This is a genomic window from Myxococcus sp. AB056 (genome assembly GCF_006547365.1).
Classification (GTDB): Bacteria; Myxococcota; Myxococcia; order Myxococcales; family Myxococcaceae; genus Myxococcus; species Myxococcus virescens.
Window position 1 is genome coordinate 1 of sequence record NZ_VHLB01000042.1, and the last position, 56,945, is coordinate 56,945.

The following is a 56,945-nucleotide window of genomic DNA, read 5'->3' on the forward strand; positions in this document are numbered from 1 at the left end:
GAGCCGATGGTACTTCGCGGGAAACCGCGCGGGAGAGTAGGTCGCTGCCGGATTCTTTTTGAGAAACCCCCGGTGTCCCTCGTGGACACCGGGGGTTTTCCGTTTTGGGGCGCGTGGGGTTTCCGCGTGTCACCGCGGGCGCTGGGCCTGGCGTCGTGTGCGCAGCCGGCGCACGCCCCCCACCGCCAGCAGGGCCGCCATCGTGGCCAGCACCAGCAGGTGCTCGGCTCGCGCGGCCCCTTTCGCCACCGCGTCCACGCTGTGCGAGAAGGCGTACCAGGACGATGGCGCCACGCCCCCGGTGATCCTCGTGGGACTCGCCAGCGGGGCGCGCTTTGCCCTCACCGGGGGGGGGCCAGCACCCGAAACGCACTCGCCCTGAGGGCAGCGTCACCGCGTTGTAGCCAGTGTACGCGTCCACCACGAGGGCGCCCGAGGTGCCGACCAGGACTTCCTCAGGGGGAGGAAAGTCCCGAGGTAGCCCAGCTTCGTCGTCTTCACGTCCAGCACGCGCAGCGGCGTCTCGTCGGCCCACACCACGTCCGCAGACGCAATGCATTGCAAGAGGTGCTGGGAGAGAGGCAGCAGCACTGAGGCGGCTTGGTGGAAGAGGTCCGTCAGGGTGCTGCAACTCATGGGCACGCCGCTTCTCTCCACCCGCTGGGCGAGTCGGTGCAGCGGCATGGCATCCGCGCACTTCGATGTCACCACGTGCGCCAGGCAGCCGGGGCCGTACTCGCCCCGGTCCACCACCCTCGCCAGAGGCAGAGCGGTGACGACGCCCAGGCCGCACGCGCACGCCAGCACCTCCTGCACATGCACCTGATTTTCGAAGCGGGCAGGCGCATTCTCGTACACCACCGAGGTGCGGCCCTGGCCCAGTCCAGGGAGAATCTCGCCCGCGCTCCGCCTGCCGTCACCACCTCCAGCACGGACTCGGCCGCGGCGGGCTCCATCGACACCTCCACCGGCAACAGCCGCACCGGCTCGGCTCGCGTCTCCCCAGGCCGTCGCTACGGTACACCCACGACTGCAACGTGCTCAGTCGCACGCCTCTCGCTGACGCGAACTCCCGCTGCGTCTGCCCACTGGCCTCGAACGCTTCCGCGACGCGGGCCCACTCCTGCTTCTCCACCTGCTTCGACACGCCCGAAAGCGTCCGCCGCTACCGCCACCCCGGCAATCCCTCACGGCACGTCGTTGGCCGGACGGTTACGCATCCCGGGTCACCGGGCCGGAGGATAGTCGAGATGGATGAGCGGCCCTCGGCGGATACGTCTCCGCGCCGCTTCAATCGCGTGAGCCGGTGAACTCCGGCAGCAGGAACTCGTCCGCGGCGGGCGCCTTCTCGATGAGGTCCAGCTCCACGAACTGCTGGGCCAACTGCTCCCACCGCTGGCGGTTCATCGTGCCCAGTCCTCGGGCCCGCGTCTCCTCCGTCTCGATGAGCGGCTTCTGCGTCTCGGCCCCCTCTGCGAACGTCTCCGCGTCCATCGTCGTATTCAGCTTTCCCATCACCGCGTTGGTGGGCCCCGCGTTGTCCAGGTAGGTCCGCCACCCCTCGCGCACGGCCGCCACGAAGGACTTCACCCGCTCGGGCTGTTCCTCCCAGTACTGGCGCCGGGTGATGACTACGGCGAGGTACGGGTTGAAGCCCTCCTCGGCCACCAGGAACACCGTTGGCGTGGCGCCCTGCCGCTTCGCGGCGATGGGCTCGGCGGTGATGAAGCACTGCTGGGCGAAGTCCTTGTCCGCCAGGAAGCGCGCGACGCCGCCGTCGTAGGGCACCACCTTCACCTTGTCGAAGCTGTACTTCTTCTTGAGGAAGGCCACGTAGGAGAGGCCCGGCTCCAGCGCCACCGTGCCCGAGGACAGCACGTCCGCGATGTTCTTCGCCCCGCGAGAGGCGTGGGCCATGATGGCGTGCGGAGAGGTCTGGTACACCGCGAACAGCGGAATCACGTCCAGGCCTCGGGCTCGCGCGACGAGGAGCTCGTCGGCGCCGCTGATGCCGAACTCCACCTTGCCAGTGGCCACCATCTGCGGCACGGGGGCTCCGGCTCCGCCGCCGAGGATCTCCGCCTCGAGCCCATGGCGGGAGAAGGCCCCCGACTCCCGCGCCGCATAGAAGCCGCCGAATTCGGGCTCCGGCACCCAGTTGAGCGCGAGCCGCACCTTGGCCGGGGCGGCCAACTTCGGCGGGGCGGTGCTGGCTCCCGTGGCGGACTGGGAGCCCTGCTTGGGCTCCTCCTTCTGGCGCGAGCAGGCGCCCGCGGCCACAAGAAGCACTGCGCAGCCCAACAGTTTCAAGAGGCGTCCGCTCACGTCCAGCTCCTTTCCAGGCGATTCATGTTCCCTGCGCCGACGGGTGCCAGCGCCGCAGCAGCCGGGCGCCGGTGAGGCTCACCACACCGAACAACACCAGGCCCAGCCCCGAGGCCGCCAGCACCGCGGCGAACAGCAGATCCGTGCGCAGTTGACGGTACGCGGCCAGGACGAGGATTCCCAGCCCCGCGGTGCCCTCGGAGAAGCCAGCGACGAACTCGCCGACGATGGCGCCGATGACGGCCAGACCCGAGGCGATGCGCAGCCCCGTGAACAGGTGTGGCATCGCCGCGGGCAGCTCCAGCTTCCACAGCGTGGCGAGCCGCCGCGCGCCATAGAGGCGGAACATGTCCCGGAGTGAGGGCTCCACCGAGCGCAGCCCGGTGAGCGTGTTGGCGATGACCGGGAAGAGCGAGACGATGAAGGACGACACCGCGACGGCGCGGGGGCCCGGGCCGAACCACAGCACCAGCAGCGGGGCGATGGCCACGATGGGCACGGTCTGCAGGAAGAGGGTGTAGGGGTAGAGGGCGCGCTCCACCATCCGCGAGGAGGCCAGGAGGACGGCCACGAGCACCCCCAGGACCGCGCTCAACCCGAAGCCGACCAGGGCGGAGCGGCCCGTGGTGATCGCCGCGCCGAGGAGCGAGGAGGCCTCCTGAGCTCCCGCGGCTCCAATGGCCGAGGGCGGAGGCACCAGCCAGCGCGGAACCTCCAGCAGGCGCACCGTGCCTTCCCAGAGGGTCAGCAGGACGACGAGCGCCACCAGCGGAGGGACCGCCGCGCGAAGGGCTGCGCGGTTCACCAGCGCTCTCCTTGTTCCAGGGCTTCGTTGAGCAGGCGGGCCTCGCGGGCGAAGGACGCCTCGGTGCGCAGGGAAGCGCTGCGCTCACCGGGCAGCTCCAGCGTCCGGTCCAGCACCACGCGCGCGGGCCGTCGCGACAGGACCACGGCTCGCTCGGCCAGGTAGGCGGCTTCGGAGATGGAGTGGGTGACGAAGAGCACGGTCATCCCCAGCTTGCGCCACAGCGCGCGGAGTTGATCATCCAGCCGGCCGCGCGTCAGCTCGTCCAGGGCGGCGAAGGGCTCATCCAGCAGCAGCAGCCGGGGGCGGGTGACGAGCGCGCGTGCCAGGGACACGCGCATGCGCATGCCGCCGGACAGCTCCGCCGGAAAGCGGTCGGTGGCATCACCGAGCCCCACCTGCTCGAGCACGGCACGCGCGGCGGCCTGCCGCTCCGGCTTCGACACGCCGGTCAGCTCCAGCGGCAGCGCCGCGTTGTCCAGCACCGAGCGCCAGGGCAGCAGGTGCGCGTCCTGGAAGACGTAGGCGATGGGGGCGCGCTCGCCCTGGGTTCGCTCCAGCGTCGGGGTGAAGGAGATGTGCCCGGCCTCGGCGCGGTCCAGCCCGGCCACCAGCCGCAGCAGCGTGGACTTGCCGCACCCGGAGGGACCGAGCAGCGCCACGAACGAACCGGGCGCCACGTCCAGGTCCAGCCCCGACAGCACGGCGATGTTGCCTGGGAAGGTGCGGCGCAGGCCCTCGACCTTCACACGAACGCCCCCACTTCCGGAGATGGGGGCCAGGGGAGAGAGGGGATGGAGGCCAGGAGGCGCCATGGAGGGAGTGTTTAACCGTCCAGCCCTCGGGAGGCGAGCGCGGAGTCGGGAGCAATCCTCAGCGCTCAGTCCCTCGCGTGCGCGTACTCGGCCGACTTTGGCGGCCCGCTGAGTGAGGGGGCAGGCAGCCCGAATCGAGGCTACCGCCACGGAGCTCTTCCGAGCTGGGTCCTGCCTTAGGGCTCCAGGTGACGACACGACGGCGCCTTGCCTGGCCCGTGCGCTTGCGTTGGGCCCGGCCTTGACGGTCATATGCATGTCCGTGTATATGTATGTGTATGCAACTTGGCGTCTTCCAGGTTCTCGCTGACCCGACGCGCCGCCGCATCGTCGAGGCCCTTCGGTACGGAGAGCAGCAGGTCAGTGACGTCGTCGAGAAGGCCGGAATCCATCAGTCAGGTGTCTCGCGGCATCTGCGCATCCTGTCGGAATCGGGCTTCGTCTCGATGCGGCCGGATGGGCAGCGTCGCCTCTACGCCTTGAAGCCGGAGCCGTTTCAGGAACTCGATGGGTGGCTCACCGGGTACCGGCAGCTGTGGGATGCGCGACTCGATCGCTTCGGAGCCGCACTCGAGAAGAAGCAGCAGCAACAACCACAACAACAGACTCGCCGAGTCGACGAGAAGGGGCAGCGGAAATGAGCAACGAGAAGGCGAAGGTCGTCATCGAGCGCACCTACCGGGCAGGAATCGAGGACATCTGGGCGCTCTGGACCACGAAAGAGGGCTTCGAGTCGTGGTGGGGACCACAGGGCTTCCGTGCCGCGGTGCACGAACTCGATGCACGCGTAGGCGGCGCCCTTCGGTACGACATGATTGCCGACTCACCGGAGATGATTGCCGCGATGAAGCAGATGGGCCAGCCGACCTCTCACGCGACCCGTTCCCGCTTCACCGAGGTGGCGCCACATTCGCGGCTCGTCCTCACGAACGTCATCGACTTCCTCCCGGGTGTCGCTACCTACGAGAGCAAGATCGCCGTGGATTTCCTCCCGAGCGGCGATGGCGTTCGGATGGTGGTGAGGCTGGACGCGATGCACAGCGAGGAGTTCACGAAGATGCAGCAGGAAGGCTTCACGAGCCAGCTCACGAAGCTGGACTCGCGCTTCGCGTGATGGGACGGCGAGAGGTTCCGAATCGAATCCATCACGGAGCGTAGTTCCACTCGCTCGAGGGGCTCGTCGAGAGTCCTCCGCTTGCTTCAAGTCTGCTGCGCACCGGACGGGCCGTACAGACCCGTCCGGTGCACCGCTGAATCACTCTGAATAGTATCTGTCCGTGTACACGCTGAAGCCGGACTCGGTGTCGACGAAGAACGTCGCGCTGTGGTCGCTCCAGGAGTCACGCGCATAGCCGTAGGAGCAGCCGAAGAACGAGCGGCCCTCGATCAGGGTGTTCAGGTTGGCCAGACCGGCGGCCTTCACTGCCGGATCCAACGTGCCGAAGCTCGCGGCAGCGTTGACGAACGCCTCGACATGGGCGCGAACCTCGGCGGCGTCAGCATCCGTCCCGCGGTGGTCTTGCGGTTCGGACACCCGCTCCGTCCTTTCGCCGAAGCACTCCTGGATCTGGAAGTTGTAGAAAGCGCCGTTCATGTTCGCCCACCAGTCGAAGTGGCGCGCCATGAACACACCACCGTGCGGCCGCGGCAGGTTGTTCACCGCGTTGATGAGCGCCTCGAACGGACGGCTCAGCGTGGCCGCGTTGCGGAGGTTGCGGAAGCTCACGTCGGCGATGCCCGTCGTGTTTGCGATGGCGTCCGCGTTCGTGAACGGGCGCTGGTTGCGCAGGTTCAGCGCGCCGTTCCAGGCATAGGGGAGGATGTCGTGCAGCTCGGTGGAGCTGATGCTGTTGACCAGCGACACGATGGCGGCCGCGTCATCCTGCGACAGGGCCAGCCCATCCGCGATGCCGTAGCAGTCCGCGTCGATGTAGTTCTGGCTCCGGGCGCCCTGCTCGATCTGCTGCAGACGCGCCGGACCGACCAGCGCCACGGAGGAGATGTCCGCCAGGGAGGAGAACTGCGAAACCGCGCGCCGGTTGAGCAGGTTGTGGACGACGTTGCTGGGCAGATAGGCGTCCAGCGTGTTGAACGTCGCTTCATTGACGAACTGGAGAATGCCCTGGCACTCGGTGGCAACGTCCACGTCAGCCTCCGTCAGCAGCCCCTGCTGCTGCTGCTGCTCCTGGGGCTGCTGCGTGGACGTTTCGGTTTCGCTCGGACCACAGCCAACGAGCAGACCGGCGGCGAGGAAGGCAGATCCAACATAACGACGCATCGGGGGAACTCCTGCTAGGGGGGACAACGAAGTGAGACAGCTTTAATACATCAAATTCGAATGTTCTTGGCAATCCGGATTCATGTTTGTGCCGTGTCACAAATTTGTCCCCAGGACTGTGCACTCCAGGTGTGGAAGGGGCCCTCTTTCCGTCGCGATAGGGTGCCCGTCTCCCTCTGAAACGACCCTGGGCGTCACTTGCCCGATGCCGTGGTTTTTCGGCCTCCCAAGGCGTGGATGGATGATGAGGGATTGGACGGGTCGGGTGTCTGTTTTAAACGTGACACGTCGCCTTGGGCTACAGCGGATGAGTCATTGCATGCGCTGCCGAGGGCGAACGAATGGGACGGGTGCGAGGTCTGTTTTTCGTGAATAGCCTGTGGTATTCTTTCCGGCATGGGGAGCACCCGTCCGATTCGTCCTGGAGTCGCGCCTCGCCCCGCCGTGGCGCCATCGACGTCCCGCGTTCGGGATTCCGTGGCCACGCCGCCATCGGCGCCTGGGAATGCTGCTCGGCAGCCGCCGCCTTCCCGGGACCGCTTCGAGCCACCGCGTTCAGCCCCTCTGGTGAATCTCTCCGGTCAAGGTGCCGCTCCAGCCGGCGGACAGCGCCAGCGGGCCCTGGAGGTCACGCGGCAGTGTCCCCCGGGTTCGGTCGGGGCGGCCATCCGGCCCTTGCTGTCGGGGGCTGTGGGGATGCTGGGCACGGCGGGGCATGCCGCGGGGGCCTTGCCGGGCGCCGTGGTTCACGCGTTGCCCCTCGTGGGCCCCGTGCTTCAATCCTCTGGCGTGACGCGCCCGCTGACGCGATTTGGGCCTGCCGCGGAGGCCTATGCTCGCGAGTTCGGCGCAGGCCAGGTGGGGGACTTCTACGCGCAGCAGCGAGAGTTGCTCAGCCAGCCCGCGACCGAGGCCAACATCACGGAGTTCGCTCGGCGCGAGACGGAGTTCTTCCAACGCGAGCCTTCCGTCGAGGCTCGGAAATTTGGGGCCATCATGAGCGCGGAGCGCCGGGCGTCCCTCATCGGGCTCAGCGCGCGTGTGCAACGTCAGTTCCCTTGATGAGGGACTGGATCAACGCTCAGCGCGTGTTCCCCTCGGGCGTGACGTCCGGGAAACGTGGCGGCGCCCAGTCCCAGGCGACCACGGCCCATTCGTCCGTCGCGTCCCGGTAGGTGTGGATCGTCTCGAAGCCGACCCGCTCATGCGCGCGCAGGGAGCGGAGGTTCCGTACGGAAATCTCGGTGACGATGAGGTCGAACTGGTCTCGGAAGTGGTCCCGGTGCTGGTGGTAGAGCCGGTCGAACAAGCCCTGTCCCCGGTGCGCCTTGTCGATGCAGATCTGCCCCATCACGTAGAAGCGGGAGTCGCGCAGCGACTTGCTTCGGAACTCGAGCGAATCGAGGAGCGCGAACATGGGCTCCAGGACGGGGGCCAGCGCGCGGGCCTCGCGCGGCATCGTCAGGGCGTAGGCCACCAGCACTCCGTCATGGCGGGCGACAATGCTGGGCGCCATGGCGTGCATCTGCTCCAGTGCCGGCAGGTCGTGCTGAACCGTGACGAAGCCTTGTGAGCGCATCTCTTCCGCGGACAGCGCCTGCTTCAGGTTCTTCTGCTGCAGCGCCAGGATGTGCTCCAACTCGTCCCGGTTCCGCACGGCGGTGACTGTGTAGGTGGGCTTCATCGACAGCAGGATATGCCGTGGCGGTGCGCCTTGCCGAAGCGACGCGGGGTGCGGGCAGGCGGGCGACAGGGGCCGCGCTTCAGTGGCGCGTAGGACAGTGGGCGGGGCTCGACGTGGCGGGCCGCGCTGATGGGAAGGCGGGGAGATAGCAGTCTCCCTTGTAGACATAACCGTCTTCAGCACAGTCCTTGGGGTCCACCGCCAGCTTCACCCAGCATCCGCCGTGAATGAGGACGTGGACCTTTCGAGGGCACCGGCCCGACGAGTCGGGGCGCGTCTGACCTGGGAAGGGTTTCGGTGGCAGGTCCAGCGCGATAGTGGACCACGCCGATGGCGTTTGGACCGTCGCGACAGGGGCCGCGAACACACTGTCTCCGACAGCGACCGTGCCTCCGTCCGTTGTGTCGACGGACATCACAGCAGGCTCGAGCGCCACGGTGACCGACGCTCCCGCGCGAGGCCGCCAGCCGAGACTCAGTACCAGGGGGCCTCCAAGTCCGATGATGGCCACCCATGGCCACCGGGGGCGTCGGGCCCGATGGCGGACGGAACGTTCCTTCCACTGCGCCGATGCACGGGAGTGAAGGGCACCTCCCACCATGAGTGGCACATCCGACGCCGAGCCCGCCCGTGCCACCGCGGAGTCCAGAGCCTCCGCCAACTCGCGTGCGCTGCCTCGCACATGGAGGCTTGGAGCGAGCATCCGCGACACCAGCGCGCTCAACTCCGGGCAGCAGTGCCCATTCGTGTCTCGCGGCGATGGGGCCTGGGCTCGCTCGGTGTGCCAGAACCTGGACTCCGCCACGTCAGGATGCGTCGACGGCGGATACCGCCCCGTGATCATCCGGAACGCGGTGACGCCCAGGGCGAAGATGTCATCCGCCTGTCCCGGCGCATACGGAGGCGCGGAGTCACCCGCCGCGAAGCGCCATGCTTCAGGGGAACGATAGGCCGGCGTCCCTGGTGGAAATGGCGAGCTCGTCTGCGTCGCGGCACCCACGTAGTGACTGGAACCGAAGTCCATGAGGAATGCCTGCCCGTCGGCCTCGCGCACCAGCACGTTGTGCCCTTTGACGTCCCGGTGCAGCCCCCCGGCCGCGTGGGTGGCTTCGAGCGCCCGCGCCAGCCTCGCGAGCAGAGCCATCACCTGCCGCGACGTGGGACGGTGCTCGCTGGCCCAATCGTAGAGCGGCGTGCCCTCCACCCAGTCCATCGCGAGGTAGGGGTGGGGCGGTCCCTTGGCGGGTTGCCAATGCCCGCTCGCTCGCAACCGGGGAACGGCGGGGTGATGGATGCGGGACAGCAGCTCGGCCTCGCGCGCGAAGCGCTCGTCCCGGGCATGCAGGGCCAGCTTGAGGGCCACCGTGTGCGTGCCCGCGATGTGCCGGGCCCGGTAGACAGCGCCGTAGGTGCCTCGGCCTCGCAGGTCCATGAGGCGCCACGGGCCCACCCGGGTTCCGGGTGGGAGTCGGGCCGGATTCAGGAAAGGGAGCCTCATGCAGGCAGAGGCTACTTCCTGAGTAGTCAGCTTGCACCGGAATCTGTGAGGTCAAGGCGGCCCGCTGGGAAGAAGTCGAGAAGGCGCAGCGCGCGAAAAGCGACGCAACCCGTGGCCGCGGGGCGGCGGTTGCCGCGCGCCTCACTTGCCATCACCTTGACGCAATGTGCCGATGCCGGATGGAGTGTCGGCCTGGTCTCCTTCCGGGGGAGGGCGTGTCCATGGCGAGTGTGGTGCCTGCTTACGCGGAGTGGTCCAATCTGGAGCGCCGAATCCGGGCGCTCGTTCCCGAGGCGTTCGACCCGTCTGGCCGAGTGCTCAACCTCATCGCGGGGGAATGGGGGCATCCCGGAAAGGGGAAGCCCTACCTGTCCCCGGTGGACGGCACCGTCCTGGGCCGCCTGCCCATGATTGATGCGAACACCGCGCGCGTCGCCGCGAGCGCCGCCGCCGCGGAGGCACGGACCTGGGCCCATCAGGACCTTGATGCGCGCAAGGAGCGCGTCACCCAGTGCCTGTCCCTGCTGCGTGAGCAGCGCGAGCTGCTGGCCCTCATCCTGGCCTGGGAGATTGGCAAGCCGGTGCCACAGGCCCGCGTCAGCGTGGACCGCTGTATCACCGGCGTGGAGTGGTACGTCTCCCAAATCGAGCCCATGGTGGAGGGCCGCCGTCCGCTGGGGCTCATCTCCAACATCGCTTCATGGAACTACCCGCTGTCGGTGCTGGTCCACGCGGTGCTGGTCCAGGTGCTCGCGGGCAACAGCGCCATCGCCAAGACGCCCACGGATGGTGGGCTCTATTCGCTGACCCTGTGCATGGGGCTCGCGCGCCGCTGCGGGCTGCCTGTGTCGCTCATCAGTGGCTCGGGCGGACAGCTCAGCGACGCGCTGGTGCGCAATCCGGAGATTGCCTGCCTGTCCTTCGTGGGCGGCAAGGCGAACGGGCGGGACATCGCGGCCAGCCTCTATGACCGCAACAAGCGCTACATGCTGGAGATGGAAGGGGTGAATGCCTACGGCATCTGGCACTTCAGCGACTGGGACGGGCTGGCGAAGCAGCTCAAGAAGGGCTTCGAGTACGGCAAGCAGCGCTGCACCGCGTACCCGCGCTTCGTCGTGGAGCGGAGCCTGATGCCGCGCTTCCTGGAGACGTACCTGCCCGTCGTCTCCGCCCTGAAGGTGGGGCACCCGCTGCTTGCGGAGACTCCGGATGGCGAGCCACCCGCGCTCGACTTCGGTCCGCTCATCAACAGCCAGAAGGTCGAGGAGTTGCACGGCCTGATGAGCGAGGCGGAGGGCCGCGGCGCGGTGCCCCTCTTCGCCGGGAGGCTGGACTCGGAGCGCTTCCTGCCGGACCAGGACGTCTCCGCGTACCTGGCCCCGCACGCGCTGCTGCACGTGCCGCGCAACTGCAAGCTCTACCACGGCGAGCCCTTCGGCCCCGTGGACACGCTGGTCGTCGTGGACAGCGAGGAGGAGCTCATCGCGGAGATGAACGTGTCCAACGGCTCGCTGGTCGCCTCCATCGCCTGCGACGAGCCCGACACGTGCAAGCGCATCTCCACCGAGCTGCGCGCCTTCAAGGTCGGCCACAACGGGCCGCGCTCGCGCGGAGACCGGGACGAGGTCTTCGGCGGCATCGGTGGTTCGTGGAAGGGGTGCTTCGTGGGCGGCAAGTACCTGGTCCAGGCCGTCACCGAGGGCGAACCCGGCGAGCGGCTGCACGGCAACTTCCACGACTACACGCAGCTCCCCGACACGCGCTGAAGCGGGCTCATCGTCTGCCCGGGCGTCTGGCGCCGCGCACCTCGGCCGCGAACAGTTCCGCGGCGGGCGTGCGCGGCGCGCCTTTTCGCCACAGGAGCGCCGCAAGTTCGGCCCGGGGCGCGGGGGAGAGCCGCTTCACCACCAGCCCCGCGGCATCCGCGAGTTGTGGCTCCGGGAGCACCGTCACCGCGAGCCCCGCGCGCACGGTGGCCAGCACCGTGGCCACGGCGTTCGACTCCAACGCGACATGCGGCGCAATCCGGATGGCGGCGAACCAGGCATCCACGCGGGCTCGCACGCGCAAACCTCGGGAGAGCAGCGCGAAGGGCTCCTGGGCCAGGGGCTTCGCGCCCACGGTCTCCAGCTTCGCCAGGGGATGTCCCTTGGCGACCACCAGCGCCAGCTTGCTGTCGAAGACGGGCTCCGCCTCCAGGTCCGGTGAGCGCGCGGGGGCGTAGCCCAACCCCACGTCGAGACGGCCATCCGCCAGCCGCCGCTCCACGCGCCGCACCACGGCTTCCTCCGCGCTCAGCACCAAGCCCGGGTGCCTTCGCAGCACGGCGGCGAGCGCGGGCAGCACGACGCCTCGCATGCTGGGCGGGTAGCCCACGCGCAGGGCGCCGGTGGTGAGGCCTCGCAGCGCGCCCACGGCGACCCTGCCCGCGTCCACGTCCTCCAGCGCTCGCGAGGCGTAGGTGCGGAACAGCTCGCCCGCCTGCGTCAGGCGCACGCCGCTCCGGGCGCGCTCGAAGAGGGGCGCGCCGAGCTCCTCCTCGAGCTGGCGAATCTGCTGCGACAGCGTGGGCTGTGAGACGTGGACGCGCCTGGCGGCCCGCCCGAAGTGCAGGGTGTCCGCGACGGCGGAGAAGTAGCGGAGGTGGCGCAGTTCCATGGCGTCATCATAGGCATTGCCTATCGAGGCCATGGGAACAAACGAATGTACCAATCATGGCCCGCGCGTAAGTGTTCTCCCATCGCGAGGTCGTGAAGGAGGCACCCGATGAAGGCGGCAGACCTGTTCGTCAAAGCGTTGGAAGCGGAGGGCGTGCGCAGCGTCTTCGGGCTTCCGGGAGAGGAGAACCTGGATGTCATCGAGGCCATGCGGGCCGCGGGCATGCGGCTGGTGCTCACCCGTCATGAGCAGGCCGCGGGCTTCATGGCGGCCACGTATGGGCGGCTCACCGGCCGCGCGGGCGTCGTCCTGTCGACGCTGGGGCCCGGGGCGACCAACCTCGTCACGGCCGCCGCCTACGCGCAGCTCGGGGCCATGCCCATGGTGATGGTCACCGGGCAGAAGCCCATCCGGGCCGGCAAGCAGGGCCACTTCCAGATTGTCGACGTGGTGGGGATGATGCGCCCCCTGACGAAGCTGACGCGCACGCTGGTGTCGGCGGAGCATGTCCCTTCGGCCGTGCGTGAGGCGTTCCGCCGCGCCGAGGAGGAGCGCCCCGGCGCGACGCACCTGGAGCTGCCGGAGGACGTGGCCCGGGAGTCGACCGACGCCGTGCTGCTGGCGCCCAGCGCCCATCGCCGGCCCGTGGCGGATGAGGCGTCCATCGCGCTGGCCGTGGAGGCGATTGCTTCCGCTCGTCGGCCCTTGCTCATGATTGGCGCGGGCGCCAACCGCAAGCTCACGTCGGAGATGCTGCGCGTCTTCGTGGACAAGACGGGCATTCCCTTCTTCAGCACGCAGATGGGCAAGGGTGTCGTGGACGAATCGCATCCCCTATGGCTGGGCACGGCGGCGCTGTCGGAAGGGGACTTCGTCCACCGCGCCATCGAGGCCTCGGACTGCATCATCAACGTGGGCCACGACGTCATCGAGAAGCCGCCGTTCTTCATGCGCGACAGCCGCCGCACGGTGGTGCATCTCAACTTCTCTTCGGCGGCGGTGGACCCCGTGTACTTCCCGCAACTGGAGGTGACGGGCGACATCGCGAACGCGGTGTGGCGCATCGGCGAAGGGCTGGGGCCTCGCGCGCATTGGGACTTCGTGCCCTTCGAGAAGTTCCGCGCGGGACTCGAGGCGCAGCTCGCGCACGGTGGGGATGACGACCGCTTCCCCATCTACCCCGCGCGGCTCGTCGCCGAGCTGCGGCGCGCGCTGCCGGACGACGGCATCGTGTGCCTGGACAACGGCATGTACAAGCTGTGGTTCGCTCGCTACTACCGCACGCGCCGGCCCAACACGCTGCTGCTCGACAACGCGCTGGCGACGATGGGGGCAGGGCTGCCTTCGGCCATCGCGGCGAAGCTGGTGCATCCCCGCCGCAAGGTGGTGGCGGTCTGCGGAGACGGCGGGTTCATGATGAACTCGCAGGAGCTGGAGACGGCCGTTCGGCTGGGCCTGGACCTGACGGTGGTCGTCGTGCGCGACGACGGCTACGGGATGATTCGCTGGAAGCAGGGGGAGATGGGCCTGCCGGACTTCGGCATGGCACTGGGGAACCCGGACTTCGTTCGCTACGCGGAGGCGTATGGGGCCCATGGCCACCGGCCGACCAGCGCGACGGAGTTCGGCGCGACGCTGGCTCGCTGCCTGGCGTCGAGCGGCGTCCACGTCATCGACGTGCCCATCGACTACTCGGACAACGCACGGGCGCTCGGCGCGGGCGCGGAGGAACTCGCCGCGCTCTGAGGGGGACGGTGGTTCGCGAACACTGGAGGAACACCATGCTGGCTGAACGTTATCCGTACTACCTGGCCAACCGGCCCCGGCAGCCCAACGCGGAGCTCGCCGTTACCCACAAGTACTCGGGCGAGGTCGTGACGCACGTCGCGGTCGCGGACGCCGCGGCTGTCGAGGAAGCCATCGCCGCCGCCGTGCGCGCCGCCGAGCCCATGCGAAAGCTGGCGCCGTACGCGCGGCAGGCGGTGCTCGAACACTGCGTGCGCCGCTTCCGCGAACGCGCGGAGGAGCTGGCCCTGGCGCTCTGCATCGAAGCAGGCAAGCCGCTGCGCGACGCGCGGGGAGAGGTGGACCGGCTCATCGACACCTTCAAGGCCGCCGCCGAGGAGGCCGTGCGCGGCGGGGGCGAGGTGCTGAACCTGGAGGTGTCGAAGCGCGCCGCGGGCTACCGGGGCTTCACCCAGCGCGTGCCCGTGGGGCCGTGCTCGTTCATCACCCCGTTCAACTTCCCGCTCAACCTGGTGGCGCACAAGGTGGCGCCGGCCATCGCCGCGGGCTGCCCGTTCATCCTCAAGCCTTCGGACCGCACGCCGGTGAGCGCGCTCATCATGGCGGAGGTCCTGGCGGAGACGGAGCTGCCCGAGGGGGCTTTCTCCGTGCTGCCCGTGCGGCTGGAGGACATCGGGCCGCTCATCGAGGACGACCGGCTGAAGCTGCTCTCGTTCACGGGCTCGGAGAAGGTGGGCTGGGAGCTGAAGGCGCGGGCGGGCCGGAAGAAGGTGGTGCTGGAGCTGGGCGGCAATGCGGCGTGCGTGGTGGACGCGGCGCCGGGCGCGCCGCTTGATTTCATCGCGGACCGGGTGGCGCAGGGGGCCTTCTTCCAGGCGGGGCAGAGCTGTATCTCGGTGCAGCGCGTGCTGGTCCATGCGTCGCTGTACGTCGCGCTCCGGGAGAAGCTCGTCGAACGGGCGAAGGCGTTGCGGCCGGGTCATCCGTCGGACGAGGCCACGACGCTGGGGCCCATGATTGACGAGCCCGCGGCGCGGCGCCTGGAGGGCTGGATTCAGCAAGCCGTCCAGCGTGGAGCGCGGGTGCTCACGGGCGGAGGACGGCGGGGCTCGGTGCTCGAGGCCACGGTGCTGGAGGGGGTTCCAGAGGATGCATCGCTGAGCAGCGAGGAGGCCTTCGGCCCGGTCGTCCTGCTCCAGTCCTTTGTCGACTTCGACGACGCCCTGGCCCAGGTGAACCGCGGGCGCTTCGGACTCCAGGCGGGCCTCTTCACGCAGGACCTGTCGCGGGCGATGAAGGCCTGGGATGAACTGGAGGTGGGCGGAGTCGTCGTGGGCGACGTGCCGAGCTTCCGCGTCGACACCATGCCCTACGGGGGCGTGAAGGGCTCGGGCATCGGCCGCGAGGGCGTGAAGTACGCCATCGAGGACATGACGGAGCTTCGGCTGCTGGTGCTGCGTCAGGCGTGAGCGCTTGGAGACGCTCCCTTCAAAAGGGGACGAAGCAGTCGCGTGCGAAGGGGCATGCACCCACTTCAGTGAGATGAGTCGACGGGCCAAGGACCCCACGGAGACCGTGGGGCCACGGGCGCCACGTCGAGTTTCAGACTCGGTGACGACCTTACGTGCAGCCTTCTTCGGAGCGCTGCTTCGTGAAGTAGAAACCACCCACGGGGGGAACGTCTTCCCCGCGCGCGCTCAGCTTCGGGGCGTGAGCAGCAGCGCGCCCGAAGCAGGCATTGCCACCTCGAGCCGCGTCCCCGCGGCGCGGATGGGGACATCTCGTTCGCCCAGCAGGTCCTTCAGGGACGCATGCCTGGACAGGTTTGCGTAGGCCTGGGGGAGAGACAGGCGCAGCGTCCTGGCGGGCCCGAAGTTCAGCACGACGAGCACGGGCTCGCTCGCTCCGTCCTGATGGCGCAGGTAGGCCATCGCGGAGGGGTTGTCCTTCACGGGGACCGGCACCCAGGCGCCACCAGCGAGCGCGGGGTGCGTGTCCCGCAGGTCGATGAGCTTCCGGTAGTGCTCCCGCAGGCCGTGCGGGTCCTCGTCCCAGGAGAGGGGCGGCGGCTCCTGGTAGGGCTCGTACTCGGCGCCTACCTCGTCGCCCGTGTAGACAATGGGAATGCCAGGCAGGGTGAGCAGCAGCGCGGCGGCCACCCGCGTCGAGCCGGGGCCATGGCGGCCGATGAAGCGCTTCGCCGTGTCGTTGTTGTTGAGGAAGCGGGCCACGCGGTCCTCGGGCGTCTGCCCGCCCTTCAGGGCCGCGTACAGCTTCGGAGCCACCTGCTGGCGGTCCTCGAAGACGCCCTCCCAGGCCCAGTGGCCCAGCGAGGCGCTCCAGTCATACGCCGCATTGAAGCCGTTGCGCACGAAGTACGGGTCATGCGCGCTCGCCTCCGCGAGCAGGTACACGTCTGACTTCTCCTTCCGCAGCGCCGTGGACAGGTCGCACCAGAAACCAGGGCGCCGCTCCTTCACGCCCCAGGCCACGTCCACGCGGAAGCCATCCACGTCGAACTCGCGGACCCAGTACTGGAAGGCCCGGTGCACCATCGCGGTGACCTTCGGGTTGTCGTAGTTGAGGTTCGGCAGGTGCTTCCAGTCGAAGTAGTGCGTCGGCTGCCCCTGGGCGTCGCGGTCGTAGTAGCCGTAGTACGGCGACTGCTTGCCCTTCGCGAGCACGTCCCGGAAGTACGGGTGCGCGTTCGACGTGTGGTTGGGCACGAAGTCCATCATCACCTTCATGCCGCGCGCGTGCGCCTGGTCGATGAGTTCCTTGAAGTCGGCCTTCGTGCCGTAGTCGGGGCGGACGTCGAAGTAGTCGGTGACGGCGTAGCCGAAGTCCCCCGGGTCCGTCGTCGTGTTCACCGGTGACAGCCAGAGCACGTCGATGCCCAGGTCTCGCAGGTAGTCCAGCTTCGCGGTGACGGCCTTGAAGGGCTGCTCGCCGAAGAGGGGCGGGACGACGCCGTACACGACGGCGCCTCGAATCCAGTCCGGGTCCTGTACGGGGCCACAGGTTCGGGCCTCGGCACGCGCTACCGGCGGGGCGGTGTTCCGAGCGGCTTCCGCGGGCATGCCCGCGAGGGAGAGGAGGCTCAGCGAGAGCAGGGCGGCCAGGCGGCGGGGGAGGGCATTGAGCATGGGGCGTCAGGGGGGCCGGACATCGGCGTTGGGCCCGGAACGCGGCGCCGCCTCCGGATTCTTCCTTCGCGTCGACCTGTGGCGGGGGGACGGCTGCTGGCGATATGAGACACTGCGCAAGCCACCGCACCCATGGACGAGAAGCGCTACCCCATCCCGGCCGGGCTCCACCGGGTGGAGCAGGACATCCAGAAGAGCCGGTTCATCACCACGGCCGCCCATGCGCCCACCGTGGAAGAGGCGAAGGCCTTCATCGCCCGCGTCCGCGAGGAGTTCGCCGACGCCACCCACAACTGCTGGGCCTTCGTTGTCGGGCCTCCGGGCTCCACCGCCCAGGTGGGCATGAGCGACGACGGCGAGCCCCATGGGACGGCCGGCCGGCCCATGCTCACCGCCCTGCTCCACGGGGGCGTGGGCGACGTGGCCATGGTCGTCACCCGGTACTTCGGTGGGACGCTGCTCGGGAAGGGCGGGCTGGTGCGCGCCTATACCGCTGGCGTCCAGCAGGCGCTCGAAAGCCTCCCCACCACGGAGCGTGTGCGCAAGACGCGACTGGCCGTCGAGGTGGAGTACACCCATGTCGATGGGCTGCGCCGCCTGCTGCCGTCCTACGAGGTGCAGGTGCTGGCGGAGGAGTATTCGGCCACCGTGGGGTACCGGCTGGAGCTGCCCGTCACCCAGGTGGAGGCCCTGCGGACCGCGTTGAACGACCTGACATTGGGACAGGTGCTCGTCGAGCCGCTCGATTCGGACGATTGACCCTGGGCCACGGAGGGGAGAGCCTGCGGCCCGATGAGCGCTGGACCCGACCTCTTCTCCGCCTCTGTCGACGTGAATCGCTTCGCGCCCCTGGCGGAGCGGATGCGGCCTCGCACGCCTGACGAGTTCATCGGCCAGTCCCACCTGCTGGGCCCGGGCCGTCCGCTGCGCCAGCTCATCGAGCGCAAGGCCATCGTGTCCTCCCTCTTCTGGGGGCCTCCGGGGGTGGGCAAGACGACGCTCGCGCGGATGATGGCCACCGGTGTGGACGCGGAGTTCGTCATCCTCTCCGCCGTGTCGGACGGCATCCCCCGCATCCGCGAGGTGGTGGCCGAGGCCGAGCGCCTGCGCAACCAGTACAGCCGCCGCACCGTCCTCTTCGTCGACGAAATCCACCGCTGGGCGAAGAACGTGCAGGAGCAGGCGCTGCCCCACGTGGAGAGCGGCCTCTTCGTCCTCCTGGGCGCCACCACGGAGAACGTCAGCTTCGAGGTCCGCCCCGCGCTCGTCAGCCGGTGCCGCGTGTTCCAGCTCAAGGAACTCACCGTCGCGGACATCCAGTCGGCGCTGACGCGGGCGCTCGGTGACTCGAAGCGGGGCTTGGGCGCGCGCAATCTGACGGTGGGGGAGGAGGCGCTGACGCTGCTGGCGAAGGGCGGCGTGGGCGATGTGCGCAAGGCGCTGGGCGCGCTGGAGCTGGCGGCCAGCCTCACCGCGGACGGCGCGGAGATTACGCCCGAGACGGCGCGCGAGGCGGTGGGCACCAGCCTGTCCCGGCACGACAAGGACGGCGACCAGCACTACGACTTGCTGAGCGCGCTGCAGAAGTCGTGCAGGGGCTCCAACGTCCAGGGCGCCGTCTTCTGGGCGGCGAAGCTGCTCCAGACGGGCGACGTGGCGTCACTGTGGCGACGGCTCAAGGTGATTGCCGTGGAGGACGTGGGCATGGCGATGCCGGAGGCCATCAGCATCGTGCGTGACTGCGAGGAGGCCTTCCACGCCATGGGCATGCCGGAGGGGCGCATCTGTGTGGCGCACGCCGTCGTCCTGCTGGCGACGGCGAAGAAGAGCAACCGTGCCTATGCGGCGCTGGACGCGGCGATGGCGGCGCTCCAGGAGCATCCCAACGCGGAGCCTCCGCTTCACATCCGCAACGCGCCCACCGAGCTGATGAAGGAGCTGGGGCACGGCAAGGGCTACCAGACGCCCTGGAACTTCAAGGACCACTACGTGCCCGGGCAGACGTACCTGCCCGCCCCGCTGGAGCGTTCCGTCTTCTACCGCCCGAGCAAGGAAGGCTACGAGGCGGAGATTCATGAGCGCATGAGCCACTGGTGGCGCGAGGACAAGGCGTCCCGAGGCGAGTAGGGCAGGCAGCCCCCGCGGGCCGGATTCTGCCGTCCGGTGCGCAATGCTCCTGTGCAGCAGTGCCGGTTGTTCATCCAGAGACGCCCTCCCAACTTGTTGCTCAATGAGCACACGGCGGTTCGCCGTCTCAGAGGGGGAATCATGATGAACACTCGCAGGTCCACGTTGACGCAAGGTGTGTTGTCCGCGGCGGTCGCGGTCCTCGCTGTCCCGGTCGCCAGGGCGGCAATGCCCCCCGCGCCTCCGACTGACTGCTCGGTGGCGGGCGGCTACACACAACGCAACCTCGTGGGCAATAGTCCGGCGCTTGGCGCCGAGCATGTCGATTCGCACCTCGTCAACGCCTGGGGGCTGGCCTTCAACCCGATGGGCATCGCGTGGGTGGCGAACGAGGGCACGGGCACCTCAACGCTGTATGACGGCAACGGGGTTCAGCAGCCCCTCATCGTGAGCATCCCCGCGCCGCCAGGAGAGACCGAGTCGGCAGAGCCCACCGGCGTGGTGTTCAATGGCTCGGAATCATTCGTCGTGACAGGGACAGGTGTCTCGGGGCCCGCTCGCTTCATCTTCGCGACGGAGGAGGGCGTCCTGGCCGCCTGGGCACCCGCGGTGGACGAGGCCTCGGCCAAGATCGTGGCGGACAACTCCGCGATGGGCTCTGTGTACAAGGGTCTGGCGATGGCCGGCACCGGAGCTGACGCGCGGCTGTACGCGGCGGACTTCCGGAACAATCGAATCGACGTCTTCAACTCCAGCTTCACGCCCATGCCAATGCCGGGCGCCTTCGCGGACCCGTCTCTGCCCGCCGGGTACGCGCCCTTCAACATCCAGGACATCGAGGGCACCCTCTATGTCTCGTATGCGCAGCAGGACGAGGAGCGTTCGGATGATGTCCCCGGCGCAGGCGCGGGCTACATCAACGCCTTCGACATGAACGGGCAGTTGCTGCGGCGGTTCGCTTCTCAGGGCGCGCTCAATGCGCCGTGGGGAATGGCCCTGGCGCCGGCGGGCTTCGGGCAGTTCAGCAACCACCTGCTGGTGGGCAACTTCGGGGATGGCGCCATCAACGCGTATGACCCTGCCTCCGGCACCTGGGCAGGCGCGCTCACGCGGCCGGACGGACAGCCGGTCAAGGTCGACGGACTCTGGTCCTTGCACTTCGGCACTGGCGGACAGGGCCTGCCCGCCGAGACGCTCTTCTTCACGGCGGGGCCCGCGGACGAGGATCAAGGACTCTATGGCCGGCTCGACATGACGCCCGTGTGTCCGCAGGGCGGCCTGCCCCCGTGGAAGGCGCCTCGCGGGCCTGAGGCGCAGTGAGCGGGATGCGGGCATGGCGGCGCGGGCCGGAGCACGGTGCTCCGGCCCGCGCTGTCACGTGGGGCGCTACGAGGTGAAGGCGCGTCTCAGGGCTGCTGCGAGCCGCTGCCTCCGTAGCCCTGGTCCTGCAACTGCTGCCAGTGCGCCTTGGCCTGATGTTCGCGCTGGAGGTTGGCGTCCACCTGGCGCTGCTGATCCGCCGCCTTTCGCCGGGCGTCGGCGACGGCGCTGGAGAAGTCCCCTGGGGACAACTCTTTCGCCCGGACGTCCGCGTTGGTGTTGACGGCTTCGTACTTCGCCTGTTCGAGCTGGGCGTCGGCCACGTCCAGCTCCCGCTGGCGCATGACCTCCAGCGACTTCAACGTCGTCACCGCGTCGTCGCGCCAGGCAGTTTCCGCCTCGGCCAGGGTGAGGGCGTTCTGGGCCGTGCAGGCGGCATTCTGGGCCCGCTCGATGGCCGCGACGTCACCCGTTGCCTGCGCGGCCTCGAGCGCTGCCTCACTTGCTTCGTGGCGGGACTTCGCGGCGTCCTCGTTGCGTTGGGCGACTTCTCGCTCCGCCTCGGCGTCCTGTCTGGCCACCTGGGTGCGGGTGATCTGCTCCCGGGCATGGTCCTCCGTGAGCTGCGCCTCGCGCACGTTTCCCAGCTCGCCAGGTGGGACGCGCGCCACCCATTGCTTGTCCACCTTCGCGCTGGAGCGATGGGAGGCACAGCCTCCCATCAGCATCACGGCCGTGCCGGCCATCCCCAGGTACATGCGACGCCTGCCTGGCTGCGCCATGCCTTCCTCCCGGTCATAGGGTCCTGTCCGAAACTGTGCGCATCCGGGGGGAGGGTGAAAGCAGCGGCGCATCGCTCGGCGCGCCACACGCCCCTGCCCACGGGGCAGGGGCCACGCGCGCACGCCGGACGCCGCGCGCTAGCGAGCGTCGAACAGCGCCTCGAAGAGCGTGCGCGGGTCCAGCCCGGGGGGCAGTCCGGAGACGCCGCCGTCGTTCACCTCGACCACCGCCCAGCCCCCGTCCTGGAGCATGGCCACGTCCAGGGTGATGAAGGGCGAGTCGATGCGCCGGGCCAGGGGCTCGAAGCCGGTGAAGTCCGGCACGTCGACGTCGAACTCGTGGTACGGCTCGGCGGCGAGGAGCCGGCCGCCTCCGAAGAAGAGCCGGAACTCGAGGTGGGCCGGGCCCGCGGGTGTCCGTCCGTACGTCTTGAAGGGGAGGAACTTCCGGACGACGAGGCCCCGCTCGAAGCGGTCTCCGCGCTCGTCGACGAGGTTGGCGCAAATCTGTTCGAAGCGCGCCTGCGTCGTGCCCTCGGGGATGAAGCAGGCGTCATCCCAGCGCTCCTTGGCCGACTTCACGTGGTCCTTCACCAGCCAGGGCTGCGAGCCGAGCGCCTGGGCCGCGTGCCAGGCTTCCGCCGCGTCCATGCCCTCCGTCCAGACGCTGCGGGCGGTGTAGCGGGAGAGCCGGGGGTACCAGTTGGGCAGGTAGAGCGCCGCCGCGTACTGCTCGGGCGTCGTCGTCAGCCGGTGCCCCAGCGCGGACACGGCTTCGTCCAGCGCGGTGTACTCCTCTTCCGTCAGCATCCAGCCGCGATAGAGGAGCCGGAGCCTGCCGCGCTCCGGGAGGGTGGAGAGCGCCTGCTCGGCATTGCCGGAGAGGAGGGCACCCAGGTCTGCCTGGTAGGTATCAACCCCGAGCGCTTCGGCCGCGTCGGCCTCCACGTCGAAGGGGTCGTCCTGGGTGGGATTCCGGCCGAAGAGGATGGCGCGCGCGTGAGACGGACGTCGGGAGCCTGGCATCCAGAAGCCTCGCATCAAGGGTGGCGGTGTGTGGGGGGCACCTCCGACGCGTGCGCGCGCGAACCCTGACACGGCCAGATGACGCCCTGTCCGGAGCGCTCTGGCCCGGTCCCCGCGCGGATTTCGCGGGGACCGGACGCGGGACGCTCAGTCCCCCAGCGCGTCGTACCGGACCAGCCGGAAGCGGGCGCCCTGCGCGTCCCGGATGCGGGCCGCCAGCTTCTCGTGCAGCTCTGGCGTCCAGGCGCTCCACCGCTGGAAGAAGGCCGCGGTGGCCGCCTTGTCTCCGCCGTGCTGGAGCGCGAGCACCTTCTCCAGCAGCGAGGTCACGACCGCCTGATACTTGTCGTACTGGATGCTCAGGCGCGCCGTCTGCGGGTCCGCCTGGAGCAGGCCGTGCTCCAGGAACCAGTTGAACTGCACCAGCTGCATGCGCTGGTAGGGCTGGTCCTCGCGCGGGCGCACGTTCTGGAGCGTGCGGCGGATGCCGGAGGCCTGCACCGCGCGCAGCCCGGCGGCGTCGAGCGTGCCCTTCTTGTGGAAGTCATGCAGCGAGAAGAGGCTCACCAGGTCCGCCTTCATCTCCTCCACGGCGCCCGCGTAGTCCTCCAGCGCGTCATCCAGCGTGCGCCCCTTCTGGTCCCGGTCCGGCCCCAGGTAGTGGCCCACCTCGTGCCAGAGGGTGCGCTGGAAGTTGCCTTCGGAGACCAGCTCCTTGGCGTGGGCGTCCACCACTGCGGCGCGCCAGATGCGCTCGTCGGACGCGAAGAGGTCCGGGTTCCGCATGATGTTCTCTCGCAGGAGGATGGTGCGGCCATAGCGGCGCGCGGCCAGCGCGTCGTTGGGGAGGATGCTCGCGGTGTTGGTGCCGCGCGACTGGCCGAAGTCGGCGATGACGTCGTAGACGCCCACGGGGATGTCCTCGCGCACGCGCTTCTTCGCGGCGTAGGGCAGCGCGTCCTCCACCGCCTGGAGCCCGCCCAGACGCTTGCGCAGCTCCTGCGTGGCCGCCTCATTGCTCAGCAGCACCGACAGGCTGTGGAACGCCTTCACGCCGAAGAGCGCGTCGTCATACGTCTCATACGCGCCCAACTGCACGTTGAGCTTCTGGAAGCGGCCCGTCACCCAGGCCGCGTCGCCGCTCTCGTAGTCGTTGGTGAGCAGGTCGCGCGCGCGGTTGCGCAGGTAGCGCGCCAGCTCCACGTCGCTGGCCTCCAGCCGCTGCGCCGCGCGCATCACCAGCCCGTAGGCCTTCACCAGCTCCGGCCCATAGGCCACGGCATAGGGCACCGCGTAGAGCGCCTTGGCGTCGGGCCGCTTCGCCTTCGCTTGCAGGGCCTGGCGCAGGCCCGGATGCAGCGTGTCCAGCACCGGGTGCGTCTGGAGGACCTTCACGTCCTGGCGCAGGTTGGCGGCCGTGGCGCGGCGAACCACCGTCTTCTCGCTCAGCAGGGACTGGCGCTCGCCGGGGTTCGCGGCCAGGAAGGCGTCCACCTCCGCCCGCGTGACGTCCACCGGGTACACGTTGCGCGCGGACACCTGCGCGTCCACCGGGAGGAACGCCTCTCGCGCGTTGCTCAGGGTGCTGGCGATGGGGCCCTGGTACAGGCGGTACAGCGTGAGCAGGTCCTGCGTGCGCTTGGGGCTGCCCAGCTTCTTGTCCAGCGCCTCCAGCTTCGCGCGAGCCGGGAGCGCCTGGTGGTGGCGTGAGGACTCGTAGAGCCCCTGGAAGATGGCGCCCACCTCCAGCAGGTCCTTCACCGCCGCCTGCTCGTCGGGCGTGAGGCGGGAGAGGTCCGGCGACAGGCGGACCTCCTGCGTCTTGGCGAGGACTTCGGCCACCTTCTCCTCTGGCCAGTAGCCCGGAGGCAGGGTGGGGGAAGGACGGCTGGGGGCGGCAGCTTGTGCCGACAGCGCCAGGAGAGCGGCGGCGCCCAGAGACAGCGCGTGGGGGATTCGCATGGCGCGCAAGACTGCCACGGAGGTGGGCGTATTCCCCACGGCTTCGGTTGGATTGCGTCACGCATGGGTGACGTCCTGTGCGCCGGGCAAGTCTTGCGCTACATGGTGCGCATGAAACTCAAACTTCCCTTGTTTATTTCGCTATCCACGGTTCTCCCGGCGCTGATCAGCTGTGGAGCCCCGACGTCCACGGACACCGCGCACGAGGCCGTCGTGCTCGGAACGCAGGCCCAGGCGCTGGCCACCGGTACGCCCGCCGCTGAGGGGGTGCTGTCCTTCCTCAACGATTACTCCATCTCCTACACCGTGCTGGACCTGGAGGTGCCGCTGGACGCCCCGGCGGCGCAGGCGCTGATTGACTTCCGCGAGGGGCCGGATGGCGTGCTCCACACGGGCGATGACCGCCGCTTCGTGAGCATCGAGCAGGTGGACGCGGTGCCGTACGTGGGCCCCGCGGCGCTCGCGGCGCTGGAGGCGTACGCCAAGGGCACGGGCCGCGTGGAGATGCCGGTCGACGGACACGTGGGGATCTTCCACGGCGTGGCATTCAACGTGGCGGAGGCCCGCCGCGCCATCCTCGCCGCGAACACGGAGAGCGCGTCGAACCTGGAGACTGTCGTCGGCATCCCCGCGGCGGCGGTGCAGAGCCTGGTCGCGGCGCGTCCCATCCTCCACATGGTGCAGCTGTCGCGGCTGGCGAACGTGGACGCCGTCACGATGGGGCAGCTCAAGGTCCACACGCAGCAGGCGGCCGAAGGTGACCCGTGCACGGGCCCTGGCATCTGTCAGCCCGGGCTCGTCTGTGAGGGCCGGCCCGGTGACGGCTCCAGCCCCTATGGCCGCTGCGTGGACAGCTCGCCCGTCGCGGGCAACGGGGACGTGTGCTCCCGCTTCGTGGCGTGCCCGTCGGCGGAGCTCATCTGCATCGGTCTGGCGTCCGGCTGGGTGGAGGGCTACTGCGCCCCGGCGTGGATGGGCGCCTCCTTCACCGAGTACTCGGACCTGCGGCTCCAGTCGACGAGCCCGCTGTTGACGGCGCCGCTCGTCGTGGTGGGGCTGGCCACGGTGCCCATGGACATCAACGTGGAGCTGGACATCGTCCACACCGCGCCGCACCGGCTGGTGCTGACGCTGGAGGACCCGGGTGGTGAGACGGCCCTGCTGTGGGACGGCCCGAACGAGGGCACGCCGCCTTCGCGCATCGTCGTGACGCGGGGCATTCCGCGCGACGGCAGCATCAACGGCCAGTGGAAGCTGCACGTCGCCAACCCGTCCGGCGTGGGCAGCGGCACGCTGCGCTCGTGGACGCTGAAGCTCACCAGCCGCTACGACTGAGCCGGCTGTTTCGCGGTGGGCCTTCGCGCTTCGAGGGCCCACCGCGCGTTTCACGGTGGCTACGCGGGCCGGCTGGCGTCCGCGTGTCGATGACGGCGTTCAGCGCCGGGTTGACGCGGTGGATGGCCTCCGTCGCCACCCGGAGCAGCTCGTCGGGCGTGACTTCCTTCCGGCGTACCTGAATCCCTCACAGGCGGCTCAGCCCGTCGCCTGGGTGCGCTCCTCCCGTTGTGCATTCACCAGCGACGCGTAGGTGCCCTGGCGCTCCAGCAGCTCCTGGTGCCGGCCGACCTCCACCACCTGGCCGGCCTCCATGACGAGGATGGTGTCGGCGTTGCGCACCGTGCTGAGCCGGTGGGCGATGACGACGCGCGTGCACTTCAGGGACGCCAGCGCCTGCTGCACGTGCGCCTCGGTGGTGGCGTCCAGGGCGCTGGTGGCTTCATCGAGCAGGAGGATGGCGGGCCTGCGCACCAGGGCGCGCGCCAGGGCCAGTCTCTGCCGCTGGCCACCGGACATGGAGAGGCCCCGGTCTGTCAGCGGTGTGTCGTACTGCATGGGCATGGCCATGATGTCGTCGTGGATGTGGGCCAGCTTCGCGGCCTCCACGACACGGTCCATGTCCAGGTCCGGGTCGCTCAGGGTGATGTTCTCCCGCAGCGATGCGTTGAAGAACGAGGCATCCTGCAACACCACGCCCAGTTGGCTGCGCACCGCGCGCAGGTCCAGCTCGCCCAGCTCCGCGCCGTCGTACCGGACGTGTCCGGAGGTGGGCAGGTAGAGCCCCAGCAGCAGGTGCGCCAGGGTGCTCTTGCCCGCGCCCGAGCGGCCGACGAGCGCCACCATCTGCCCCGGCTCCACGCTGACCGTCACGCCTTGCACCACCCAGGCGGAGTGGGGGTTGTAGCGGAAGCGCACGTCCTCCAGGGTGACGGCGCCGCGCAGCGTGGGCGCGCGGCCCCGGTGCGCCGCGTCTCGTTCGGGGGGCGTGTCGAGCACGTCGTTGATGCGCTCCAGGTAGGTGCTCAGGAACTGAAGCTGCCCGCCGGTGCCCAGCAGGTTGGACAGGGGCACCAGCAGCGCGGTGGCCAGCGCGTTGATGCTCAGCATCTGTCCCAGGGACATCGCGCCGTCCAGCACGCGCCACGCGCCCACGCACAGCAACACCAGGGGGGACACGCGGCGCAGCGTGCCCGTCAGCGCGTCCAGCCACGCGGAGAGGCGGCCTCGCTCCAGCTCCACGTTGAGCAGGTCCACGTAGAGGTTGGCGTAGCTGCCCACCATGCGGTCCTCCACGCCAAAGGCCTTGAGCGTCTGCATGCCGGACAGCATGGCCATCAGGTAGCTCTGGCTGCGCACGCCCATGTCCAGGCTGCGCGACAGGTGGCTGCGTTGTCTGGCCCGGGGCAGCGCGAACACCAGCACCTGCAACAGGCCCAGCCCCACCACCAACAGCCCCAGCGACGCATCCGCCACCAGCAGCAGGCCCAGGTAGAGGAGCACCAGCGCACCGTCGAGCGCGCTGGACAGCAGGCCGGTGGAGAGCAGCTCGCGGATGGCCTGCTGCGAGCCCAGCCGCGTCAGCAGGTCGCCCGCGGGCCGGAGCTGGAAGAACGGGTAGGCCAGGCTCACCAGGTGGTCCAGCAGTCCCTGCGTCATCTGCGAGTCCAGCCGCGTGCGCAGCTCCACCAGGAGCTGGCCTCGCACCACCGACGTGAGCAGCTCGAAGAGCAACACGCCCGCGAGCGCCGCGGACAGCACCCCCATCAGCGAGTAGTCCTGCCGAGGCACGACGCGGTCCACCACCATGCCGGTGAGCAGCGGCACCGCCAGCGTCAGCACCTGGAGCACGGCGGACAGCGCGAGCACCTTCACCAGCGTGCCGGCCTGCCGCTTCACCAGGGGCACCAGGTAGCGGTAGGGCCCGCGCCGCGTGTGGCCCGGCTGGAAGTTCTCGGACGGCTCCATCAGCAGGGCCACGCCGGTGAAGCACTGGCTGAACTGCTCCATGGAGACGCGGCGGCGGCCCTGGTCGGGGTCCACCACCTCGACCCAGCCGCGGCCCAGGCGCTCGAAGACGACGTAGTGCGTGAAGCGCCAGTGGAGGATGGTGGCCGGAGGAAGGAAGGGCAGCCGGTCCAGGTCCACGGAGATGGCGCGCACGCGCAGGCCCAGCTTCTGGGCCGCGGCCTTCAGCGCCTTCGCGCTGGCGCCGTCACGTCCGGGGCCTGTCACCTCGCGCACCGCGTCCAGGCCCATGTGGCGGCCGTGGTAGGCCAGCACCATGGCCAGACAGGCGGCGCCACAGTCCGTCATCGTCATCTGCCGCACTTCAGGCACGCGCTTGCGCAGGCCGAGCCTCCACCGGCGCTGGGGCTGCTGCGGCGCCGCGGCCGTCATGGCGGCACGTTTCCTTCCGGGGCAATGAGCGCCGGCCACGCCAGGACACCCATCGCCAGCGCGAGGCCGAAGACGAACAGGAGCGCGAACGTCCACCGCGTCCACTGTCCACCGATGCGCAGCAGGTCACCTTCGTCCTGCACGACGCGCTGGTAGTGCGCCAGGGCTTCCTTGCGGAAGATGGAGGGGCGGCCGTCGGTGGGTGGTTGCATCGCGGGGGGACGTTAGCGCATGGGGTGGGGGACTGGCCCTGGACTGAACCAGTCCCCCGCTGTGCTTTCGCTACATGCACACGTAGGGCGGGCACGGCGTGCAGTAGTAGCTGCCGAACTGCTCGCAGCTGTCCGCACCCGAGATGCTCTCCAGGACCTCGTCGCTCAATTCCAGCTCGGCGGCGGGGTTGGCGGGCAGGGATGCGCGCTCCTCAGACGACAGGCTGTTGAAGTACTCGGGGTCACGCCACGCACGGAGGATGTGTTCCTTCTTGCTCATGACTGCTCCTGGACAGGAAAGGGGGGACGAATCAGAGACAGTGCCGCGGCGGACACGGCGTGCACTGGGCGCTGGACTGGCCGGGCAGGCAGAAGTCGCCGCCGGTGATGACCTCCAGGAGGTCGTCCCCCAACTCCAGCTCGGCGGCGGGGTTGGCGGGCAGGGCCGCGCGCTCCTCCGACGACAGGCTGTTGAAGTACTCGGGGTCACGCCATGCACGGAGGATGTGTTCCTTCTTGCTCATGACAGCTCCTGGTTGCGGCTGGAGGGACAGCCATCCGGGGTGCCCAGCCCTTCACCTCGGACGATTCGTGGAGGCGCGACCGTCAGCAGCGAGGGCAACCGCTCCGGCATGGCCAGCCGCGCCAGTCCGTAGGCGATGCCCGCCAGGCCCACCATCATGCCCGGCGTCTCCGTGCTGCCTTGCAGGCCGAAGAGGTAGCCGTGTTCGGAGATTCCGCGCAGGATGCCGCCCGCCACCGCGTTCGTGCGCTCCTGGAGCTTCGAGTCCCCGAGCGTGGCCGCTGCTTCCAACAGGAAGTCCGCGTTGCCCAGGTCTCCGTGGCACAGACCGTGGTTGCGGCCGAACCCCCTCGCCAGGGTGGAGTCCAGCGCGATGGCAATCTCCTCGCGCACCCCTGCGTCGTCCACGAAGGGCAGCCCAGACAGTCGCGCCAGGCCAATGCCGGGGGCGCCGGTGCACCATGCCCAGAGGAAGTGTTCCGTCCCCTCCGCCGCCGCCGCCAGTTCCTTCGCGCCCGCGCGCAGGTCGGGCCAGTTGCGCTCCTCGGGTGTGTAGAGCCCGCGCTCGTACTCCATGCCCGCCACCGCGGCGTCACGCAGGCGCGTATCGCCCGTCCGCGCGAACAGCCGAAGCAGCGCCAGGCTGATGCCGGCGGCTCCGTGCGCCATGCCCGCGAGGTAACGGTTTCCGGCGGCTTCGCAGAGCCAGGCCGCGCCTCGGGCCTGGGGCGTGGACGTCTCCAGCAGCCGCCGGCCGCAGGCGTCCACCGTGGCCCACAACGTGTCTGACGGGCGGTGCTCACCGAGCACCAGCAGCGCCAGGAGGCAGCCCGCGGCGCCCGCGCCCACGTCCAGCACCGTGTCCTTCTCCACCAGAGGCCGCAGCCGCCGTACGTAACCCGCGGCCTCGTCCAGGAGCGCATCGTCCTTCCACAGCACGCCCAGGTGCGTCAGCGCGTAGAGGATACCGCCCCAGCCATTGAGGATGCCCAGCCCCACCACGCTGGCGGGCTCCTCCGCCAGGAGGCGCGCCTGGGTGCGCAGCGTGGCCCGCGCCAGCCGCGTGAAGCGCGCGTCTTGCGTGACGTCCCCCAGGTAGCCCAGCGCGAGCGCGATGCCGGCGCGCCCCTGGAACACGTCCGGCCCCGGAGAACCGAGCCGCCAGCCGCCGTCTCCCGCATCCAGGCCAAGCCAATGGGCTTCGTCGCGGCGCTCGAAGGCCAATGGCAGGAGCCGTTCACCCGCGCGTCGTGCTTCCGCGAGCAACGCTTCGCGGAGGCCGGGCTGAGGGTGCTCCCGGAAGGGATACGACGGACGCGCCACCGTCTGCGAGCTCAGCAGCAGGACATCCAGCGAGCGCTCCAGCACCCAGCGCTGCCGCGTCTGGTCCTCTGGCGACAGGCCCTCCAGCCGGCGGCGCACGCGCGCCATGCCCGTCTCCTGGAAGAAGTCCGGCAGGCGCTGGCCCGAGCCCGCCTCCAGGTCCTTCGAGTCGGCGCGAGCGGTGAAGTACGGCAGGTCTCCCCGCTCCAACTGCTCCGTCTCCAAAGGCACGAGCGCCGCGAAGTCCGGGGCAGGCACCACGACGCGCCACAGGTGGTCGAAGAAGCGTTGGCGCTCGAGCCCATCCGTCAGCGCGTGCGGGTGGTAGCTCTCGAAGAGGAGCGCGCCGTACACCGCCGTGTTGCGGAAGAGGACGCGCATGGGCACGTGCGCGAAGGCGGCCAGCGGCCCGTCCTCGGCGAGCAGCGCCTCGCGGTGCTCCAGCAGCAGGCCGTACATGCGGGTGAAGCCGTCGGCTAGCGCGTCGCGGTAGTCCTGCACGGACGCGGTTTCGCCCTCCAGGCGCGGCAGGTTGTTGGACCCGGGCAGCTCCACCGGCCGCCGCTCGAAGCGCATCCGGTCCGTTCCTCGCTCCGTCGTCATCAAGTAGGCCTGCGGCGTGAGCTGACCTGCCCGAGCGCTCAGTCCGCTCAGGTCCACACCGGCCTTCTTTCGCGTGCCCCAGAACTGCTGCGGCAGCAGCCCGCTGCGGAGCACCGACACTGGCGGCGCCTCCACCGCGTGCTCGGAGTCTCGAAGCGAGCGCGTGCCCGACAGCGGGTGGAAGAGCGTCTCCGCGTCCACCAGCACCGGGTGCTCACCGGCGGCGATGAGGTTCTCGAAGTGCAGGTCCGTGCCGTCCAGCGCGTGCATCAGCGCGACGTAGGCGCCCTGGCGTTCGTAGAAGCGCCGGACCTCCTCCGCTGACGCGCACGGCGCGGGGTCCACGTACTCCATCCACCCGTACTCGCCTCGGTCCAGCGCCTCCGCGCCCTTCATCGTGGGCGTGGCGCCGCGCGCGTTGAGCCACGTGAGGAGCTGCTGGAGCCCGGCCTCTGCTCCCAGTGAGCGCGGCTTGTAGACAATCCGCAGCCCGGACTCGAAGCGGAGGATGAAGACGCCCTGGCCGCCCCGGTGCGGGTCGGAGAAGCCGCCGCGTGCCTCCACCAGCGCGCCGGGGGACTGGCCCGCGTTGAACCGCTGCCAGAGCAGGGGCGCGTCCCGCGTCAACCGCTTCATCAGCCCCAGGCAGTTGGACTCCCACTCCGCGATGCGCAGCACGACGCAGCGGGCCAGCACCGGGTAGCGCTCCAGGATGTCCAGGGCGACCTGCGGCTGGCGCAGCCGCCTCGTGAAGTCCTGGAAGCGCGCCTCCGGGGTGTCTCCCGCGAGCAGGCCCTCCAACTGGGCGGCATGGAGCTCCACCACCATGGCACGGCCCAGGACTGGTGCCAGCACCTGGGGCAGGTGGCCCAGCATCGTGGAGACGACGACGCTCGGCTCCAGGTCGAGCCCTGGCGCGGCGTGCTTCATGGGCTTCAGCGCGGCGGTGAGCTGCGTCACGGCGCGCGACACCAGCGGCTCCACCAGCGGCAGGAAGGCCGAGCGGTCCGGGCCCTCCGTGCGCTCGGGCCAGGGGACGGGCGCGTGCGAGGGCTCCGCGTAGGTGTGCTCCAGCACCTGCACCCAGCCGGGGACTTCAGCAGGCGGGGTCCAAGGCGCCTCGGTGGGTACTTCCAGCAGCGTGAGCAGCTCCGCCTCGGTCAGTCCCGACGATTGCAGCCTGCGCTGCCACCAGTCCGCCTGTCCGAAGGGCTCCTGCTGACGCCATGCATCCAATCGCTTGCGCGCCGCAGCGGATGTGTCTTGTTGCGTCGTATTGGATTGGAGAGTGAATTCGGCCCGCTCGGTGAGTGTGGTGGCCCGTGCCCAGCGTGCGAACCGGGACGGAGTGTTGGCTCCCGGCATCGCCTCGTCCTGCCTCTGCGTGATTTCCACGCGGTCCTCTCGTTTCCTGGGCAAAACCCGGTGAGCTGGCTTCGTTGGAGTAGCAGGGAGATGACTGTGATACAGGTAAGTCATTTCATCTTTGCCTGTCAATGCTGGGCGCCCGTGTTCGGCTGGCATGCAATCCACGCGGGACGGTGGGAGTGATTTGTACGACGCGCTCATCATCGGCAGTGGCGCGGGCGGTGGGCCGCTAGCGTTGAAGTTTTCCCAAGCAGGGCTCCACGTACTGGCCCACAGCTTCCGGAGCGCGGACCCCATCGTCCGCCGCGTCCAGGCGGGGGATTTCGCCTGAGCTGGGGCAGGGGGAGGCCGCCTGCCACGCGACGGTGCGCGCTCATGGCCGTTGCGCGATGCATTCTCGGGGCGTAGGGAAGCAACGCCCCATGTCCGCCACCGCCCAACTGCTCGAAACCGTCCGGAAGGAAGCCAAGCCGGGAATCTGGTCCAACGGCGTGAACCTCGCCCGCTCCGGAGTCGTGGTGCTCCAGTCCCAGAAAGGGGGCGAGCTGGAGCTGAGGGTCCGCGCCAAGGGGCGCCCGGTCGCCCTCACGGTCGTCCTGTACCCGAACGACGACGCCTGGGAGTGCGACTGTCCCAGTCAGGTGGACCCCTGCGAGCACGTGGTGGCGGCGGCCATCTCCATCCAGCAGGCGGAGAAGCAGGACACGCCCATGGAGACGGCGGCCACCCGCTGGGCCCGCGTCGTCTACCACTTCACCCGCGTGGACGGCGGCCTGGAGCTGCGCCGCTCCATCGTCCAGGTGGACGGCACGGAGACGCGGCTGGAGGGCAGCCTGACGTCGTTGATGGCCCGGCCCGCGGAGGCCGCGAAGCTCCAGGTGGAGAACGCGGACCTGCTGGCCGACCGCATCCTGGAGCAGCGGCGCACACGGGGCACCCTGACGCCGGAGACGCTGGAGGCGGTGCTCAAGGTGCTGGAGTCGGCGCGCAACGTGCTGCTCGACGGGCGCCCGGTGGCGGTGTCCGACGAGCAGGTGCTGCCACGCGCGGTGGTGGAGGACCGCAGCGGCCAGATTGTGGTGACGGTGAGCAAGGACCCGCGCGTCCAGGAGGTGGTCAGTCCCGGGGTGGCGCTCGCGAGCGATACGCTGGTCCGCCTGGGCGAGACGGCCATGTCCGGCCCCTGGCTGCAGAACCTGCCCATCGTCCGCACGTACTCGGCGGACCACCTGGGTGACCTGACCTCCAAAATCATGCCCGAGCTGGGCCGCCGCCTGCCGGTGGAGGTCCGCAGCAAGCGGCTGCCGCGCCTGGACCGCGAGCTGAAGCCGCGCATCCTGCTGGAGCTGAACCAGCTCGACGCCGGCCTGTCCGTGCTGCCCACGCTCGTCTACGGCGCGCCGCCGGTGGTGCGCATCGACAACGGGCGCATGGTGTACCTGCGCGGCGCGGTGCCGCTGCGCGACGAGGCCGCCGAGCAGCGCCTCATCCACCAACTGCGCGACGAGCTGAACCTGGTGCCCGGCCGCCGGCTGACGGTGCAGGGCTCGGAGATGGTGCGCTGGGCGGACAAGCTGCGGCGTTGGCGCGGCGACCTCGCCGGTGACGCGGCGGGGCTGGTGAGCCCCGACGTCAAGCTGCGCCCGTCGCTCCACCTGGAGTCCAGCGTCACGGGGCAGGGCGTCCCCGACGTGCGCTTCCAGCTCTCCTTCCAGGTGGAGGGGGCCAAGGGCGAGGTCAAGGACGTGGACGCCGCCGCCGTCATCCGGGCGTGGACGGAGGGGCTGGGGCTGGTGCCTCTGGACGGTGGTGGCTGGGCGCCGCTGCCCCGGGCCTGGCTGGACAAGCACGGTCAGCGCGTGGCGGACCTGCTCAACGCGCGGCAGGAGGATGGGAAGGTCTCCAACCACGCGCTGCCGGAGCTCACCGCGCTGTGCGAGACGCTGGAGCAGCCGCCTCCGCCGGGCCTGGACCGGCTGGCGCCGCTCATCTCCGGCTTCGAGAAGCTGCCCCCGCCCGAGCTGCCGGCGGAGCTCAACGCCACGCTGCGCCAGTACCAGCTCCAGGGCGTCAGTTGGCTGGGCTTCCTGCGCGGCGCGGGGCTGGGCGGCATCCTGGCGGACGACATGGGTCTGGGGAAGACGCTCCAGACGATTTGCGCCCTGGGGCCCGGGTCGCTCGTGGTGTGCCCCACCAGCGTGCTGCCCAACTGGGCCGCGGAGCTGAAGCGCTTCCGCCCGTCGCTCAAGGTGTGCGTGTACCACGGGCCCGGCCGCGCGCTGGAGCCGTCCGCCGACGTGACGCTCACCACCTACGCCATCATGCGCCTGGACGCGGCGGTGCTCGGCGCGAAGACGTGGGACTCGCTGGTGCTGGACGAGGCGCAGGCCATCAAGAATCCGGACAGCCAGGTGGCGCGCGCGGCCTTCGGGCTCAAGGCGAACTTCCGGCTCGCGCTCAGCGGCACGCCGCTGGAGAACCGGCTGGAGGAGCTGTGGAGCCTCATGCACTTCACCAACCCGGGCCTGCTCGGGGGGCGCAAGCACTTCGAGGACAAGATTTCGCGGCCCATCTCCGAGGGCCGGCAGGACGCGGCCGAGGGGCTGCGGCGCCGCATCCGCCCCTTCGTGCTCCGGCGTCTGAAGCGGGACGTCGCGCCCGAGCTGCCGCCGCGCATCGAGTCCGTCATGCACGTGCAGATGGATGAGCGTGAGCGCTCCGTCTACGACGCGGTGATGGCGGCCACGCGCAAGGAAGTGGTGGCGCTGCTGAACGAGGGCGGCAGCGTGCTCAAGGCGCTGGAGGCCCTGCTGCGGCTGCGTCAGGCCGCGTGTCACCCCGCGCTCGTTCCGGGCCAGCGGGCCAGCACGTCATCCAAGGTGGAGACGCTGGTGGACGCGCTGGAGACGGCCGTCTCGGAAGGCCACAAGGCGCTCGTCTTCTCGCAGTGGACGTCGCTGCTGGACCTCATCGAGCCGCGCCTGAAGGCGGCGGGCATCGGCTTCGGCAGACTGGACGGCACCACGGCCAACCGCGGCGAAGTCACCGAGCGCTTCCAGTCCCAGGAGGGCGAGCCGGTGCTGCTCATGTCCCTCAAGGCGGGCGGCACGGGCCTCAACCTCACGGCGGCGGACCACGTCTTCCTGGTGGACCCGTGGTGGAACCCGGCGGCGGAGGCGCAGGCCGCGGACCGCGCCCACCGCATTGGCCAGGAGCGCACGGTGATGGTGTACCGGCTCGTGTCCCAGGGCACCGTGGAGGAGCGCATCCTGGGGCTCCAGGAGAAGAAGCGGGCCATCTTCGAGGCGGCCCTGAGCGAAGCCGCCGCCGCGACGGCCATCACCCGGGAAGACCTGCTCGAACTCTTCTCATGACGGGCGCAGTCCTTCTTTTCGCAGTGGGGTTCCTGACGATGCTTCCCGAATCCGCCGACGCCCGGCACCAGGCCGCCGCCACGCTGCACGCGCTCATCCAGCAGGAGTGGCAGTACCAGTTGGAGCACAGCCCGACGTACGCGTCGGCGCAGGGCGACCGGCGCTGGAACGGCCGCTGGGATGACCTGAGCCTCGAGGCCATCGAGGCGGACCACCAGCACAACCTCCAGGTGCTCGCGAAGCTGAAGAAGGTGGACCGCAAGGCGCTCTCCGCCGCGGACCAGCTCAACTACGACCTGTTCCGCCGCGACTACGAGACGTGGGTGGAGGAGCACCGCTTCAAGACGTACCTGATGCCGGTGAACCACATGGGCGGCATCCCGGAGGGCATCAAGCAGCCGCCGGGTGTGCAGACGGCCTACCAGCTCGCGGACAACCTGCGCTTCGAGACGGTGAAGGACTACGAGGACTGGGTGGCCCGGCTCCAGGGCTTCTGCACCTACGTGGACCAGGTGCTGGCGCTGCTGCGCGAGGGACTGCGTGAGAAGCGCATCCACCCCCAGGTCGTCCTCCAGCGGATTCCGCCGCAGGTGGCGAAGCAGCTCGTGGCAGACCCGGTGGACAGCGGCTTCTTCGCGCCGTTCCGCCGCTTCCCCAAGGGCATTGCCTCCGCGGAGCAGCAACGCCTGTCCGCGGCGGGCCGCGCGGCGATTTCGCAGGGCGTGCTCCCCGCGCTGAAGCGCTTCCACCAGTTCCTCACCGAGGAGTACGTCCCGAAGGGCACGGAGGCGGTGGGCATCTGGCAGATGCCCGACGGCGCGGAGCTGTATGCCTTCCTCGCGCGCAAGTTCACCACCACCGGCCTGGGCGCGGAGGAGATTCACGCGCTCGGCCTGGCCGAGGTCCAGCGCCTGCGCGCGGAGATGGAGGCGGTGAAGGCCCAGGCGGGCTTCAAGGGCACGCTGGCGGAGTTCTTCCGCTTCCTGCGGACGGATGCGCGCTTCTATGCCCGGGACGGGGACGAGCTGCTGATGCGCTACCGGGCCTTGTCCAAGCGCATCGACCCGTCGCTGGTGCGGCTGTTCAAGACGCTGCCCCGGCAGCCCTATGGCGTGGAGCCGACGCCGGAGGCCATGGCTCCGGACGCGACCACCGGCTTCTATTACCCAGGGGCGTCTGATGGCTCGCGGCCGGGCACGTACCTGGTGAACCTGTACCGGCCAGAGACGCGCCCCCTGTGGGAGATGGTGCCGCTCACGCTGCACGAAGCCGTGCCCGGTCACCATCTGCAGACGGCCCTGGCCGCCGAGCAGCCCGGCCTGCCCGAGTTCCGCCGCTACGGCTACTACGTGGCCTATGGCGAAGGCTGGGCGCTCTACTGCGAGACGCTGGGCGACGAACTGGGCCTGTACACCAGTCCGTACGACAAGTTCGGCCAGCTGGCCTACGACATGTGGCGCGCGGTGCGGCTCGTCGTCGACACCGGCATGCACGTGAAGAAGTGGACGCGGCAGCAGGCGCTCGACTTCTTCATGGAGAACTCGCCGCGCCAGGAGCTGGACACCACCAACGAGATTGACCGCTACATCGCCTGGCCGGGGCAGGCGCTGGCGTACAAGGTGGGGCAGCTCAAGATTCGCGAGATGCGCACACGCGCGGAGCAGGCCCAGGGCCCGGGCTTCGACGTGCGCGAGTTCCACGACGTCGTGCTGCTCGACGGCTCCCTGCCGCTGGACATCCTCGAGGCGCGGGTGCAGGCGTGGGTCCAGGCGCGGCAGCGTGGGGCCGCCGCGCCCACGCCTCAGCGCGCGGACTGAGGCGCGCGCGGCGTCACTGCGCGGGAGGGGCCAGCCGGCCGTACTTCTTCATCACCTGGATGAGCCGTTCCTGGGGCAGGCCGAAGACGCGGCTGCCCTCCGCGCCCGTCATCGTGTCGGAGGCCAGCATCGAGTTGAGGATGGCCTCCTGCGTGGCCTGGATGGTGGCCTCGAAGAGCGGCGTCATCCGCTCGTTGTCGAGCGCCGACACGCTGGCCACGGCCGTGCCCGCGGGCGGCTTCAGGCGCTGCGTGGAGAAGGCCACGAAGATGTCGCCGGAGGAGTTGGCCCCGAGGCCTCCCATCTTCCCGATGCCCAGCGGCACGCGCTTCGCCAGCCGCTCCAGTTGATGCGGCAGCAGCGGTGCGTCTGTCGCCACCACCACGATGATGGAGCCGGCACCTTCGGGCGTTCGAGGCTGGGTGTCGCCGCGTGACGCCGAGCAGGGCGGCACGTCCTTGAACATGCCGGGGCTTGGCTTCTTGGGCCCGGTGTAGCAGGGGCGCAGGTCGTTGATTTCCTCGCCCACCGGAACGCCCTCCACGGTGAAGAGGTGGCGCGCGCCGTAGTTGCACTGCAACAGCACGCCCACGGTGTAGCCGCCCTCGGACTCGGGCAGCTTGCGCGACGCGGTGCCGATGCCGGCCTTGAAGCTGTGGCACACCATCCCCGTGCCGCCGCCCACCGAGCCCTCCGCGACGGGACCGCTCCTGGCGCTGTCGAGCGCGCGGTGGGCGTGCGTGGCCTTCACGTGGAAGCCGTAGATGTCATTCAGCAGGCCATCCCACGTCTCCGCGACGACGGGCAGCCCCAGCTCCCACTCCAGCCCTCGCTTCATCGCCCAGGAGATGACGGAGTCGCGCACGGTGCCCACGTCATTGGTGTTGGTGAGCATGACGGGACCGGCGAGCTGGCCGGACTCGGTGAGCCAGTGGGAGCCCGTCATCTCGCCATTGCCGTTGAGGGCGTAGATGGCGGCGAAGACGTCCTCGGACACGCCGTTCTTGCCGCGAGGCAGCACGGCGGTGACACCGGTGCGCACCGCGCCCTTGCCGCGTGGGCCGCGGGTGTCACCCGAAATCAGCGTCGTGTGGCCCACCTCCACGCCGGACACGTCGGTGATGGCGTTGTTCGGGCCGGATTCGCCGCCGAAGGTGATGCCCAGGTCGCGGGCGCGGGGCCTCGTCTGGGTGGACTGGGCTTCCGCTGGAAGGGAGCACAGCAACAGACAGGACACGACGCCCAGGCGCAAAGGGAGACGGAACGGGTTCATGGCGTGGCGTCATATCGCGACCGCTTCGGGGCCCCAACGGGTGGTCCTGTCTGGCCATGTCCGTTGTCTCCCTGCCAGTATCTCCCTGAGTCCCCTCACCGTCGGGAGGCTGTCGGGCTGCACATGGCCGAACACGAAGACCTTGATGCGTTGTGGCGCAAGGCGCGGCCGGACGACCTCGCCTCGTTGCGGCGGCTGGATGCCGCGCTGGTTCGTTCCGGCTACCAGGTGGAAGGAAAGACGGTGCGCGAGTGGATTGCCGCGCTCGCCGGAGACCGCATCCGCTGGTTCGACGGCAGGGATGCACATGACCGCGTGTGCCAGGCGGGGCTCGCGGCGGTGCCCGCGCTCATGGAGGCCCTGGCGCGAGCGGACCAGGAGGCTTCCTGGCAAGCCACGCGCAACATGCTCGGGCAGTGCGTCACGGCGCTGGGCACCATCGACCCGCTCCCCACCTGTGCGATTCCGGCGCTCCTCGACGTGCTCCGCCAACCCGTGGCGCGGGTCCGGCGAATGGCGTTGGCGGTGCTGACGCGCATGCGCCCACGCGCCACCCCCATGGCCCTGCGCGCCGTCCTGCCGTGTCTCAAGGAGCGGGGTGACGCGCCGACGCGGCAGCACGCGGCGCAGGTGCTGGCGGCGATGCAGGACCCGTTGCCGGAGGAGGTTCGCGTCGCCGCGCTCGCGTTGCTCGGGGATGCCCACCGCGCGGTGCGCCGGGAGGGGATCCATGTCCTCGCTCGCTTTCCGCGCGACGAAGAGGTCCTCACCGCGCTGGAGGAGCAGGCCATCGTGGACGATGAGAATCGGAACGAGGCCCTGCGCGTGCTGTCGCTGCTGGCGCCGGCCCGAGCGATTCCAAGACTGCTCGAAGTGGCGAGTAGCGCGAGGTCGCGCCGGCAAGAAGACGGGCCGCCTCCGCCTTCCTGGCGGGGCCCGCTCGGTGAGACCCGACGGCTCGAAGACGGGAAGCGAGCCCTCTTGTTCATCGCCCGGCTGGGTGTCCGGGGCGCAGAGGCGCTGGCGCCGCTCGACACGCTCCGGGCCGTCGAGGTCCTGGCACCCTATGTGGACGCCGTCATGGACGACATCACGCGCGCGGTGCTGCGACAGCAAGCGCCGCCCTTGAGGACGGACCGTTTCCAGGAGCCGCTCTGCGCCGCGCTCTTGACGGACGTGGCGTGGCCCGTCGAGCGCACCGAGGAGCCGTCCCTGGCGCTGCGCCCGTGGCTCGAGTCCCTGGCCGCCTTCGGTACCGAGGTGGAGGTGCGCGTGGCGCTCGCCGCTGCGAGGCGTGTGTTGTGGATGTGGGAGTCCCAGGACCCGAACAACGACTGGTCGCGCCGCGCCGTCATGGCCATGGACCGTTGGCTTTGCGAGCCTTCGGAGGAGCACGCGGCGCAGGTGGCCGAGGTGGGAAATTTCACCCCCAGCCAGTTCTGCGCGCCGGATGCCTTCTCCGCCGCCTGGGCGGTGAACTACGCCTGCGGGTGTGTCCCTCGGCCATCCGCGCCCGTCGCCCCGCGCCGGACTGAAGAGGCCCCCCTGGGCGCGTGCGTCCATGCCGCGTGCCGGGCGCTGAGCCGCCGGTCGGTCATCACCTTCGCGCTGGGCGCCAGCGAGGAGTCTCCGGAGCCGCTCAGCCCGCATGAGTCAGCACGACAGGTCCATCGCGCCATCGTGGACGAGGTGCTGCCCTGGGCTTGTGGTGCCTGGGACCCCGTGAAGGACACGCCACGGCTGCGCAAGGCGCTGCGCGCGGATGGCTGGCGCATCCCCGGCGCGTCCTGACTTGACGCGTCCGGCTGTCCGCGGGTGTGCAGTGGCCGTGTGACCGCCGGGCCGGGGAGTGTGTGCTCGCCTGACGCTGACGCATGTGAATGCCCCTGAGCGCGCGAGCGGTCCACGGGGGCAGGTGACAACCCGTTGGCCACAGGTCTGAGGTCCGGCCCCGTGAATCATGGGGGCGTCCATGGCGTGGAGGGGAGGGGGCGGAGTCCAGCGGTGGTGGGCCGCCCTGCTGTGGGGGACGTGTGTCCTGTCGGCGGGCGTCGTCCGCGCGGACGGGTGGCACGTGGAATACGACGCGCCGATTCCCCTCTTCCTGGACCGCAGCTACATCCTCGACTCCCCCAATCGCATCCGCCGTCAGGGGGCGCCGAACTCCCCGGAGAAGCTCATCTTCGAGGCGCAGGTGGCGCCCAACCTCTTTTTGCCGCAGCTCCATCACGGAGACTTCACGCGGCCCGGCGGTGAGTATTTCCTGTCGCTCATCATCACCCCGGCGGTGCAGCTACGCATCGTGGACACGGCGAGCGACCCCGCCATCCCGCCGTCCTTCATCGCGAAGGCGACGTTCCAGGTGGCGCACCTGCGACCGCTGGCGAAGCCTCGGGCAGAGGGCGCGGCGGTGCGGGGATTGGCGCTCGGACTCAACGTCATCGTGGCGCACTACTCGAATGGGGAGTCCGGGTGCTTCTACAGCAACCAGACGCGCGGCGAATCCGGGTGCACGCCGTCGGAAGGACAGCTACCGCTGAACGAGGTGTCCGGCAGCTTCACGACGAACCTCTTCCGCATGGAGTTCCACAGCCGGCTGGCTTTCGACGTGGAGCCGGACCTGCGCAACGCGTGGTTGGTTGGCGGGTTCGCCGCCTTCGAGCTGAATACCTCCATGGGCCCTGGCCGCATCACCCACGCCCAGCGAGTCGTCTACGGTGACGGACACTGGGCGGCCGGCGTCATGGGCCAGCGCACGTGGAGCAACCACCGCTTCCCGTTGGAAGTGTCCGTGTCGCAGCCCTTTGGGGAGACGCCCTCGCAGCGGGCCACGTGGAAGGCTGAGTTCGGCGTCTACCCCCGGTGGGGCGCGGGCTTCGGCGTCTTCGCGCGGTACGTGAAGGGACAGGACTACTACAACATCCTGTTCCTGGAGCCGGTGGCGCTGTGGCAGTTCGGGCTCGCCTTTGAGCTCAACCCCGGCGCGCGACTGCGGGCGGCCGAGGAAGGTCGGCCGCCCGGGTTTCCTTGAGCTGCGTTAGGGCAGGCGCGCGTCGAGCCACGTCAGGTGCGCGTCGATCGTCTCCGCCACCGCCTGCGCCTGGTCCGACGCGCTGGGGTCCGTGTAGGGATTGCCAATCTCCTTGTGCTGCCACTTCACCCAGGTCTGCTTGTACCAACCCCAGTCGAGGTTCGTGCCCGTCGAAGGCGGGGAGCTGCCCGCGTAGCCGGAGAAGGCGCGGATGCCCGTGGCGGGAGCGACTTCCTGGCCTCCCACCACGTGGAAGATGTGGAGGCTGTTGCGGCGGGGGAACTGGGCCGTCAGGTTCGTGGCCCACGCGCCATAGAAGGTGCCCCAGGGCCGCACGGGGTTGTTGATCTTGCTGTCGAAGGTCCCCAGCTCACCCTGGCTGTTGCGGCACACGCCGTCGAATGACGACACGTAGATGTCGATGCCGTCGAGCGCCGTGTTCGCGCGGAGCGCTTGCGCCATGCGCATCATCAAGCAGCCACCGCGAGAGCTGCCCGCCAGGTAGATGGCGCGCGTCTCCGGACGGACCTGCGCCTGGAGCCAGTTCGAGAAGCCGTTCACGATGCGCTGCTTCGTGTCGCTGTCGAACAGGTGGTCGAAGTTGGCGTCGTTGACGACGGACAGGTACGTCTTCCCGCTGGGAAACAGACCCAGGGCGCGCAGCTTCATGGCCAGCGAACGGCCGTCCAGGCTCACGTTGGGACAGGAGACGCTGTCACAGGACGCATCCCAGTTGGAGGACTGCCCGGTGACGCCGCTGGAGTGGCCGCTGCTCGAAATTTTCTGGCCCGCGGACATGAGGACCAGGGCCTCGCGCACGGCAGGCGCGTCCACCTCCGCGATGCGGATGTTGTGGAGCGCGAGGTCAAAAGCGCCCGCCGCGCGGAAGTGCTCGAATCCCGCCGCCGCTTGATAGGCCCCCGAGCTGTTCCTGTAGACGACGCGCCGGGACACCACCGTCTCGCTGCTGCCGCTGGGATACGTCAGCGCCTGGGCCTGGGCGTCCTGCGCGCCCTCGGGTTCGAGCGCGGACGGGGCCGGCTCCATGGGGCCCCCGCAGCCCGCGAGGGCACCTGTGAGCAGCAGGGCCAGGTTCAGCCTGGAGAAGACACGACGAGCGACGCGTTCGGTGCGGACCATGGTGTGCTCCGAGGGCGGAGGGAGGTGCATCGGCACGCCCTGGGCACGCCCCCTGGGCCCAGGTCGAAGTCGAAATGGTCAGGGCACGCTCACGGTGGCTCGGGCCAGGGCGAGCCAGGAGCTGCGCCGGCCCAGGGCCTTACCCATGTGGGTGCTCTTGGGCGGCGCGTCCGGCAGCGCGACAGCCAGGGACACGCCTTCACCGTCCCGGTATTTGAGGATGCGGTGGTTCTGGTCGTCGGCGATGTAGAGCGTTTCGCTCTCGGCGTCCCAGAACAGCCCGTTGGGGTCGCCGTCCAGTGGGATGGCTTTGGGGTCCCGCTCCACGGGCGCATCCTCTCCCGGGCCGTCGGAGGCGGCGTCAGAGCAGCGCACGAGGGGGCGCAGGGCAAGGAGGGGCAACAGGGGCGCGCGCATGGCCGACTTCTTACTCACGGGACGGTGAATGTTGGCTGCTTTCCCCGTCTAGAATGCCTCGCCCACGTTCAAATAGAAGCTGGGTTCGCTTCCGTAGGCAATATCGAGCCGGATATTGACGGGGACGTCTGTCATGGGCGCGAAGCGCAGCCCTGCGCCAGCCGCGGGTTTGATGTCACGCATGTCAAAGTCGCGTGGGCTGCGTGCCACCGTCGCCGCGGAGACGAAGGCCACGGCGCCCAGTCGCCAGAAGAGGGGCGCGCGGTACTCAACCTGCGCGCCCAGGTGCTGGCGCTCGCGGAAGCGCCCCTCCAGGTAGCCTCGGCTCAACTCCATCCCTCCCAACCGTCCCGTGTCATAGAAGGGCGGTTCACCGTCGCGCAGGTCGACGAGTCCCTGCATCGCGAGAACGTGCCGCTGCCCCCATGGAAGTGTGAGGTAGCGCCGGACATCCAACCGCAGCACATCGAAGACGTAGTCGGAGCCCCACGCGTCCCGGGCCCGGCGCAGGTTGAGCCGCGCCACCAGGCCTGTCACCGGATTGAGCGTGTTGTCCCGTGAGTCATAGAGGGCGGTGAGCCCGAATTGAACCGTCGAACCGCCCTCGGCGCCCGTCATGTGCCGCACCGCCCCGTCCTCCGCGACATAGGTGAAGCGCGCGTGCTGATAGCGCACGGTGGGGCCGACATAGAGGCGGGGGGCGATGCGCCACTTCGGACTCAGTTCAAGCTCGAAGAAGATGGGGGTGAAGTCCTCCTCGTCCTCCGCCCGCGTGCGTGCGCCCATGCCGAAGAAGCGGTCCGGGAAGCGCGCCGCGCTGGCGGTGGCCGTGAGGTTCAGCCGGTCGTCGAGCAGATTCACGTCCGGCTGGAGGAGGAGGGTGAACTGGCCACGGGTGCTCGCGGCGGCGGCCAGCATCACCTGGGACTCCCTGCCGCCTCGCGACGCCGGGGGCTGATAGATGAGCGATGCCGCGCCGCCCAGGAGGAAGCTCGTCTCAGGCTGGTAGGCGGGCAGCGCGAAGGGGACGACGCTGAAGCGCCCCTCCGGTGCTTCCTCGGGAGTGGCCACGAGCAGGACGCCGAGGACGGCCGTGAGGAGCGGTGTCATGGCGGGGCCTCAGACATTTTCGTCGAGCCAGTCGAACAGGCGCGCTTCGGCCAGCGCCGTGGACGCCGCCTGGCAGTGCAGGGGCGCGGCCTCTTCGTGGGTGAACATCATCAGGTGCTTGGGGCCCCGGAGCGCGTCGTAGAGCTTCTGAGATTGGCCGGGCGAGGCATCCTCCGCCTCGCCCTCCATGATGAGCACTGGGCAGCGGATGCGGTCGACGATGGCCTCGTTGGTGAACTCCTCCAGCTTGCGGAAGAGCTCCGACGGCGACCGGGCGCCATGCTTCCAATACACGTCACGCAGCCAGTACTGGGCGGTGGGCCAGCGGTCCGCGAGCGCGGTAATCGCCTGGTCGAACTGCTCCGGGTGCGACTTCAGCAGTGCCAGCGAGCCCGGGAGGAAGCGGTTGAAGTGCGAGCTGGTGGACTCCCACCAACTGAGGACGCCGGGGTTGGCGATGCACAGGGCGATGCGTGGCTCGAACGCCGCCGCCCGAGGCGCCAGGGCGCCGCCGAATGACAGGCCCATGAGGAGGATGCGGCGAGGGTCCACCCCGCTGATGCGCTCGGCCGCGTCCACCACGGGGCTGACGGCCTTCTCCCAATCCGGCCGGAAGCTCAGCCGGTGTTCCCGCAGCGAGCGGCCCTGGCCCGGGCCGTGGAACATGAGCACGTGGTAGCCGCGCCGGGCAGCGCCTTCCCAGACCCACTTCGTCTCCTCCGGCCACGCATGCAGCCCCTGATGGAGGAGGATGACGGGCGCGCTGGGCTTCGCGTGCGGCGAGCGCACGAAGTACGCCGCCAGCGTGGTGCCCTCGTAGGGGATGGCCAGCGGCTGAATGTCGTAGCCGAGCAGCCCGTTCGACTTCTCGAAGGTGGTGGCCGCCTGTCGCGTCACCTCGAGCGTCCGCGGGTCCTCCAGGTCCGTGTAGTGCATCGTCGCCGCGCGGTAGTAGTTCGCCGCGCGCGCGTAGGCTTGGCCGGCGCTCAGGAGGTGACCCTTGGACTCGGCGTTCTGGGCGTGGCCGTGGACCCGCCGCGCCGTCTGGGTCCACGCTTCGAACCAACTGCGCTCGTCCCCGGGCTGGATTCGGCTGGCCGTCTCCAGCACGTCCCCCACGTCGCTCTGGCCGTGGGTGGCATGGCTGAGGAACCAGAGCACCTGGTTGTCCATCAGCCCGTCCCCCGTGAGGCGGATGTCGTACCAGGCGTCGCTTCGGGGGTTGATGCCCTGCACGTCCTTGGACACCGGTGCCAGCGCGCTCCGCAGCCCCAGCGCCGCCGCCGCGCCGCCCGCAAACAGCCCCGCTCCCATCAGCACGCCTCGTCGGGAGGGTCTTCCTGCGGTAGGTTCGCCTTCGGGCTTGACCATGGGATTCAATCTCCTGGGTTAACCGGTTGATTGAATCAATAGATTTAAAGTTGCCCGCGCCTGTCAAGCGTCGGCGCGGAGTCACGTCGTTTCAGGGGTTTGCAGGGATGGGGACCAAGGAGCAGGAGGCCCGGGAGCGCATTCTCCGGGCGACCATCGTGTGCATCGGCCGGGACGGACTCGATGCGACGGGCATCCGGGAGATTGCCCGCGAGGCGCAGGTGAACAGCGCGGCCATCAGCTACTACTTCCGGAGCAAGGAGAAGCTGGTCGCCCTGGCGCTGGAGCAGACGCTGGACCAGGCCTTCGGGAACGTCCTGGAGGACTTCGATCGGCTCCGGTTGGAGGGCCTGGGCATTCGCGAGGCGTTCGAGACGCTGCTCGAGGATTTGATGAGCAACTCGCTGCGCTACCCGTACATCGCGCACGCGCACTTCCACGACGCGCTGGCCCATCAGCGCTATGACAGCTCCGCCATCCAGCGCCTCAATGCATTCCTGGCCGAACTGGCCGGGCGGCTGGCGCCGGGGGCGCCGCATCTGCCGGAGAACCGGCTGCGGATGGCGCTCACCCAGGTCTGGGCCTCCCTGAGCCTGCTGTCGATGATGCCCCGGCTGTTCGACCAGTTCATCCTGCTCGACTTCGGCACGCTCGATACGCGGCGCGCCTGGGTGCAGCAGGCGTCACGGCTCCTCTTCGTTCCTTGAGGGCCGTGTCACGCGTGTCTCGTCAGAACGCCGCGCCGTCCGCGCGCAGCCCTGGAGAGCTGGCGACGCCCGGCGTCAGCGTGTCATGCGCGACGAAGCTCGCCTCCGGCGTGGCGTCCGGCGAGCGGTTGACGGAAACCCCGGGCACGGTGGACGTGTAGTCGTACTGGTCCACCAGCGTGGAGTCCTGCCGCCGGACGCGCACGGAGTCACTGCTGTTCCCCAGGCCCAGCAGACCACTGGACGCGGCCAGCGCATTCGCCTGTCCCGCAGGCACCGCCGCGGCGCCACCGAAGACGACCACCGCCTTGCCACCACCCAGCTGCGTCCCCTGCGCGAAGACATGCCGCGCGGAACCGTTGGTGGCGTCCCACAGCGTCCAGCCGGAGACGTCCACGGGGAAGGGACTGGCGTTGACCAGCTCCACGAACTCGTGCGCGGAGACCTGGGCGCCTTCATGGGCCAACACCTCGTTGATGAACACGCGCGCGGCGCCACTGGCGATGGTCAGCGCTGCGTCACTCATGTCCGTGTGCGCCGGTTCGTAGACATCCACCACGCGCACCCACACGTTCGAGGCCGCCTCGTCCGGAACGCTCCAGGCGAAGCGCCCCAGGGCCGCTGGGACGGACGCGGCCAGGACGCTCCAGTCCGTGCCACCATTGGTGGAGACCTCGACGCGGACCTCGCCCACGCCCCAGGACGTCCAGGTGATGGGCAGCGTGCTCCCGCCCTGGTACGTCCCGCCGTGGGGCGACTTCAGGCGGAGGAAGGGGCCGGTTGCCGCGCTGAAGGAGTAGCTGCTGACGACGGGGCGGTGGTCGCTGACCACGTTGAGGAAGTCGGGGAACCACTCGTCCACGTAGAGCACGCGGGCCGATTCCGCGAGGTAGCGGTCCGCCGCCTCGTTGGTGGCCAGGGTGTGGTCGACGACGTTCTCGAAGCCAATGGAGGTGTCATCCCCCGCCAGCGACAGCTCCCGGGTGATGAAGGTGAAGCGAGCCGAGTCGGAGACGAAGTTCTGGTAGGGCGTGGCCAGCGGCGCGCCGGAGGTGGGGTCGAGCGAGATGGACTCGTCCACGTCGTCATTCCAGTCGCCAATCACGAAGACGTGCTGCGTGGGCAACTGCTCGTCGAGGTACGCCTTGAGCGCCGCGGACGCGCGCTCCCGGGCTTCGCGCGGCCCTGTCGGGTCGGCGCTGTTGGCGCGCATGTGCACGACGATGACGGTGAGCGGCGTCTCCGCCCCGTTGATTTCGGTGGTGAAGTCCACGCGGAGCGGCGGGCGGTCCGCGAAGTCGGAGATGTTCCCAATCCGGACCAGGGTCGCGCTCTGGAAGGTGAGGGAGCTGTCGTAGAGCACGCCCAGCTTCTGGCTGCTCGTGCCATAGGGAGACGTTCCGCCAGAGACGAAGGCCGCGTCGTTGGAGAGGAAGCCGTCGAAGCCGGGGAGCTGGGCCTTGAGCAGGTCGAAGTCGGCGGCATCCACCATCTCCACCATGGCCCACAGGTTGGCGCCCGCCGCGAGCATGATGTCGCGCGCACCGGCAATTTGCAGGTCATCGGACGTGCCGCCATCCGACGAGGAGTTCGACGGGCCGCGCGAATCCGAGCCGAAGTAGGTGAGGTTCCACTGGCCCGCGGTGAACACGGGGGCGCCCGGCGCACTCACGGAGAGCGTCAGTTCCCGGGTGTCCGTCTGGCCATTCGCATCCTCCACCGTGACGGTGAAGGTGCTGCCGGCCACCTGGGCGGGCGTGCCGCTGAGGGTGCCCGTGGCGGACAGCGTGAGGCCCGCCGGCGCCGTCCCCGCCGTGATGCTCCAGGTCAGGGGCGCGGTGCCACCCGCGGCGGCCAGCGTCGTCGTGTACGCCCGGCCCACGGTGCCTTCCGGAAGGACCTCGGTGGTGATGCCAGGCGGCGCATCCTGTCCGGCGTCCGCTCCCGCATCGGAATCGGTGCCCGCATCGGAGTCCGTCCCAGCGTCGGGATTGTTTCCGGCGTCGACGACGACGCCACTGTCCGCGGGCGTGGGTGTGGGGTCGTCCCCACAGGCGGTCAATAGGAGCAGGACGAGAAGAGGCGCGAGTGTGCGGGGTGGCGACATGAACGACTCCAGGGCATGGAACGAAGCTCGAAGGACAGCGACGGTAGCCGATGGGGCGGACATGCGCCCTCTGCCATGACAGGACCGCCGCGTTCTCAGGTCGCGCCTTCGTCAATGACTGACTGGATTGCGGCCGCCAGCCAACGCTGGGTGGACGTGTCGAGTCCCTCTGAGAGCCGTTGGATGGGCAGCAGCCGCCCGCTGACGAGCAGGCCATTCCAGAGGATGTTGAGCCGGGCCGCGCGCCCCTCGCCATCCGGAGCGCCCAGCCAGCGGGCCAGGGGGGCGATGACCTGCTTCTGGAGCAGTTCGACGCTGGTTGCGTGGGCTTCGGGGTCGGACGCCGACAGGATGAGCATCGCCAACGGACCCGAGGCGTCGTGTGCGCCCAGGAAGAGGGACACCACCGTCTCTCCAAACTGGCGCCTGTCTATCTGGAGCAACGGGCCGATATCGAGCACCTGTGCCAGCGTCTCCCGGTACAGCCCCTGCTTGGAGCCGAAGTAGCGGCCCACGAGCGAGGAGTTGACTCCGGCCAGCGCCGCGATGTCCCGCACCCCCGTGTTGGCGAAGCCCTGTGTGGAGAAGAGGGCCCGCGCGGCGGACATCAGGGCGGTGCGTGTGCGTTCGGAGTCTCTTTGCCGAACGGCTGGCTTTGCAGTGGGCGGTCGAGTCAGGGGCATCCGGGTTTACTTATAATTCCGACTGAGTTATGTCTATGTAAGTAAACGGCTGTGTACGTCGTGCGTGGCTTCCAACTCGAAAGGACATGTGCGGATGACTGCGACAAAGCAGGAGGGGCGCGCTTTTTCTCCGGAAGCCTTGAAGGAGAAGTACCGCCTCGAGCGCGAGAAGCGGCTGCGGCCCGACGGCAATACGCAGTACATCCCTTTGAAGGGCGTCTTCGCGGACTTCGACAAGGACCCTTATGTCGAGCCTGGCTTCACACGCCCGGCGCTGGCGGAAAAGCTAGACGTCTTGATTGTCGGAGGTGGGTTTGGCGGCATGTTGTCGGCCGCGCGGCTGCGTCAGGCGGGCGTGGACTCCATCCGCATTGTGGAGAAGGGCGGCGACTTCGGTGGCACCTGGTACTGGAACCGCTATCCAGGCGCCGCTTGCGACGTGGAGTCCTACATCTATCTGCCGCTGCTCGAAGAGACTGGCTACATGCCCACGGAGAAGTATGCGCGGGCGCCCGAAATCTTCGCCCATTGCCAGCGCATCGGCAGGCACTTCCAGCTCTACGAGAAGGCGCTGTTCCAGACCCTGGTCCAGTCCATGGACTGGGACGAGGACGCCCGGCGCTGGAACGTCACGACGGACCGAGGGGACCGGCTGGCGGCGCGCTTCGTCATCATCGCGGGAGGCATCCTCCACAAGGCCAAGCTGCCCGGCATTCCAGGCATCGAGACATTCAAGGGGCATTGCTTCCATACCAGCCGCTGGGACTACGCCTATACCGGTGGCAGCCCCACCAGCCGCATGACCCGGCTGGCTGACAAGCGTGTGGGCATCATCGGCACGGGCGCCACGGCGGTTCAGGCCATTCCCCAACTGGGTGCCGTGGCCCAGCGGCTGTATGTCTTTCAGCGCACCCCCTCGAGTGTTGGCGTGCGCGGCAACCGGCCCACGGATGAGACCTGGGCGAAGTCGCTCCAGGCCGGCTGGCAGCAAGACCGCATCCGCAACTTCTCCGCGATTGTCTCTGGTCGCCCGCTGCCGGTCGACATGGTCCAGGACGGCTGGACGTACATCTTCCAGGACGGCGCGACCCAGCAGGCCCGGACCCCCGAGGAAGCCGCCGAACTCCGCCAGTTGGCTGACTACCGGAAGATGGAGGAGATCCGCGCGCGGGTGGATGCCATTGTCTCGGATGCGGCGACGGCCGAGGCGCTCAAGCCTTATTACAACCCGATGTGCAAGCGGCCCTGCTTCCACGACGAATACCTGGAGACGTTCAACCGGCCCAACGTCCAGCTCGTGGACACGGAAGGCAAGGGCGTGGAGCGGATTACGCCGACGGGTGTGGTGGTGAAGGGGAAGGAATACCCGGTCGACTGCCTCATCTACGCCTCGGGCTTTGAAGTCTCGGGTGACTACACCCGGATGCTGGGCTTCGACATCCGGGGCCGGGATGGCACATCGCTCCGGGAAAGCTGGGCCGACGGTCCGGCGACGCTGCACGGCATGCACAGCCGCGGCTTCCCGAATCTGTTGATGTTCACCACGACCCAGAGCGGCTGGGCCATCAACTTCGTGCACATCCTCGACGAGCAGTCCCAGCACGCCGCCTACATCATCGGGCGGTGCCTGAAGCAGGGCGTGGATGTCATCGAGCCTTCTGCGCAGGCACAGCAGCAGTGGTGGGACGTGATTCTCTCCCGCCTCAGGACGGGGATTTCCTTCGGCGGGGCGGATTGCACGCCCGGCTACTACAACAACGAGGGTGTCAGCCCGGGGCCGAACGCCATCCGCTACGCGACCTTCGGAGGCGACACGCTCGCGTTCATCGACGTCCTGCGTGCCTGGCGTCAGGGCGATGGACTCGTGGGCCTGGAGCTCACGCAGGGCAAGGCGGCTTCGAAGCCATGAGTGCCTCCATGTTCCGATGCGTCTCCAGGTCCCTGGCCGCCGGTCTGCTGTTGATGGCGGGCCCGGCCCTGACGACTCCGCCCAAGTCCTACCGTCAGGAGACGGTGGTGGCCGGCTCCCACTTCCAGGGTGTCCACGGGCTCGCCGTGGATGGAAAGGGAAACCTGCTGGCCAGCAACCTGCTGGGCCAGTCGGTCCACGCCGTCAACCTGAGCACGGGCGCGGTGAGCACGCTCGTGGGGCCTCCGCTGGGCGGCGCGGATGACGTCGCGCTGGGGCCTGACGGCTCCATCTACTGGACGGGTTACTTCTCCGGCCAGTTGATGCGGCGCACGCCGGATGGGAAGACGCGCGTCATCGCGAGGAACCTGCCGGGCCTCAACTCGCTGGCCTTCCGCGGCGATGGCCGGTTGTACGTGACGCAACTCGGGCGAGGCGATGCGCTGTGGGAGGTGGACCCGACCGGGCGCAAGCCGCCCCGGAAGGTCATCGACGCGCCCGGTTATCTCAATGGCTTCGAGTTCGGCCCCGATGACCGGCTGTATGGCCCGCTCATCCTCAAGGGGCAGATTGCCCGCGTGGACGTGGACACGGGCCTCATCGAGAAGGTGGCGGAAGGCTTCACGGTGCCCGTCGCCGTCAACTTCGACGCGCGCCGGGAGAACCTCTACGTCGTCGACGCGGCGACGGGGGAACTGGTGCGGGTCCGTCTGCCGTCGGGTGCCAAGGAGGTCGTCGCGAAGTTGCCCACCGGGCTCGACAATCTGGCCGTGGGCCCGGATGACCAGGTGTACGTGTCCAACATGGTCGACAACGACATCCGCGTGGTGAACCCCGCCGATGGCTCCGCTCGCCTCCTGGTCGAATCTCGCTTGTCCGTGCCCTCCGGTATCGCCGTCGTGCCAGATGACCCCGAGGAGACGCTGTACGTGGCGGATGTGTACGCCCTGCGCCGGGTGGGCGGGCGTGAGGGTCTGGTGAACCAGACGACGCGGGTCCTCTCGTCGCAGCTCAACTTCCCCATGAATGTGAGCGTGACTGCCCGGCATGTCGTGCTGAGCACGGCCTATCTGGGCAGCCACAGCACCCTTCAGGTGTTGGACCGCGGCACGGGAGCGCTCCTGCGGACCATTCCCAGTCCGAATGGCGCGCAGGGCGTGGTGGCGCTGGAGGACGGCGCGCTGCTCGTCGCCGAGGCCGCCACGGGCCGGCTCGTTCGTGTGGATACCTCCGAGCCCGCCGTCACCACGGTGCTGGCGGAGAGGCTGGGAGGGCCCGTGGGACTCGCGGCCGACACGAAGGCGAAGGAGCCTGGGGTGTACGTGACGGAGGTACGTTCGGGGAAGGTGACCCGCGTGCGCCTGTCGGATGGGGCGCGGCGCACGGTGGCCACGGGCCTCAAGGCGCCCGAAGGCATCGCGCTGCATCCCGATGGTGGGTTGATTGTCGCGGAGGTGGGCCGCAAGCGGCTGGTGCGCATCGACGCGGCCACGGGCCGGGTGACGGTGCTCGCCAGTGGCCTGCGCATCGGTCTGCCTGAGAGCGAGGGACTGCCTCCGGGCTACCTCCCCACGGGCGTGGCAGTGGGCGCGTCGGGCACCCTCTATGTGACGTCCGACATCGAGAGCGCGCTCTACCGCTTCGTCCCCGTGCCTTGAGCCTGCACGGCCAACCGTCACACGGGGACTTCGAGGTTCATCGACAGACCCGCTTCGAACTCGGGCGCTTGCCGGAGCCGCTCCAGGACGATGCGGGTGCAGTGGAGCGTGACGAGGGGAATCGTTCCCGGTTCGCTGATCCACCGGACCGCGTCCATCAAGTGGTGGTTTTTCAGGAACGCGAGCACGGCGTCCCAGAAGCGGCGTCCCTCGTCGAGCGCGGCCTGGTAGGCGGGCCGGCGGTCCGGGGCTGATGCCGGGATGGCATCGGCTCCACGCTTCTTGCGCGGCGAAGGCCGGTACGGCGTGGCGCTCTGCCGGGGCATGACGATGGCTTCAATCCACATCGCGTCACCCTCCACACTCCCGGTCCTCGGGTGGGTCTGGGAATTATCGGACATGGCGCGTGCAGGTTGCGCCCCCTTCGGCTCGCACTCAAGGGTGGGGCACGCTCGCCCCCATGGCATGCGTTGCCTGCTTCAGGGCTTAGGGCCCGCTCGTACTTCAGGCGCAACGGTGGGCGCACGTCTGCTTGCCTGCTGGGTGCGCGCTACGCCAACCGCCTGAAGTTGCAGGAGCGCCTGTCAGGTGACGCGGTGGTGTGCTTCGGGCCGCCTACCGTCCGTGCAACCACATCCTACCTTGTGAGGCATGAAGGCATCTCGTCGGCAGCTCCCCGTCTATGTGCCGCCGCGGACGGTCTGGATCGTCGGAACGCAGGTCCTGCTGCTCATCCTGTTCTGGGCCGCGCTCCGGGCGGTGTACCCCGTGCTCACGCTGCTGGCCGTCGTGCTGCTGCTCTCCATCGCGCTGAGCCCCCTGGTGCGCCGGCTGACGCAGTGGGGGCTTCCTCGCGGCGCGGGTGTGGCCATCGTGGCGTTGGCACTCCTGGGGATGATGGGCGTCCTGGTGGGCTCGCTGGTGCCCATGCTCATCCACCAGCTCCAGGCACTGGTCCAGTCGATGCCCGCCATGCTCGAGCGGCTCGCGCAGTCCCGCTGGGTGGAGGAGCTGAGCACGCGTTATGGCGTAGAGGTCCAGGCGGAAGACCTCATCCGCTTCGAGCCAACGGACGTCGCGGGCCGCCTCATCAACGTCCTGTCGTCGACGCTGGGCCTGGTGGCGGGCGGCATCACCGTGGTGGTCCTCACGGTGTTCAGCCTGCTGTTCGGTGAAGACCTCTACGAGAGCATCATCCAGTGGGTGTCGCCGCGTCGCCGGCCACGCGTGCGGTTGCTCATGTCCCGGATGCGCAAGGCCGTGGCCAACTACCTGGCGGGAACCCTGCTGGTGATGACCATTGGCGGAACGGTCGCCGCCACCATGGCGCTCATCCAGGGCGTGCCGTACTTCCTGCCGCTGGGGGTGATGGTGATGATGATGGGCGTCATTCCCTATCTGGGCAGCATCATCAGCGCGGTGCTGGTGGGCGTCATCACCCTGGCCGCGGTGGGCCTCAAGGATGCGCTTATCGCGGTGGCCGTGTTCATCGTGTACCAGCAGATTGAGTCCAACGTGCTGGGCCCCATGATTCAGCGGCGGGCCATCAAGATGAACCCGCTGCTCATCTCCATCGTGGTGCTCTGCGGCGGCGCGCTGGCGGGGCTGCCTGGCGTCGTCCTGGCGGTGCCGCTGGCCGCGGCGGCGCAGGTGCTGGTGCAGGAAGTGCTGGGGCTTCGCCAGGAAGCGTGGCGGCGCAGCCATCGAATGGAGGACTCGAAGCGGGAGCCCGGCCGAGGCGCGGTGGAGGAAGGGTTGCTCTTCGCGGGCCCCATGGCGGGTCCACGTGGGTCAGCGCCGCCGAGCCGAGAGCCACCGCCGCCGGACACTCCCTCGGCGCACTGAGCGCGAAAGCAGAAGGGCCTCCGGACGTCGACCCGGAGGCCCTTCGCGTTCATTCCGCCGTCACGCCGGGTGACGGGGGGCGTTCATCAACGGGCCGCCTGCGTCGAGCGTCCCTGCACGCTGCGCGTCTTCTCCGGCGCCGCGGAGGCCACCGCGGCCGCCACGCCGAAGACGAGGTCGTCGCGGTCGTTGTAGCTGCCGGAGGTGCACGAACTCGCGGTGCCGCCGTATCGGAATTGCGCGCGGATGGCGTGGTTGCCCGCGGTGGCGCCCAGGTTGAAGGTGTGCGTGAAGGTCCGCGCACCGCTACCCGTGCAGGCCACGTCCGTGGTCAGCGCCGTCCACGACGGCGCGGAGGCGTTGGTCGTGTAGTACAGGTCGAAGCGGTCCGTGCTGCCCCAGCACCACACCGTCACCTCGGCCGTCACCTGCTTGCCGACGGAGAAGGCGCTGTGGTCCACCGTGCGGAGGACCACACGATCGACGCTCTCATCGCTGTGGTAGGTGCCGGAGCTTCCGTCCGCGCAGGAGGCGTTGAGGGTGTTGGGCTGGTTGGGCTCGGCGCCGCCGGACATGGTGCCGCGGCCGTTGACGAGCACCGTCCCGGTGTCACACCCGCACACGTTGCCGCAGGACGGTGCCCGCAGCGTGGTGTTGTAGGTGGCGGCCACCGGCGTGCAGATGTTGGTGGTGGTGAAGCTTCTCGCGGTGCTGTAGGCGCTGGTGCCGCAGGAGTCGGCCGCCCGTGCGCGCCAGTAGTACGGGGTGCTGCTGCTCAGCGCCGGCGTCACCGTCCACGCGCTGGCCGTCAGGGCGGTGGCCGAGCGGACCACGTTGGTGAAGGCCGAGTCCGTGGCCACCTGGACCTCGTAGGTGGCGGCGCTGGGCACGTCGCTCCAGTCGAGCGCCGCGGACGTGCCGACCCCGGTGGCCCCGTTGGCGGGGCTGCTCAGCGTGGGCGCCGCGAGGGCGACGCAGCCGCGCGTGGTGAAGGTGGACGCCGCGGTCCAGGCGCCCACGCCACCGCACGAGTTGCTCGCGCGCACGCGCCAGTAGAACGAGGTGCTAGTGGCCAGGGCTGGCGACACCGTCCAGGTGCTGGCCGTCAGCGCGGTGGCGCTGGCCACCACGTTGGTGAAGGCCGCGTCGGTGGCGACCTGCACCTCGTATGTGGAGGCGCCGGAGACGTCGTTCCAGTCCAGCACCGCGGTCAGCTCCACGCCGGTGGCGCCGCCGGAGGGCGCGGCGAGCACGGCCGTGCCGGGCGCGGCACAGACGGGCGTGGCGCACGTGCAGGCGCTGGCGGCGCCGTAGCACGCGTTGGAGGACGCCGGGACGATGGAGTAGCAGTACTGCCGGCCGTTGGCGACCTCGCCGTCCGTGTAGGTGGTGCCGGTGACGGTGGCGACCTTCGCCTTGCCGAAGTCGCAGCCCGCGAAGCCCTCCGTCTTCATCACCCAGTACTGGGTGGCGCCCGCGGACGCGTTCCAGCTCAGGCTGACCTGCCCGTCACCCGGGGTGGCGGTGGTGTTGGCGGGCGCCGCGGTGGGGCCGCCGGCGCAGCCGCTGTTCGTCACCGTCGGGGTGGAGCACGCGATGCGGTGCCGGTTGTACGCCGCGTAGATGGCGGACATGTGCGGCGTGCCGTTGGCCAGGTTGCCGTCGTCGTCGTCCGCCGCCAGCCACTGCATGTAGCCGTTGGTGGCGCCACAGCCGTCAGACGTTCCCGCCGTGCAGTTACAGGCGTGCCACGTGCCCACGTTGCCGCTGCCCTGGTAGAACGTCTTGTTGCCCACGATGAAGGCGGTGTTGGAGTCGTAGTTGAACGGCGGCGCCGTCAAGTCGCGCGTGACGAAGTCCCAGGCCGCCTGACGCACGGGCGAGGCCGCGCAGTGGACCTGGCGGCTGCACGGGCCGGAGCCGGAGCTGCACATGGGGCACACGAAGTTCTGCGGCGTGGCGGGGATGTTGGGCACGCTGGCGGCCCAGTCCGCGTCACGCACGCCGGAGCACTTGGTGTTGCACCACGACTGGCCGGAGACCTGCGCCTCCTGCTGGTTGTAGCCCGTGCCGTCCGGCGTCAGGCCGCAGCCGGTGTTGACCGTCTGGAAGAAGCCGTAGCCCACGCAGGACGTCTGCAGGCGGTAGATGGCCGCGATGTCCGCGTAGCCTTCCGACGAGTTGCTGAGCGAGCCGTTGGCGTCGAAGTCGTCGATGCCGTGGCCCCACTCGTGGTCGAACACGGCGCCAATCTCACCGGTGTTCCGGCAGCCGCCGCCGCTCCGGTAGAAGTTCACCGAGCTGCCGTTCCAGAAGGCGTTGCAGGTGCTGTTGATGTTGACGTTGGAGAGCAACTGGCCCTGGAGCCAGGTGTTGGTCGGCAGCCACCCGCGGGCCTGCTCGGCCAGCTTGTTCAGCTCGTAGAAGCTGGAGCGGGACGCGGCGGTGTTGCCCGGTGACGTGCCCGGAGGCACGGTGCAGTCGTGGTCGTTGTTCACGCCGCCCAGGTTGAGGTTGCCCGTGGAGGAGCTGATGTTGATTGCGCCGCACGAGTCGCTGATGCGCAC

46 protein-coding genes (1 of these 46 running past the window's edge) are annotated in these 56,945 nt (G+C 69.3%); 19 read left to right on the forward strand and 27 right to left on the reverse strand.

From position 1 onward, the window contains the following. Positions 1-129: 129 nt before the first annotated feature. The 5 genes from FMP39_RS19305 to FMP39_RS19325 all read right to left on the reverse strand — a co-directional run bounded on the left by FMP39_RS19305 (position 130) and on the right by FMP39_RS19325 (position 3,945). A complete protein-coding gene (locus FMP39_RS19305) occupies positions 130-294 on the reverse strand; it encodes an alkaline phosphatase (protein ID WP_141591806.1) in 165 nt (54 codons plus the stop codon). Between the two features lie 96 nt (positions 295-390). Continuing rightward, positions 391-861 (reverse strand): transposase, encoded by a 471-nt coding sequence (locus tag FMP39_RS19310; protein ID WP_194858470.1) that lies wholly within the window; start codon positions 859-861, stop codon positions 391-393. Positions 862-1,290: 429 nt separating this feature from the next. Then, entirely contained in the window at positions 1,291-2,325 is a 1,035-nt protein-coding gene (locus tag FMP39_RS19315; RefSeq protein ID WP_141591807.1) for an ABC transporter substrate-binding protein, read from the reverse strand. 22 nt (positions 2,326-2,347) lie between these two features. Continuing rightward, positions 2,348-3,130, reverse strand: coding sequence for an ABC transporter permease (locus FMP39_RS19320; RefSeq protein ID WP_141591808.1), 783 nt, complete (start codon positions 3,128-3,130; stop codon positions 2,348-2,350). Continuing rightward, positions 3,127-3,945, reverse strand: coding sequence for an ABC transporter ATP-binding protein (locus FMP39_RS19325; protein WP_228558126.1), 819 nt, complete (start codon positions 3,943-3,945; stop codon positions 3,127-3,129). Before FMP39_RS19325 ends, FMP39_RS19320 begins: the two co-directional genes overlap by 4 nt. Before the next feature lie 272 nt (positions 3,946-4,217). Here FMP39_RS19325 and FMP39_RS19330 point away from each other — a divergent pair, with 272 nt between their 5' ends. Continuing rightward, a complete protein-coding gene (locus tag FMP39_RS19330; protein ID WP_305036071.1) occupies positions 4,218-4,586 on the forward strand; it encodes a helix-turn-helix transcriptional regulator in 369 nt (122 codons plus the stop codon). Then, positions 4,583-5,059, forward strand: coding sequence for an SRPBCC domain-containing protein (locus FMP39_RS19335; protein ID WP_141591811.1), 477 nt, complete (start codon positions 4,583-4,585; stop codon positions 5,057-5,059). Before FMP39_RS19330 ends, FMP39_RS19335 begins: the two co-directional genes overlap by 4 nt. Before the next feature lie 141 nt (positions 5,060-5,200). Here the strand turns inward: FMP39_RS19335 and FMP39_RS19340 are convergent, their stop codons facing one another. Continuing rightward, complete coding sequence (locus FMP39_RS19340; protein WP_141591812.1) at positions 5,201-6,223, reverse strand: hypothetical protein; 1,023 nt, start codon at positions 6,221-6,223, stop codon at positions 5,201-5,203. Between the two features lie 789 nt (positions 6,224-7,012). On the opposite strand from FMP39_RS19340, the gene FMP39_RS19345 reads away from it, so the two are divergent. After that, positions 7,013-7,285 (forward strand): hypothetical protein, encoded by a 273-nt coding sequence (locus tag FMP39_RS19345; protein WP_228558127.1) that lies wholly within the window; start codon positions 7,013-7,015, stop codon positions 7,283-7,285. A 19-nt stretch (positions 7,286-7,304) separates the two neighbouring features. Here FMP39_RS19345 and FMP39_RS19350 read toward each other — a convergent pair whose 3' ends face one another. Together FMP39_RS19350 and FMP39_RS19355 are read right to left on the reverse strand one after the other, a co-directional pair. After that, positions 7,305-7,907, reverse strand: a complete 603-nt coding sequence (locus FMP39_RS19350; RefSeq protein ID WP_141591813.1) for a GNAT family N-acetyltransferase — start codon at positions 7,905-7,907, stop codon at positions 7,305-7,307. A gap of 79 nt (positions 7,908-7,986) precedes the next feature. Further along, positions 7,987-9,339: a serine/threonine-protein kinase gene (locus FMP39_RS19355; RefSeq protein WP_141591853.1), complete on the reverse strand. Its 1,353-nt coding sequence runs from the start codon at positions 9,337-9,339 to the stop codon at positions 7,987-7,989. A 287-nt stretch (positions 9,340-9,626) separates the two neighbouring features. Between FMP39_RS19355 and FMP39_RS19360 the strand changes: the two genes are divergently transcribed. Then, the gene (locus tag FMP39_RS19360; protein ID WP_141591814.1) at positions 9,627-11,171 is read left to right on the forward strand and encodes an aldehyde dehydrogenase family protein; all 1,545 of its coding nucleotides are present in this window, start codon (positions 9,627-9,629) and stop codon (positions 11,169-11,171) included. 7 nt (positions 11,172-11,178) lie between these two features. Here the strand turns inward: FMP39_RS19360 and FMP39_RS19365 are convergent, their stop codons facing one another. Beyond that, positions 11,179-12,063, reverse strand: a complete 885-nt coding sequence (locus tag FMP39_RS19365; protein WP_141591815.1) for a LysR substrate-binding domain-containing protein — start codon at positions 12,061-12,063, stop codon at positions 11,179-11,181. Positions 12,064-12,171: 108 nt separating this feature from the next. On the opposite strand from FMP39_RS19365, the gene FMP39_RS19370 reads away from it, so the two are divergent. After that, the gene (locus tag FMP39_RS19370; RefSeq protein WP_011552904.1) at positions 12,172-13,809 is read left to right on the forward strand and encodes an acetolactate synthase large subunit; all 1,638 of its coding nucleotides are present in this window, start codon (positions 12,172-12,174) and stop codon (positions 13,807-13,809) included. A gap of 35 nt (positions 13,810-13,844) precedes the next feature. Further along, positions 13,845-15,278, forward strand: coding sequence for an aldehyde dehydrogenase family protein (locus FMP39_RS19375; protein WP_141591816.1), 1,434 nt, complete (start codon positions 13,845-13,847; stop codon positions 15,276-15,278). 228 nt (positions 15,279-15,506) lie between these two features. On the opposite strand, the gene FMP39_RS19380 is transcribed toward FMP39_RS19375, so the two are convergent. After that, entirely contained in the window at positions 15,507-16,955 is a 1,449-nt protein-coding gene (locus tag FMP39_RS19380; protein ID WP_141591817.1) for an alpha-amylase family glycosyl hydrolase, read from the reverse strand. A gap of 132 nt (positions 16,956-17,087) precedes the next feature. On the opposite strand from FMP39_RS19380, the gene FMP39_RS19385 reads away from it, so the two are divergent. From FMP39_RS19385 to FMP39_RS19395, 3 genes are all read left to right on the forward strand, one after another. Next, positions 17,088-17,714 (forward strand): YigZ family protein, encoded by a 627-nt coding sequence (locus tag FMP39_RS19385; RefSeq protein WP_011552906.1) that lies wholly within the window; start codon positions 17,088-17,090, stop codon positions 17,712-17,714. Between the two features lie 33 nt (positions 17,715-17,747). Beyond that, positions 17,748-19,082, forward strand: a complete 1,335-nt coding sequence (locus tag FMP39_RS19390) for a replication-associated recombination protein A (RefSeq protein ID WP_090495587.1) — start codon at positions 17,748-17,750, stop codon at positions 19,080-19,082. Between the two features lie 141 nt (positions 19,083-19,223). Then, entirely contained in the window at positions 19,224-20,402 is a 1,179-nt protein-coding gene (locus FMP39_RS19395) for a TIGR03118 family protein (protein WP_228558128.1), read from the forward strand. Positions 20,403-20,488: 86 nt separating this feature from the next. On the opposite strand, the gene FMP39_RS19400 is transcribed toward FMP39_RS19395, so the two are convergent. From FMP39_RS19400 to FMP39_RS19410, 3 genes are all read right to left on the reverse strand, one after another. Next, a complete protein-coding gene (locus FMP39_RS19400; protein ID WP_141591818.1) occupies positions 20,489-21,184 on the reverse strand; it encodes a hypothetical protein in 696 nt (231 codons plus the stop codon). Positions 21,185-21,322: 138 nt separating this feature from the next. Continuing rightward, positions 21,323-22,210, reverse strand: a complete 888-nt coding sequence (locus FMP39_RS19405; protein ID WP_228558129.1) for an ATP-grasp domain-containing protein — start codon at positions 22,208-22,210, stop codon at positions 21,323-21,325. A 147-nt stretch (positions 22,211-22,357) separates the two neighbouring features. After that, the gene (locus tag FMP39_RS19410; RefSeq protein ID WP_194858471.1) at positions 22,358-24,172 is read right to left on the reverse strand and encodes an NUDIX hydrolase; all 1,815 of its coding nucleotides are present in this window, start codon (positions 24,170-24,172) and stop codon (positions 22,358-22,360) included. Between the two features lie 213 nt (positions 24,173-24,385). Here FMP39_RS19410 and FMP39_RS19415 point away from each other — a divergent pair, with 213 nt between their 5' ends. After that, positions 24,386-25,507, forward strand: coding sequence for a proprotein convertase P-domain-containing protein (locus FMP39_RS19415; RefSeq protein WP_228558130.1), 1,122 nt, complete (start codon positions 24,386-24,388; stop codon positions 25,505-25,507). A gap of 198 nt (positions 25,508-25,705) precedes the next feature. Here FMP39_RS19415 and FMP39_RS19420 read toward each other — a convergent pair whose 3' ends face one another. The 5 genes from FMP39_RS19420 to FMP39_RS19440 form a co-directional block, all read right to left on the reverse strand. Beyond that, on the reverse strand, positions 25,706-27,907 hold the full coding sequence (locus tag FMP39_RS19420; protein WP_141591822.1) for a peptidase domain-containing ABC transporter: 2,202 nt from the start codon (positions 27,905-27,907) through the stop codon (positions 25,706-25,708). Further along, positions 27,904-28,119, reverse strand: a complete 216-nt coding sequence (locus tag FMP39_RS19425) for a hypothetical protein (RefSeq protein ID WP_011552915.1) — start codon at positions 28,117-28,119, stop codon at positions 27,904-27,906. The genes FMP39_RS19420 and FMP39_RS19425 overlap by 4 nt, the downstream gene beginning before the upstream one ends. Positions 28,120-28,189: 70 nt before the next feature. Beyond that, positions 28,190-28,399, reverse strand: a complete 210-nt coding sequence (locus FMP39_RS19430) for a mersacidin/lichenicidin family type 2 lantibiotic (protein ID WP_141254677.1) — start codon at positions 28,397-28,399, stop codon at positions 28,190-28,192. Between the two features lie 31 nt (positions 28,400-28,430). Then, positions 28,431-28,643 carry a mersacidin/lichenicidin family type 2 lantibiotic gene (locus tag FMP39_RS19435; protein ID WP_141591823.1) on the reverse strand — a complete coding sequence of 71 codons (213 nt, stop codon included), beginning with the start codon at positions 28,641-28,643 and terminating at the stop codon, positions 28,431-28,433. Then, positions 28,640-31,963, reverse strand: coding sequence for a type 2 lanthipeptide synthetase LanM family protein (locus FMP39_RS19440; protein WP_141591824.1), 3,324 nt, complete (start codon positions 31,961-31,963; stop codon positions 28,640-28,642). Before FMP39_RS19440 ends, FMP39_RS19435 begins: the two co-directional genes overlap by 4 nt. 127 nt (positions 31,964-32,090) lie before the next feature. Here FMP39_RS19440 and FMP39_RS19445 point away from each other — a divergent pair, with 127 nt between their 5' ends. From FMP39_RS19445 to FMP39_RS19455, 3 genes are all read left to right on the forward strand, one after another. Then, positions 32,091-32,267, forward strand: a complete 177-nt coding sequence (locus FMP39_RS19445; protein ID WP_153904238.1) for a hypothetical protein — start codon at positions 32,091-32,093, stop codon at positions 32,265-32,267. A gap of 91 nt (positions 32,268-32,358) precedes the next feature. Then, complete coding sequence (locus FMP39_RS19450; protein ID WP_141591825.1) at positions 32,359-35,310, forward strand: SNF2-related protein; 2,952 nt, start codon at positions 32,359-32,361, stop codon at positions 35,308-35,310. Continuing rightward, positions 35,307-37,127 (forward strand): DUF885 family protein, encoded by a 1,821-nt coding sequence (locus FMP39_RS19455; RefSeq protein WP_141591826.1) that lies wholly within the window; start codon positions 35,307-35,309, stop codon positions 37,125-37,127. The genes FMP39_RS19450 and FMP39_RS19455 overlap by 4 nt, the downstream gene beginning before the upstream one ends. A gap of 13 nt (positions 37,128-37,140) precedes the next feature. Here the strand turns inward: FMP39_RS19455 and FMP39_RS19460 are convergent, their stop codons facing one another. Then, positions 37,141-38,400: a P1 family peptidase gene (locus FMP39_RS19460; RefSeq protein ID WP_141591827.1), complete on the reverse strand. Its 1,260-nt coding sequence runs from the start codon at positions 38,398-38,400 to the stop codon at positions 37,141-37,143. 123 nt (positions 38,401-38,523) lie between these two features. On the opposite strand from FMP39_RS19460, the gene FMP39_RS19465 reads away from it, so the two are divergent. Both FMP39_RS19465 and FMP39_RS19470 read left to right on the forward strand, forming a co-directional pair. Further along, on the forward strand, positions 38,524-40,191 hold the full coding sequence (locus FMP39_RS19465) for a HEAT repeat domain-containing protein (protein WP_141591828.1): 1,668 nt from the start codon (positions 38,524-38,526) through the stop codon (positions 40,189-40,191). Between the two features lie 181 nt (positions 40,192-40,372). Further along, on the forward strand, positions 40,373-41,431 hold the full coding sequence (locus FMP39_RS19470) for a hypothetical protein (protein ID WP_141591829.1): 1,059 nt from the start codon (positions 40,373-40,375) through the stop codon (positions 41,429-41,431). A gap of 6 nt (positions 41,432-41,437) precedes the next feature. On the opposite strand, the gene FMP39_RS19475 is transcribed toward FMP39_RS19470, so the two are convergent. The 4 genes from FMP39_RS19475 to FMP39_RS19490 all read right to left on the reverse strand — a co-directional run bounded on the left by FMP39_RS19475 (position 41,438) and on the right by FMP39_RS19490 (position 45,412). Further along, entirely contained in the window at positions 41,438-42,571 is a 1,134-nt protein-coding gene (locus FMP39_RS19475) for a hypothetical protein (protein ID WP_228558131.1), read from the reverse strand. 78 nt (positions 42,572-42,649) lie between these two features. Next, positions 42,650-43,006 carry a hypothetical protein gene (locus FMP39_RS19480; protein ID WP_228558132.1) on the reverse strand — a complete coding sequence of 119 codons (357 nt, stop codon included), beginning with the start codon at positions 43,004-43,006 and terminating at the stop codon, positions 42,650-42,652. Positions 43,007-43,036: 30 nt separating this feature from the next. Then, on the reverse strand, positions 43,037-44,098 hold the full coding sequence (locus FMP39_RS19485) for a BamA/TamA family outer membrane protein (RefSeq protein ID WP_141591831.1): 1,062 nt from the start codon (positions 44,096-44,098) through the stop codon (positions 43,037-43,039). A 9-nt stretch (positions 44,099-44,107) separates the two neighbouring features. Continuing rightward, complete coding sequence (locus tag FMP39_RS19490) at positions 44,108-45,412, reverse strand: S9 family peptidase (protein WP_194858472.1); 1,305 nt, start codon at positions 45,410-45,412, stop codon at positions 44,108-44,110. A 164-nt stretch (positions 45,413-45,576) separates the two neighbouring features. Here FMP39_RS19490 and FMP39_RS19495 point away from each other — a divergent pair, with 164 nt between their 5' ends. Next, positions 45,577-46,176, forward strand: a complete 600-nt coding sequence (locus FMP39_RS19495) for a TetR/AcrR family transcriptional regulator (protein WP_141591833.1) — start codon at positions 45,577-45,579, stop codon at positions 46,174-46,176. 22 nt (positions 46,177-46,198) lie between these two features. Here the strand turns inward: FMP39_RS19495 and FMP39_RS19500 are convergent, their stop codons facing one another. After that, positions 46,199-48,283, reverse strand: coding sequence for a lamin tail domain-containing protein (locus FMP39_RS19500; protein ID WP_228558133.1), 2,085 nt, complete (start codon positions 48,281-48,283; stop codon positions 46,199-46,201). A gap of 95 nt (positions 48,284-48,378) precedes the next feature. Then, positions 48,379-48,891 (reverse strand): TetR family transcriptional regulator, encoded by a 513-nt coding sequence (locus tag FMP39_RS19505; protein WP_141591835.1) that lies wholly within the window; start codon positions 48,889-48,891, stop codon positions 48,379-48,381. 169 nt (positions 48,892-49,060) lie between these two features. Here FMP39_RS19505 and FMP39_RS19510 point away from each other — a divergent pair, with 169 nt between their 5' ends. Next, a complete protein-coding gene (locus FMP39_RS19510; RefSeq protein WP_194858473.1) occupies positions 49,061-50,875 on the forward strand; it encodes an NAD(P)/FAD-dependent oxidoreductase in 1,815 nt (604 codons plus the stop codon). Between the two features lie 8 nt (positions 50,876-50,883). Further along, positions 50,884-52,533, forward strand: a complete 1,650-nt coding sequence (locus tag FMP39_RS19515; RefSeq protein ID WP_141591836.1) for an SMP-30/gluconolactonase/LRE family protein — start codon at positions 50,884-50,886, stop codon at positions 52,531-52,533. A gap of 17 nt (positions 52,534-52,550) precedes the next feature. Here the strand turns inward: FMP39_RS19515 and FMP39_RS19520 are convergent, their stop codons facing one another. Then, entirely contained in the window at positions 52,551-52,934 is a 384-nt protein-coding gene (locus FMP39_RS19520; protein ID WP_368667071.1) for a hypothetical protein, read from the reverse strand. A 250-nt stretch (positions 52,935-53,184) separates the two neighbouring features. Between FMP39_RS19520 and FMP39_RS19525 the strand changes: the two genes are divergently transcribed. Beyond that, positions 53,185-54,378 (forward strand): AI-2E family transporter, encoded by a 1,194-nt coding sequence (locus tag FMP39_RS19525; RefSeq protein ID WP_141591838.1) that lies wholly within the window; start codon positions 53,185-53,187, stop codon positions 54,376-54,378. An 86-nt stretch (positions 54,379-54,464) separates the two neighbouring features. On the opposite strand, the gene FMP39_RS19530 is transcribed toward FMP39_RS19525, so the two are convergent. Next, positions 54,465-56,945: the 3' portion of an endopeptidase gene (locus FMP39_RS19530; RefSeq protein ID WP_194858475.1), read on the reverse strand. The gene runs 1,092 nt beyond the window's last position; the window shows 2,481 of its 3,573 coding nt (coding positions 1,093-3,573); the start codon falls outside the window, past its right edge; the stop codon is at positions 54,465-54,467.

Coding starts and splice junctions, on each gene's coding strand:
- FMP39_RS19325 (WP_228558126.1), bottom strand. CDS start 3,945: ATGGCGCCTCCTGGCCTCCATCCCCTCTCTCCCCTGGCCCCCATCTCC.
- FMP39_RS19330 (WP_305036071.1), top strand. CDS start 4,218: ATGTGTATGCAACTTGGCGTCTTCCAGGTTCTCGCTGACCCGACGCGC.
- FMP39_RS19335 (WP_141591811.1), top strand. CDS start 4,583: ATGAGCAACGAGAAGGCGAAGGTCGTCATCGAGCGCACCTACCGGGCA.
- FMP39_RS19340 (WP_141591812.1), bottom strand. CDS start 6,223: ATGCGTCGTTATGTTGGATCTGCCTTCCTCGCCGCCGGTCTGCTCGTT.
- FMP39_RS19350 (WP_141591813.1), bottom strand. CDS start 7,907: ATGAAGCCCACCTACACAGTCACCGCCGTGCGGAACCGGGACGAGTTG.
- FMP39_RS19355 (WP_141591853.1), bottom strand. CDS start 9,339: ATGGACCTGCGAGGCCGAGGCACCTACGGCGCTGTCTACCGGGCCCGG.
- FMP39_RS19360 (WP_141591814.1), top strand. CDS start 9,627: ATGGCGAGTGTGGTGCCTGCTTACGCGGAGTGGTCCAATCTGGAGCGC.
- FMP39_RS19365 (WP_141591815.1), bottom strand. CDS start 12,063: ATGGAACTGCGCCACCTCCGCTACTTCTCCGCCGTCGCGGACACCCTG.
- FMP39_RS19370 (WP_011552904.1), top strand. CDS start 12,172: ATGAAGGCGGCAGACCTGTTCGTCAAAGCGTTGGAAGCGGAGGGCGTG.
- FMP39_RS19375 (WP_141591816.1), top strand. CDS start 13,845: ATGCTGGCTGAACGTTATCCGTACTACCTGGCCAACCGGCCCCGGCAG.
- FMP39_RS19380 (WP_141591817.1), bottom strand. CDS start 16,955: ATGCTCAATGCCCTCCCCCGCCGCCTGGCCGCCCTGCTCTCGCTGAGC.
- FMP39_RS19385 (WP_011552906.1), top strand. CDS start 17,088: ATGGACGAGAAGCGCTACCCCATCCCGGCCGGGCTCCACCGGGTGGAG.
- FMP39_RS19390 (WP_090495587.1), top strand. CDS start 17,748: ATGAGCGCTGGACCCGACCTCTTCTCCGCCTCTGTCGACGTGAATCGC.
- FMP39_RS19395 (WP_228558128.1), top strand. CDS start 19,224: ATGATGAACACTCGCAGGTCCACGTTGACGCAAGGTGTGTTGTCCGCG.
- FMP39_RS19400 (WP_141591818.1), bottom strand. CDS start 21,184: ATGGCGCAGCCAGGCAGGCGTCGCATGTACCTGGGGATGGCCGGCACG.
- FMP39_RS19405 (WP_228558129.1), bottom strand. CDS start 22,210: ATGCCAGGCTCCCGACGTCCGTCTCACGCGCGCGCCATCCTCTTCGGC.
- FMP39_RS19410 (WP_194858471.1), bottom strand. CDS start 24,172: ATGCGAATCCCCCACGCGCTGTCTCTGGGCGCCGCCGCTCTCCTGGCG.
- FMP39_RS19420 (WP_141591822.1), bottom strand. CDS start 27,907: ATGACGGCCGCGGCGCCGCAGCAGCCCCAGCGCCGGTGGAGGCTCGGC.
- FMP39_RS19425 (WP_011552915.1), bottom strand. CDS start 28,119: ATGCAACCACCCACCGACGGCCGCCCCTCCATCTTCCGCAAGGAAGCC.
- FMP39_RS19430 (WP_141254677.1), bottom strand. CDS start 28,399: ATGAGCAAGAAGGAACACATCCTCCGTGCGTGGCGTGACCCCGAGTAC.
- FMP39_RS19435 (WP_141591823.1), bottom strand. CDS start 28,643: ATGAGCAAGAAGGAACACATCCTCCGTGCATGGCGTGACCCCGAGTAC.
- FMP39_RS19445 (WP_153904238.1), top strand. CDS start 32,091: ATGCAATCCACGCGGGACGGTGGGAGTGATTTGTACGACGCGCTCATC.
- FMP39_RS19450 (WP_141591825.1), top strand. CDS start 32,359: ATGTCCGCCACCGCCCAACTGCTCGAAACCGTCCGGAAGGAAGCCAAG.
- FMP39_RS19455 (WP_141591826.1), top strand. CDS start 35,307: ATGACGGGCGCAGTCCTTCTTTTCGCAGTGGGGTTCCTGACGATGCTT.
- FMP39_RS19460 (WP_141591827.1), bottom strand. CDS start 38,400: ATGAACCCGTTCCGTCTCCCTTTGCGCCTGGGCGTCGTGTCCTGTCTG.
- FMP39_RS19465 (WP_141591828.1), top strand. CDS start 38,524: ATGGCCGAACACGAAGACCTTGATGCGTTGTGGCGCAAGGCGCGGCCG.
- FMP39_RS19470 (WP_141591829.1), top strand. CDS start 40,373: ATGGCGTGGAGGGGAGGGGGCGGAGTCCAGCGGTGGTGGGCCGCCCTG.
- FMP39_RS19475 (WP_228558131.1), bottom strand. CDS start 42,571: ATGGTCCGCACCGAACGCGTCGCTCGTCGTGTCTTCTCCAGGCTGAAC.
- FMP39_RS19485 (WP_141591831.1), bottom strand. CDS start 44,098: ATGACACCGCTCCTCACGGCCGTCCTCGGCGTCCTGCTCGTGGCCACT.
- FMP39_RS19490 (WP_194858472.1), bottom strand. CDS start 45,412: ATGGGAGCGGGGCTGTTTGCGGGCGGCGCGGCGGCGGCGCTGGGGCTG.
- FMP39_RS19495 (WP_141591833.1), top strand. CDS start 45,577: ATGGGGACCAAGGAGCAGGAGGCCCGGGAGCGCATTCTCCGGGCGACC.
- FMP39_RS19500 (WP_228558133.1), bottom strand. CDS start 48,283: ATGTCGCCACCCCGCACACTCGCGCCTCTTCTCGTCCTGCTCCTATTG.
- FMP39_RS19505 (WP_141591835.1), bottom strand. CDS start 48,891: ATGTCCGCCGCGCGGGCCCTCTTCTCCACACAGGGCTTCGCCAACACG.
- FMP39_RS19510 (WP_194858473.1), top strand. CDS start 49,061: ATGACTGCGACAAAGCAGGAGGGGCGCGCTTTTTCTCCGGAAGCCTTG.
- FMP39_RS19515 (WP_141591836.1), top strand. CDS start 50,884: ATGTTCCGATGCGTCTCCAGGTCCCTGGCCGCCGGTCTGCTGTTGATG.
- FMP39_RS19520 (WP_368667071.1), bottom strand. CDS start 52,934: ATGTCCGATAATTCCCAGACCCACCCGAGGACCGGGAGTGTGGAGGGT.
- FMP39_RS19525 (WP_141591838.1), top strand. CDS start 53,185: ATGAAGGCATCTCGTCGGCAGCTCCCCGTCTATGTGCCGCCGCGGACG.